Source organism: Sphingobacterium sp. UBA3549, assembly GCF_002376635.1.
Lineage (GTDB): Bacteria > Bacteroidota > Bacteroidia > Sphingobacteriales > Sphingobacteriaceae > Sphingobacterium.
Map to the genome: position 1 here is coordinate 56,950 of NZ_DFOE01000024.1, position 57,671 is coordinate 114,620.

Consider the following 57,671-nt stretch of genomic DNA (forward strand, 5'->3'; position numbering starts at 1 on the left):
TACACTAGCACTTAGAACGTTTAATTGTCCTAATATCGGAAATAAAGTATTTAGCCTTCATATTAAATGGAGCCATGGACGGGAATTTTTCCGGCTTTATTATTATCCAAATCAAAGTGACCACAAGGTTTATGTGGGTTACATTGGCCCAAAAGCCGATATTGGTTTTTAGATCTTTGAAAGATCGAAGATACGATAGAGTTCACGAATCAAGATTAATGGCATGAAAAGCTTTTAGAATTTTAAAATAAATGAGGTAAGAAATATCCATTATAAGTGACTGGATTACCGACGAGATATCGAAAGAGTCCGAAGAACAATACGGTTATTTTATCATTTTGTTTATCCTGGGTATTTTGGAATTCACCTGTTGTTGTTGGACTTATTTGGTGAAATTTGTCCACCATTTGCATATTCCGGTGATATTGACCCCTTTCGGCTATACAATTCATCAGGCAAAGCAAAAGCTGATGGAGACACCAAAAGAAGGTCAGCTTGTTACCTATCCGATAAAGGAGGATAAGCAACAAATTACATCTTTAGATTTTGAAGAAACATCACTATATTCGAATTGGCAATCTGACAATTTTTAAGAACATCCAACTGACAGATCAATTGGTGTCTATTACAGTTAAGCATTGATATACCAATAAATAAATATATTACTCTTTGTTTAACTGATTATAAATTTTTTTCATAATAAATTCTTTAACTAAACCTCCGAAAGCTTTATCTTCCAATATCTTTTCAAAAATCTCCTGGTTCTGATCCATTCGCCCAATAAGTTTTTCAATAAATTTATCATCAAAGGCATATTTAAAGGTATCCAGCTTGTTTGCCTTTGCTTGTAATTTCAAGGTTTCATCCTCCAAAAGTTCCGCTTCTATCTGGTCGAAAAATAACTTGTCAGCTTCTTCAAATTCGGTTCCGAAGCGGTCATTGAGTAGATAAACAATTTCCGACAATAAAGCTTCTTCTTCCTTTTGTCTTTTAAGACCGGCTTCAGTAATACCACTTAATTCGCCATTTCCATTTTTTATCAATTCAATAGCTCCTTCTTTGATTTTTTGAAGCCTATAATACTCCAAAGCAATTTCGTCATCAAGTTGAATAACTTCAGACAATTCTCTCTTTGGTAATCTGATCAGTAAAAGCTTAGTATACGCATAGAATTTTTCAGAATCAACATCTGTAAATGGCATTATCTGGGATAAAAAGGCATATAGATTCGTCCAAGTTCTTAATCCCTTTTTAAATTCATCTTGATTTGCTCCGTCCAAACCTTTAAATCTATCCACTGCGTCATCTGTAAAAGCATACAAATATTTTTGATCTTTTGTGCTGTTCATTTTCGTCGATGGATTGAAATATACCTGAGCAAAAGCATCTATTTCACTTTCCCAATGTACCTGAAACTGATCTAATCGCTGCTTTAAATCAAACAAGTGATTTATGTCTGGATCTTCTGTAGTGGAGGTGATTTCATAGTAAGGTTGGAAAGAATCCAAAATAGTTTGTCTATCATTGACAAAGTCCAATACAAAAGTATCATCCTTACCAGGACAGGTTCGGTTGAGGCGAGATAAGGTTTGAACCGCTTTTACACCAGACAACTTTTTATCCACATACATTGTATGTAGTAAAGGTTGGTCAAAACCAGTCTGGAATTTATCCGCTACAATTAGGATTTTATACTCATCGGTATCAAAAATTTCAGGCAATTCTCTTTCTCCATAACCTGTTAATTCGGGTTCTGAAACGCCATCTGGAAAGTTATTATCCTTCACTTTTCCGGAAAAAGCTACCAATACTTTGATTTCGTTTTGATAACCTTTTTCCTCTATGTATTTTTCAAATTCTTCAAAGTAACGTTTCGCGTGTAAGCGCGAACCACATACTAACATTGCTTTCGCTTTTCCCCCAATTTTTTTTGAAACAATTTCCCGAAAATGCTCAATAATTATCTCTGTCTTTTGAGCAAGGTTATGTGGATGTAAGAAAACATATCTACCGATCGCCTTACAGGCTTTACTTTTGTTAAATTTTGGATCATCCTCTATAGCCTTCGTTAACCTAAAATATAGTTCATAAGAGGTGTAATTCCGCAATACATCCAATATAAATCCCTCTTCAATCGCCTGTCTCATTGAATATAAATGGAAAGGCTTAGGTTTACCTTCCTCATCTTTGTCTCCAAATACCTGCAAGGTTTTATACTTTGGTGTCGCAGTAAAGGCGAAAAAAGAAATATTCGGTTGTTGCCCACGGATTTGAGCGGAAACTTCTACCTGTTCTCTAATAAAATCGTCACCGCTGTAATCATCGTCAATTTCTTCATTGGCAGCATCTTCCAACGATTTTACAGCTAATACTTCTTTAAGTTTTTTGCTGGCTTCACCTCCTTGTGAACTGTGAGCCTCATCTATAATAACTGCATATCTACGTTCAGGGAGTTCACCTATTTTATCCACTACATAAGGGAATTTTTGTAAAGTAGTAATAATAATATTTGTGCCATAACCCAATGCTGAAGCCAATTGATTACTGTCTTTATCTATTTTTTGTACCACACCAGTTTTATGTTCAAACTGATAAATCGTATTTTGTAACTGGTTGTCCAAGACACGGCGATCGGTTACAACAATAACCGAATCAAACATACGTTCATCATCTTGGTTGTGTAAACTGGATAAGCGATAAGCTAGCCAAGCGATAGAATTACTTTTTCCGGAACCGGCTGAATGTTGTATCAGATAATTTTTACCTACACCTACTTCCAAAACTTTATCGCGGATTTTCCGAACCGCATCCAACTGATGATAGCGAGGGAATATCAAGCGTTCTTTTCGGTAAATTCTTCCTTCTGATATGACTTCTTCAGTTTGCAAATGAACAAATCGCTGGATTATTTCGAGCCAACTGTCTTTTGCTAAAATATCTTCCCAGAAATAGGACGTTCTATAGCCATCTGAAGTTGGTGGATTACCTTTTCCTTTGTTAAATCCTTTATTGAATGGTAGCCAATAGGTTCTACTGCCGTCCAAACGAGTGGTCATAAAAACTTCATCTTGATCTACTGCAAAATGTACTAATGCTCGCTTCTTGAATGCGAACAATATTTCCCGGTTATCTCTTGTTGAGCTGTATTGTTTTAAAGCATTATTGACGTTTTGACCTGTAAATTGATTTTTGAGTTCTAATGTAGCTACAGGAATACCATTCAGCGATAGTAAAACATCTGTTGAATTTTTATTGTCTTTGCTGTAGTAAATCTGGCGGTAAACTTTTAGGCTATTTTGATTATATAAATGTTCTGCATCAGGATTTAGACCTGAGGCAGGTTGGAAGTAAGCCATCTGGAAACGAACACCATAATCTGTAAAGCCATTACGCAATACATCCAAACTGCCGCGTAAATCCATCTCTTTATACAAGCGTTGTAATACCCGGTTTTCTACATCAGCACCGTGTACGCTTTCTATTTTAGCCCAACGGCTGGGTTGTGAGGCTTTGAGGAAGTGGATAATTTCGTTACGAAAGAACCCAAGTTCTTTACTATAGTTAGATGCATCTCCTAAGGTATAACCGCCGTATTCTACAAGCGATTGTACTAGTGCAGATTCAAATGTATGTTCTGTAGTTATACTCATTATCCCTTCGTTAATAGTTTTCTTCTTCCTGTTTTTGCTGTGTAATAAACAATCTATAAGCGAGATCTTTAAATATCAGTTTTAGGGTGTGTTTAGATTTTTCTGTTAGTCCGGTTTTCAAATGCCCTGATTCTTCGTAGCAGTCCCTTATAAATTCAAAATCATTTCCATAGATTTCTTCTGTAATTTCAGCAAGCTTATCTGGTAAATCAGATTCTAATATTTCAAAACTATCAGGATTGAAATAACGCAGTATAGGCTTGTTAAGCTCATTATATTCTCGTCCCTGAAAACAAGGCTTTCCTTTACTAGATGGCCAGTATATCCCGAAAAATTCTGACTTATTGGATTTGTATACTTTTCCAATCTGGAGACTGCCATCAATAGCTCTATGTTCTTCCTCTAAAGAAATGTCCCGCAATATCATCAATGGCTCCATATCAATAGGATCATCTTGAATATCATTATCAAAGAGCATCTTTTTATACATTTCTTTTGCAATACCTTCTATTTCTTCAGGATCACCTAGAAAAGTATAAAATCGTTTTTTACCGTTATTAGTAAGCTCGTCAAAAATAAATCCTTCTAAATCTTGAGAATAATACAGTTTCCACACTCTAAATGCTCCCGTTGCGCCAGCACTCCAGTCCCAACCACCAAATAAAAATTGTACACCGCTTCTTAACTCGTGGATGTCTTCTCCCGGAATCTCGGAAATAATTTTTGTAATCAGGTCTGTAAATAGCCCTGAAAGATACTCTAAGACATCCTGTAGACTAGCTTCAGGTGATTGCAGATATTTATCCAGATGAATGGAAGAAACGAGATTCAGCACTAAAGGATATGCCCTCGCCGTACTACCAGCAAAGCATAACAGACAATCTCTTTTAGGTATTCTGAACAGTTTAATGCCGTGTTTCCACTTTTCACCGCCGGTAAGGCAGCTATCTGTAGCAAACACGAGTTCTTCAGTTTCGTTAACTTGACGTATATAGGCTACACAGAGTGTCATTTTTTATGTATTAAAGATATATTTTTCCGATTTTTTTAATTCTTTCTCAAAGGTTTTCATCTCCTTTTCATCTAAAAACGAAATGGTCCTATAAAGCATATTTTCTATGTTGTTTAGAATGTATTCTCTTTTGTTATTATTCTTTCTGGTTCCTTGTCCGTAAGGCTTAGGAAGTAATGAGCTCATGCGATATGCCAAATTATTTCCTGAACCGAATAGAATAAATTCCTTTCTTTTATCATTAAAAAGTTGATAACATCCTTTACCAAATGGGGCGAATAAATACTCTCCTCTAAGAGGATTTGGAAAATTTTCCCAGTTAGTCCAATTAAAACTAATCATATCAGTTAATTACTTTTATTTTACCCGTTACCACTTCGCTGATCAAAGCAGTACGGTATTCAGTTAATAATTCCATCAATTTTTGCGTTTTAACTATCTTAGCATCGATAAGTGCGTATTCGCTTTCGATATGACGAACAATGGCTTGTTGTTCTTTTATTGGCAACAACGGTATGGAGATTCCTCCCACCATTTCTAAATTGATTCCATCTCTTTTATCACCGCCTCCAAGATTCCTTATATTTTGATAGTTTCTAACTAAATAATAAAGAAGAAATCTATTTTCAATTAAGTCATTTGGAACAATTACTCCCATAGACTGATTACAAGTAGCTTTAAACATTACCTGAGCAGCCATTCCTTTTGTCTTTCCTTGTCCGGCTAACGCAATAACAAGAGAATCTTCAGGAATCCATTTAGCACTAGAATTTTTTAAAGCCTCTTCAGTAATAAATTCTGATGGTTCAGAAATATAAAATTGATTTACTGTTCCTGAATTTAACCAAGGAATTGTACCATTTTGCCAATAATCTTCATTGTTTTTTGAAGGTGTTCCTCCAGAATAAATTTTTGAAACCCACTTGAGATTAACAGCTTCCCAATGCTCTGGAATTTCGCCTAACCATTCAATACCGCTATCTTTCATTTTTACTTTGGGGCTGATACCTTTGGTAACCGCCTGATTGATCACAGCTGCTTTTTCTTCTTCGTAGAGTTGCAGTAAATGATTTTTATCAGTAATAAGGGCATCAATTTCGGCTGTTTTACTGTCGAGGTATGATGCAATGGCGGTTTGTTCTTCTTTGGATGGAAATGTATAACCAAACTCAACAAAAACATTTTGATAAAGATGTTGAATCGTTGAACCATATGAAGTATATTCATTAAACTGAGTAAACATCTTAGATTTTAATACCCAAAAAAGAAATTCTGTTGAAAAGTCATCTTTTGTAGAACGTACAACAAAAATCCCACTATTTAAACAGGCTGGCTTATCCAAATTATTTACAATAGCTAACTTACCTATTGTACCGTCTTTAGTAATCAATAAATCTTCATCTTGTAACTGTATATACGGATCCTCGTCATATCTTTCTTTGTCAATATGATAACATTCCTTCCAGTTTACTTTATCGTTTTTAAAATCAGATCCTGTAACCAAATATGCGTATCCTTCTTGTAAAAACTCATCTGATTTTAAACCTTTCCATCCAACACGAGCCTTAACATAACATCTATGTTTTATTTTCTTTACTTCCCAATGACTTGGAATTGAGCCAATCCATTCAATACCTGAATCTTTATATGTTTTGTATAGCGTCATGAGTTAAGAATTGTTTTTTCACTTTCCAAAGTTTGTTCTTCCAAAGCTAAAATATCTGCTTTAATTTCTTCCAATGATCTTAAAGGTTTAAACTCATAAAAATACTTGGTAAAATTAATTTCATAACCAATTTTGGTCTTGCTTTCATCTATCCAAGCTTCTGGTAAGTGGGGTTCTACTTCCGCTTTGAAATACTCATCAATAGCTTGTGGAACCAACTTTCCGTCTTTTAATTTTTTAAGAAACGGAATGTTTTCATAATCACGCAAAGATGTGTCTGGTTTAGGATTTCCTTTTGTTTTAGCAACTTTACCATTTTCTTTTAATGGCTGCTCTACAGTAACTCTCCAAAAGCCAAAAAATTCATTCGGGTAAATTTTCACAAATTCATTTTCTTTGAAATCTCCATATAATTGGGTGATAAAACCTATGCCTTTTGTATTGCCTTTTTCCGCAATTTTTTTACGTTTATTACCCAAACTTCTGTCCATCTTCTGCCAGAATCGATTAAATTCTAGCTTGCCCTCTTTGAGCAATTCCTCATCCTTCACACCGGTAGCGTTTATAAGCTGTATTTTGCCTTGACGTTTTTTGCTTTTATGATTGGTAACGATCCACACATAAGTACTAATACCTGTATTGTAAAACAATTGATCTGGAAGAGCAATAACCGCTTCTAACCAGTCATTTTCTATGATCCATTTACGAATATTACTTTCTCCACTTTCTGCGGCACCGGTAAACAAAGGCGAACCATTGAATACAATGCCCACACGGCTTCCGGTAACTTTCATTTTCGAAACCATATGTTGAAGGAACAGTAGCGAACCATCATTTATACGTGGCAATCCTGCCCCGAAACGTCCACTCATTCCTTTTTTCTCTGCTTCTGTTTTAATCGTTTTTTCTGCTTTTTTCCAATCTACGCCAAACGGCGGGTTAGATAGCATATAATCAAATTTTTCGCTTTCTAATCCATCCACTGTAAAGGTATTTCCAAACTTTATGTTACTTGGATTCTGACCTTTGATCAGCATATCGGATTTGCAAATAGCATACGACTCCGGATTAATTTCTTGTCCAAATACTTTCAGCTCAGCCTTGGGATTTAATTCTTTTACATATTCTTCGCCAATAGAAAGCATACCACCGGTTCCGCAAGCAGGATCGTATAAAGTTTTTACAATTCCTTCTTTAGTAAGCATTTCTCGATCTTCATTAAACAATACATTTACCATCAAACGGATTACCTCTCTTGGTGTAAAGTGCTCTCCGGCAGTCTCATTTGATTGTTCAGCAAACTTTCGGATCAATTCTTCAAATACATATCCCATTTCCATAGAATCCATATCTGATAAATCAATTTTTTTAAACTCTGATACAACTCTAAACAATATATCAGCCTTATCCATACGATCAATCTGATCATCAAAATTGAAATATTCAATGATTTCCCGGGCTCCCGCCGAAAAACCATTGATGTAATTTCTTAAATTAAGAGCAATGCTATTCGGATCAGCAATTAATTTATCAAAATCGAACTGGCTTTTGTTATGAAAATTAAATCCTGCAATTTTATTTAAGGCTATATCTTTCGCATTCTCCTTCAGGGAAGCAATCTTGGGTAAATAGTCTAATACTTTTTGCTTGGTCGGAGCCAATACACAATCCAGCCGTCTTAAAACAGTAATCGGTAAAATTACTTTTCCATAATCTGATTGTTTATAATCTCCTCTTAACAAGTCTGCTACTTTCCAAATAAGATCTGCTTTTTCTCTAAAATTTTTCATTAACTATTTATTATTTAATAGTGTTTTTTGTTCTATACAATAACTCCTGGACATCAATTTTCAGTAATTGGGCAATCTTTGTCAATGTTTCTACTGATGGTTGGATGTTATTATTACAAAATCGAGATATGGTACTCTCACTTTTTCCCAATTCTTTTGCTAGCTATTTGCTGGTTTTTGATTGTTCAACCAATATTATTTTTAGTCGATTGATTTTCATACGATACTTTAATGCGTATTTAGTGCGAACTTACGACTATTATCGACGCAAACAAAGCTTTTAAAGCAGATTTCACCGCTATTGACTGCTGTCAATTGATATTAGAAGCGTAGGTCAAAATAAGAGGTAGTTTGTTTAGCAAACTCCCGAACTTCTAAATCATTAAATTCACTTTTGCTTAAGGAGGAGGAACCAGCTTACGTTCTGGGGAAACTTCCTCATCTAAACTCTTATAACTCTTTACGCCACTTATATAACTGGGCGGAAGAGATTCCTAACTCACCAGTTAGTTCAGAAAGATTTTCCTTGTTTTTTACTTAAATTAACTTTTCGCTCATTAAAAATGCATCATAATTTTTATGGACTTTAATCATTATTTCAATATTAAGATATTTTATTATTCTTAACCTGATATCTGCTGACTAAGCTAGCAACTCCAAAGAACATGTCAAAGCGACCATTACGAAAATTGACCAAAATTTAATATGCATAATATTTTTAAATGATTAAAATAACGATCGTTTTCAATTCGAATTCCTGAATGAAGGTTTGACAATATTTATTTTTCCTTTACTTCGCAAGTTCGAATTAATTCCAATATCTCATCCTTTTCCATTTTTTCATACTTCGCAGCGTAATCTTTATGTACAAAAATCTTTGGCGAACTATTTTTAAACAGTGAAATGATTATTTTATTGCGAGGAGATTTGCTAAGGAGATTGGTAATTTCGGCGGAACTTTTTTTTGAAAGGCTCTTGTCCATTTGCGAATGAAGATGCTTTGCTATAGTTGGGCTATTTAAATAGCCTTCAGCGATAAGACGATCTAATTCATTTGCCAATAGATTTTCGGTAGATCTTAACTTATTGCCAGTACTTTTATTTATAGCAGCTTGCGTGGGTAATGGTAAATTTTCTATATTAATTTCTACTTTAGAAAACTCGACAAATTTGTTATATGGTACTCCCCATACTCGTTTCGAGATATTATTTGCATCATTTAAATTCAACTCTCTTTTTAAACGCTCAAAGGCGCTGTAATCTGATTGAGTAATGCCAGCGATTTTTGCTACTGTTTCTTGGCTTAATTTATATTTTAGTCTCAAATATCTAAGTGCTTTTGAGAATTCTTCGTTTGCCATTTCAAAAATAGATTTAATTTTATTTGATTTACTCTATTTATATATGTATATTTGTCATGTAGTTATAGCGAAAAGTAGGGTAGTATTCCCAACTTCACGATGTCACTCTCGTTCCGAAATCGCCAAATTCCCACGAGATGACCGTAGGTTCGCCATATCTCTGTGTAATCTGTATATTTGTATAAATTACCAGAGGGTGGACCTTATGTCAGTCTTTTGGGGAACCCTAACTTAGGTTAGGAGGGCGTTTGGCGATGCCTGGTCAGAAGCATTAAGGTTCATTCTTTGGTTTTTGCTCTATTAGATCTAGAACATTCAAGAGTAACATCGTTCACATAAAACCAAAACAATTATGAGAACGAAACGAACACACGCCAACCATCACCTTCAATCGATCCAAAATGGATTGATGAGGTATTCCCGCAAATCACTTTTAAAGAACATCTTTAGCGCGCCCGAATAGGTTGCGCTCTATTAAAACAGGCTGTAAAGAGCAACAAAAAGGGGAGGTGTTGACTTTCCTGTGAACGAAAAGACAGCTGAACGGAGTTCAGACTAATTTCCCGCTATTTACGCCTGTCACCGACCTATTTATCAATATAATTGCATTAAAAGGTAATATTGGCCAATGATACAGCTTGATTTAAAATTCGCACGTTAAAATTAAGCAATTTTTCATTGAGTCCAAACTTTTTATCCGTAGTTTTTATTGCGATCCAATATTGTGTTAGGTTGGTACTTACTTCTTTCCGGCAGGGAGCGCCATAATGAACCCTATTTATGCCTTGAAATTGTATCTCGGCGCTTTCGGACTTTTAATATTATTTGTCCATTTCGCATAGGTCGCATTTGATCTGTGCAATGACAAGCCTTTTTAACGTGAAAAATCGCGAAGGGGAAAGCTATGCCTTTAGCTGAGCGAGCATCCAAAGGTTTGTCGTACTCTATGAAACTAAATTATGAACCAACAATCTAACAATCTGCTACCCTTTGAGCTAGCATGTTATGAAATATACGACAATGGATACGATCCATTACATACCATTCGGGAGTTCTGGTCCCAACATACCATCACCGACTGTCAGGAAACCCTGTGGACACTCTTTGAAAACTACAGAAAGGGCATCGCACAGCAAGATGCTGCCGACGTAAAGCAGATGCATACCGTTTTGATGAAACTGTGCCGTATGCTGATGGCTTATTTCCTGGTGCATTTCCGCAAGATCGGTATCGATGCGGTGCCATTCACATTTGCTGAACCTATCGATGCCATTACGGCCGATCTGGAAGCCAAGCAAAGGATCCACAGTTTTTTTAACCGAATTGCAGAATAATACCTAATCCATAAGCAGATGACAAAAAGAGCCAATCTTTACGCTGCCTTATTGGATAAGGTAGTCAATATTCCAGTTATACAGATTACATTTCTTGTAATCGTGTTCCTCTTAGTTTTTCAATCCTATTTATCTTTTTTTTTAAAGGCATTGAAGAACATAAGAGCTTTTATTGTATTAGCTCTTATGTTTCATATGTTTAGTTTATCGGCTCAGACGCCCCGCAAGGACAGTGGGGCCAATGGGCTCAATGGACTCACAGCGCTCAATCCCGGTGATCCTATTCCGGAAGCTGTATGGAAAATGCCATTAGAACTTAATTATTTTGATGGAAAGAAAAAGATTGTAAAGCTGGCCGATTTCAAAGGCAAAGTGATTGTCCTTGATTTCTGGTCTACGGGCTGTAAAGCCTGTATCGAGGGAATTCCTAAAATGGAATTGATACAGGATCGGTTCAAAAAGGATATGGTCATCCTGATGGTCAATAGCAAACGCAATAAGGATACCCCACAGCGGATCAAGTCTCGTTTCCAAAAATATAGTGAGGATTTTAATTACGTTCCTAAACTTGGCTCCATATTGGACGACAACGTGTTTACTGCACTTTTTGAACACAATACCTTACCAACAACTGCTGTGATCAACTCCAAAGGTGAGTTTGTAGCCACAACTAATGCAAACAATTTGACAGATGGCAATATTGAAGCCTGGATCATGGGGGTAAAGGGAAATATTAAAAACAAAGGAATCTATTATAACACAGGTGGAGAAGGAAGAGGTGGTGGTGGATCATTATTTGACACAACAAGCACCTATTATTATTCAGCATTTGCTAAACAAAGGGATAATTTTTTGGACGATTATCCAAATACAGTTTACAGGGACGGCACAACCTACTTGCGGATCGGAAACCATACCCTGAGTTTTATGCTGACGTATGCATTCCCATTGGAGATGAAAGACTATAGTGTTCGGAAGGCTTACTATGCGCCCGGATTGGGAATAGACTTTAAGCTCAAATTGATTAAAGAAAGGTTTTGGTACGAATATTTTAATCGGGATTCGGTAACCAAAAAAGAGGTACGTGATGTCTATAGAAAAGATTTTGTCCACTTTTTTAAAATTGCCGTAGAAAGGCGAAAAGATACAGTCGAATGTTACAAAGTATCTTATACGCCTGCATTCGAAAAGTTAAAGACAAAACACAATATGGTCATATCGAAAGCGAGCTCACCAGATGAAGAATCTTATGCGCAAAAGATACCAATTTATACTATTCTGTCAAATCTGTCTTATGCTTTCGAAGTACCTATTGAAATAGATCAGTTGGAGATGACCCGGGTCGATATTACAATTCCCGCTGGTTTTATCTACCGAACGGAAAAGGAAAAGCTCGACTTTTTTAAAGATAAAGGTATTGTACTGACGAGGACAAAGGTTTTTAAAGAATTTCCGTACATCTATCTTACCAAATAATCATGAGAGCATTTTGGTTGACACTGCTCTGCAGTTTGTGTTTCTTGTTGGGCAAGGCCCAGCAGGAGCAACGGATAGTGATACAGGGGGTCATTATAGATAAGGATGCACAGCATACCATCGCCGGTATTACTGTTCGTTCTAAATTAGGTAATAGTAAAACTAAAACCGACCGACAAGGCAGATTTAGCCTGACGGGAATGAATCGGAAAGACTCGGTGATCGTATCAGGTGTCGGTTACACAACCGTCACAGTTTCGGTAGATTATTTCTTTCAGAAGGAAACGCTATCGATAAAGCATTCTGACCAATATCTTGATGTCGTCGAAGTGAATACGGGCTATCAGACCCTCAAGCCCAATGAAGTAACTGGCGCAGTAGGTATTATTACCGAAAATATGTTGAAGCAACAGACCGGTACCAATATTATGCAGCGTCTGAACAATATGGTGCCAGCGGTAAGGTTTGACAATCAGCCCATTCAAAACCCAATTATTCAAAAGTTGAATGTATCCATCCGTGGTTTGAGTACCATAAATGGGCAAATGGACCCCTTAATCGTATTGGACGGTTTTATCTATGAGGGTAATATCGCCAATATTGACCCTAATTCCATTGAATCGGTATCTATATTGAAAGATGCAGCCGCCGCAGCCATATGGGGTGCCCGGGCTGGTAATGGTGTCATTGTACTTACGAGCAAAAAAGGCAAACTAGGGGCTAATGAACGTTCGAGAATATCTTTTAATAGCACTTTTTTGTTCAATCAAAAGTCTGACCTGAAACAGTTATACCGGCTTTCAAATCAGGATTTTATGGGTGTTGAAAAAATGCTCTTTGATAAGGGGTATTATAATGTTTTCCTTAACAGCGTAGGCTATGCTGCTATGACACCCGTAATCGATATCCTGGATAAAAGAAAAAAGGAGCTGATCAGTTCGCTTGATTCTGCCAAACTTATCAATAATCTATTGCTGCAGGATGGTTTAAAAAACTATGCTGATGCATTTTATGAACGCCCGTTTACACAGCAGTACAATCTGAATATTTCTGGCGGTGGTGCTAAACATGCTTATGGTTTTGCGACAGGCTATACAACGGACAAGTCACAGTTGAATGATAGAAATAGGAAGATCAATCTCTTGTTTTCGAATACTTTCAAACCGATCAGTAAACTACAGATTGACGTCGCTATGAATTATACCAATGCTATATCCAAGTCGGGAAGACCTGATCTTACCGGCTTGACCTACAATGGAAAATCGGTTCCATACCTCCAATTTGTGGATGATAAGGGACTTGAAGTTCCATTTGAGAGGGATTTCAGGCAACTCTATGTGGACCAGAAATACAGGACAGGATTTTTGGACTGGTCTTATTATCCGATGTCGGAATATAAATACAGTAATACGGCTTCAAAGCTTACGGAGCTATACGCTACCTTTGGTTTGGCTTATCAGGTAAGATCATTTTTAAAACTCAGCCTTTCGGGTCAATATCAATTGCAGTCTATAAAGGGAGAAACCAAGAGTACCTTGGAAAGCTATGATGCGAGATCGACCATAAATAAATATATTCAGATGGATGCCAACGGAAAGCTGACTTATCCTGTGCCTCAATCGGGTCTATTAAGAAACTCGGATACTGACGGACAGTCGTATACAATACGGGGACAGGGAAATGTTGATAAGCGTTTTGGGGCATACCACATCGTGGGAATCCTTGGTGCGGAAATCAGGGAAAATAGCCAGAAAGGCAATTCATTTACCGCCTATGGATACAATGATCTGCCTCTGGCTTATGCTCCAGTAGATTATGTGACCTTATTCAAGACGAATCCTGATGATTTGTATCAGAATATACTCGGGGCACCTGATTTCTCCAAGACGGTCAATAGATACATATCTACCTTTGCCAATTTTTCAACTATTTGGAAGGAAAAATATGCCATATCTGCTTCGCTCAGACAGGATGGAGCAAATATATTCGGTGCTTTGACCAACGATAAGTGGTCGCCCTTATGGTCGGTTGGTGGTTTCTGGGAAGTGGGTAAAGAGCAGTTTATGAAGAGCAGCTGGATAGATATGCTGAAGCTGAGAGCAACTTATGGTTACAGTGGAAATGTAGATGTTTCAAAAACACCACAGCCTGTTGCCAATGTGCAGACCGATTCGTACACCAAATATCGGATCCTCAATATTTCCAAACTCAATGACCCGTCATTACGCTGGGAAAAAGTAGGTACAATAAACTTTGGTTTGGATTATAGCTTTTTGAATGGTCGTATCAGTGGTGCTGTAGATTACTATGTAAAATCGGGTAATGATTTATATGGTTCTACAGAATATGATTACACGACTTGGGGAGCAAGTAATGTGATCACGAAGAATGTAGCGTCTATGAGAGGTAAGGGACTCGATATGAGTATCACTTCAAAGAATACATTGACAGGTGTAAAATGGGATACGCGGTTAAATCTCAGTACAAATTCCAATAAGACAACTGCTTATTATCAATCCTTGAATCAGGGCGTATTGAGTTTTCTAGGAAACGGCAACAAAATTACTCCGCTTGTAGGTATGCCGCTGAATGCGATCGCCGCCTACCGTTGGGCAGGACTGAACGAGCAGGGGATAGCTCAGGGCTATGTCAATGGAGAAAAGAGTACCGATTATTCCAAAATCCGTTCAGCTTCTGTGGAATCATCCACAAGCGATGGAAGTATCCGTTTCTTTGGCTCCGCCAAGCCACAGGTGTTTGGAAATTTGATCAACAATTTTTCATGGCATGAATTCTCCCTCGGCATCAATGTAAGTTTCAAGGCAGACTATTATTTCTTAAAACCTGCAACTTCTTATTTTAACCTGTTCCAAAGCGGAAATGCTTATCCGGATTTTGAAGATAGGTGGCAAAAAGAAGGGGATGAGTTGCGCACCAATACGCCAAAAATGTCGTACCCGCTCGTTTCGTCTGCAGATGCATTTTATACGCAATCGGAAATACATGTGTTGAAGGGGGATCATATACGGCTCGAATACGTTAATTTCTCCTGGCAGAAGGCATTTGATCAGAGGCGTAATAAAATGAATGTGAGACTGTATGGAAACTTTGCCAACCTAGGTATATTATGGCGAAGTAATAGTCATAAAATAGACCCTGAATACCCTTATCGACTATCCCCGCCTAAGGTGTTCTCGCTCGGAATCCAGATAAATTATTAATACATGTATTTAACAATTTTAATGTTTAAAAGATGAAAAAGGTAATTATAATCATATTGTTATGTCCATTATTCTTGTTGTCTTGCAACAAGTATCTGGATATACAGTCTAATAATAGATTGGTCGTACCCAATAGCCTTGAAGATCTACAGGGGCTGTTGGATAACTCCAAAAATATGAATCTAAACTATTGTGGGCTGGGCGAGCGCTCTTCTGACAATGTGTATATACCCCTTGAGAATTTGAACACCCTTGCGGTTGAATCAAAGGAACAATATCTATGGAAGGAAACAGTGTATAACTACGCCAACGACTGGTCTGCCATGTATACAACCGTTTATAATGCGAATTTGGTATTAGAGAAAATAGAGTCCATTCAAAGAGATAGCGGCAACGGGTTCGATTGGGACCGTATAAAGGGGGCTGCATTATTGTTTCGTTCGGCGGCATACCTTAGTCTTTTATGGACTCATTCAAAAGCCTTCGACACGAATACCGCGAAAACTGACTTAGGCATTGTTTTAAGAGAAACATCCGATTTTAACGTCAAGTCGGTGCGCTCCTCTGTTGAACAAGGGTATAACCAAGTGCTCGCCGATCTGCATGCTGCCGAACCATTACTGCCGACAGAAGCTACACATGTAATGAGGCCCAGTAAACTCGCCGTTTACGGCTTATTGGCGAGAACCTATCTTTCGATGCGCAATTATAAAGAGGCGCTTGTATATGCCAATATGTATCTCAACATAAAGCACGACCTAATGGACTACAATGACCAAGGGGATGTAAAAGCTACGGCAAATTATCCCTTCACGATTTTTAATAGGGAGACTGCCTTTTTTACCCAACTGCGATCTTCTACGGTGACAGCAGCTTATTCCAGTATCGATACGCTTTTATATCGTGCATATGATACTAATGATTTACGTAAGCAACTGTTTTTTAAAATTACTAAAGGTATTATAAATTTTAAAGGGCAGTATACTGGTGCGCTTGCACTATTTGGAGGGATCGCGACAGATGAGATCTACCTCACAAGGGCAGAGTGTTTAGCGAGAGAAGAGAAGTTGGATGCAGCACTGGCTGATCTTAATCTATTACTGAAAAAACGCTTTAAAACGGGAACATTTGTGCCGATCACTATGATGGATGCCACAGCTCTACTGGATATGATCTTATTGGAAAGACGGAAAGAGTTAGTCTATAGAGGACTGCGCTGGATGGACATCAAGAGACTCAATGTTGAAGGTCGAGAAATCCATCTGGTCCGGCAAGGAGAAGATGGCCAAGTAGAACTCAAACCAAATGACAACCGTTATGCCATTGCCTTGCCTGACGATATCATCAGGATCACAGGTATGCAACAGAACCCACGCTAAGAAGTAAAGGCGGCTTACTGGAGTAAGCCGCCTAAATTGCGATCAGTCTATCGATTTCACCAATTCTTGTCCTATAAAGTTCTATTTATAGGATCAAATTGTGTTGCATTAGAACTGGGCGCTTCGCTGGGGAGATAACCAGCTCCGGTTTCCGCTTGGATAGCCTCAATCTGAACTTTGGAACCATCCAAAGCACCACCGCTTACATCAGAAGCATCTACCTCTAGGGCACAAGCTGCTTCCGGTTCTGCATTACAGCTCTGACCATTTGGAGAAGTTGTCCAATTGGATTCATCTTCCACTTCCGATTTATTCGTCGGATCACCATGGAAGTAAAGCATCACGCTGGCAAAAGATTTGCCGGATAATTTTTCAACAGCTTTTGCACCATTGAAACATACTGCGAAGGCTATCGCTAACATCATGTAGCCTTTGCGATTGAAGATACTAGTCATATGACTATCCTCCTTTCTGTACAGCAGACCGCTTTTATTTTTCTTTTTTAAATACTTCTTGGTCTGCGACAATTTGTGTTTATAATTAACCATAGTTTTTTCCTGAAACTACGGTCTGGTTTTCCTATGCTGTAGCCGAATTACTGTAACCCCTCTACAAAGTCGTTCGGGAACGGGGCGCCCTGCATGGGGTAGTCGAATGCATTCTTCGACTTTCCTCTTAACAGCGCTTGAACATGACCTATGACTATAATAATAAAAAATAGGAGGAACAGATTTATTCTGCTTTTATGGCGTTTATTTATAATGTGTTGAGCTATCCTATTTGATGTTTTACTGCTGATGAAAAATCCTGCAAGGCATAGCATAAATAACAGCGCATTTATCCAGAGGTGGGTGATCCGATTGACGTTGGTCAAAAAGCTGCTGCACATGCAAGGCGCATCTTTTAGTACGCCGAATACACCCAATGCGATATAGATACTGAAAATAAGAATCAAAAGAAGGGATACTGACCAACCTAGATATTCCAGCTTCTTACTCGGCATAAAAAGTAAGACCGCCAAAGAGATTTCCAACAGTGGCATCAACCAGGAAAGGACAGGCGCAAAGGCGCCGATAATTGGTTGGTGAACCAGCGAAAGCTCAAATGCATCATGGATCCAAATCTTATCCATGCCAACATAGAGCCAGAATAGGATCATTCCGCATCGTATGATTTTATAGGTCCAATGGTATATTTTATCTCCTCTCATGTTACTGACGATTTATCTGCAGCGGTTAATGGTTCACCTTATCGGGCTTTTACTTTCTCAACTATCTTATACCAAAGTTCGCCAGTAAAAATTAAGTGGGATATACAGAATCTGGACTCTCGTATATACAGAATCTGGATAATGGATGCCAATAGCCATAAAATGTAGAAGAGGAGCGTGTCCAATCATTGGTTAATGCGCTTAAAATATGCCGTTGGCGTCATGCCCGTTTGATTTTTAAAAAAGCGGACAAAGCTGCTGGGCGATGTGTAGCCGAGCTCGTAGGCAATTTCGTCGGTGTGCATGCCATCCGCTATATACTTCTTGGCAAGGCGTAGCATAAACGCTATTTTCAGCTCCTGGGGACTCTGTCCGTAATAGCTATGTATAAGTTGATGCAGATAGTCCTTACTGATTCCAAACCGGTAGGCAATATCTTCCAGTTTAAAATCCTGGCCATGCACTGTTACAGCCTGTTTGATGGCTGAATAGGCTGCTTTGGACTGTGCTTGCGATTGCGATATCTTCTCGTATTCTTCAAAAATCTTTTCCTTCGATAGCTGGATCAGTTTTTTGATGGCCCAGAGGATATTGACCTCGCTATCCAGATCGCCTTTTTTGATTTTTGCCGCAATGGACTTCATCAATGAAATGGTTCGGGTCCCCACCCGAAAATCAATGCTGCAGCAGGATCGCTTGTCTCCATTTCGATAGGCATCGACCAGGTGATGCAAGAACTGGAAGGGGCGTTCGTTGCCAGCCCGGAAAATACTGCCGCGGAAATAAAAGTTGACAAGCGTATAGCTGCCCGCAGGGATGTATATTTCATAATCTCCTCTGGTTAAGTAGAAATAGCGTCCACGATTGGAAGCGATGCTGTAACTGGTCTGCTGCCTAATATCCTTGATGTGAATAGCGGAGTCATCATTTAAAATATAGATGATATGCATATCGGAGCGCTTTACCCTTACCGGAATGACGATATCGCTTGATAGCGCAACATCCAGCAGGTTGATGTAACCGAGCAGTCCATCAAACTCCTGCAGGCAAGCCTGGCCAGAGGGGTGCTGGTAGTGACTGATCTTTCCATTGGATAGTGTTATCTGCGGCAGAATAGTCAACTCCGCAGGCGCACAGCACGCGCCAAAGACAGATTCAAGATGGAGATGTAATGCTTTTTTCATTCGCTTTAGGTGTATAAGTTTCCCCCGGTCAGGATTTCGGGATGATCGGGAAGTTAATTTTTCGATAAGGTCCAATTGGCTTCCTACTGTTTTAAATTTTTCTTCATCTGATTACTATTTATGATAAATATGGCTTTTATTTGATCACGGATGCAAGTGTAGTGTCCTAACCTCCGCTATTTTGGAGGATAATTTTCCCTTTAAGTACCATAAATCACTTTTTAGTAGATTTTATTTAGTAAATTGGATGATTAAATAATAACAACCTAAACCAATTAAGGGAATTCGAATGAGCTTATGAAGGGATTAAAACTAATTGCGCTGAGCCTGCTTATTGCCGTGCTTTTTAATTTGATCGGGACGAACGAAATCGGGCTAAAGCCTTTTTGGCCGCTCATGTCTTGGACCTATGTATTCCAATTTACCCTATCCATCCTCTTGCCTGTGCTGTTTACACAGGCGCTCCTAAAAGTTTTTTGGACCCATTGGCAGAAGCAATATCCCGATCTGAACCTGCTCGATAACGGCAAGATCAAGACCGAGAGCTTACCCTACACTAAGCGCATCAGGGCGATCTTATATACCGCCGCGGGGACTATATCCATCCACCTGGGTTGCATGTATGTGTTGTTTGATCAAATCGACGGTCAGGATAAGCTGTTTAGCATGTATTGCTTGTATTATTTGCCGTGGGTGAGTACGGGGTTGGTCGCCAATGTAATCGTTGTTTTCCGTAAAGGCAGGCTGTGGTGGCTAACGTCAGAAAACGTAACGGTCTTATTTGAGAAGGAGATTATGGCAAAGCAACATACCGTTGAAAATAGACCAGAAAGCGCAGGACGCGCACAGCTGCCTACGGTATCGGATGCGTATATCGTACCCGGTTTTCTCTTTGACGTGCTCTATAATAGCAGCCCCTTCAATATCGAAAACTTGCAAAAAGATGCAGTACGGATGTTTGATGTACCCTTCTATTTTTCGCAGAAAAGAAAAAAAGAGATCATTCTGATCGACGGCAGCCGTGTGGACGGCAGTCATTTTGTGCAGGAGCTGGAACGGCTGGGGCTCGACAAATGGTATTTCCGTATCAGTAAAACGTGCCGGGTGAATATGATGCTCGTACGTTATCCTGTAGATCCTTATGCAACGCATCTGGAGTTTAGAAAAGAGGTGTTCGATTATCTGCATACAAAGATGTCGGAACTGGAAATCATGAGTCTACTGCTCGTCACGGAATGGATGCGTAAAGAAAAAAAACTAAAGGATTTTATCGATAACCTACATACACTGCGGCATGAGCACTGGGATCGCCTTATACCGCTAAACTGATGCATCCCGCAATTGTAAAACGCGATAGACCGGGCGCGGCAGCCAGCTAGCCTGTTCCCTATAGCACCCATTCTACAGGTGGACTTTGGCCTCTCCAAGTAGGATAAGATGACGTCCAACAATGTGGCACTGCAGCTGAATATTGCCCAGGCGGTAGTCGGTGCGTATCCAAACTTTAGCTCGTATTACAGCAAGATACGTATTACTTTTTTCGGGCGTCTCTCTGATAGATAGACGTTTTATTTAGCTGTTTTTTTGCATTACGTAATTTATCAGTTCCACGCCCTTTCGGCTGACTTGTTGCTCTTGGATAACCCGATATCCGCGGCGCTCAAAAAAGGGCTTTGCCGTAATCGAAGCATGGGTTGTAAATAGATCGCATCCGGCAGCATTTTCTAATTTATTGCACAGTGCAGTGGCAATACCCTGTCCCTGATAGTCTTTGTGCACGTAAAGTCGGTCGAGGTAGCCCGCTGTAGTAATATCACCAAATCCTACAAGCTGATTATTCACCACTGCAACGAAGGTATGGTGCGCCAAAAAGGATTCGTTCCAGGCCTCTAGGTCAAGCTGGCCCGTCGCCCACACATCCAATTGCTCCTGGCTGTAATCCGCTGCGTTGACCTTATGCACTGTATCATAAAATAACTGACTGATCTGTGCCAGATCGGAGGGCTGATAGTGTCGTATTTCCATTGTTTATTTTTAAGGGCTTCAAATTTAAGATTAATTGCTCCATTGCCCAACTTTCTTGGCACTTTCTCCCAACCAAATCCTGCCTTTACAATAATCTTGCTCGTATTGGGCTCAGCTTTTCCTCGTAATAAATTCGAGCAGCGCCCGATGCCGTCCCGATGAAATCCCGATGAAAGCTGGGAGTTGATAGGGAATTGATTGCGTGTTGGCTTTGCAATGCTATCAATTTTTTTGTGCTAGAAAACTCAACGTTGAGATAAATTCGGTCTGTAATCGGTTAGGTTTCTGATGCTTTTCGGTCAGCTGTAAGTCTTTAATTGATTTGCTTTTTGTTGTTGATTTAAAGTTTTTTATGTTTGTTATATTAATTAAATGTGCCGGTATAAAACGGGGTTGGTATAAACTAATGGGAACTATTGTGCATGGAGCAAATGGGGGCTTTAAGGGTAAATCTGGCTCGGTAATCGGAAGTACGTGTATCTCCAAACGATACGCTCGACTATGCCAAGATCAGCATTGCTGATCTTGGCATATATGGGGCCGGGAGCGTAACGGTTTCTTTGGGGGATTGGTCACTTTATTACTTGTTAGAGAAGATATGTAATTCCACAGAATACGATTACCATTCAACACGCTAACTAAAAACAAAATCTCCTGAATGATTAATTTAAAAACATAGCAGTATCAGACATAGAATATAAAAAAATTGTTATCATACTTTTTGGTTTCAATTTGGTAAATTTGGATATCTGCGTTTGCTTAGATGTAAGCTACACAAACATTTTATTGAAAAACAGATAGAACCTTATTGGTTCACCTTTTGTAAAATCTATTTGTATAATCATTAAAAAAATAATATTTACTTTGAATGCGAATAAAAAGAGACGCTCTGTCGCCTCCACTTATAATAAAGAGAGAACCAAATCTAAGCTTATAAAAGCGGTAGGTAAAATACTCATAAAGGAAGGACACCAAAACATCCGGATCAATAAAATCGAAGAAGTTTCAGGGGTAGCTAAAAAAAGTATATATGATTATTTTGGAGGACTTAATGGGTTAATAAAGGCTTATCTTGATCAAGTTGATTTCTGGAAAGTTGTAGAGCATAAATTAGGGACTAAAGAAAATACTGAACTTCCAGATATAAGTGTCGATTTTTTGTTCAATCTTCTAAAAAGCGATTTTCAGTATTTTTTTAAGTCAACAGAAATGCAGAAAATTGTCTTATGGGGAATAAGTGAAAAGAATAAGATCATTCGGATGATGAATGAAGATAGCGAGAAACTTGGCGAACTGATATTTGAGAAAGCTGATGATAAATTCAAGGGGACTGAAGTCGATTTTCGTGCGACTACAGCTATATTTGTTGCTTCAATTTATTATATGGTTTTACATTCTAAAAACAACGGCAGTACTATGTGTGGAATAGATATCTCTACCGAAGCTGGAAAAAACCGCATTTTCAATGCTTTGTACCGTCTGATAAATTTAACATATAAGGATGCTGACGAAAAGTTCTAAATTTCTATTCATTCATTTATTTAAAATATTTTATCTTTTAATCTAAACAACCGATTAGACTACCGCGATAAAGGTTAAGAATAACGTCCAAATTTTGCCCACCATTTAGTGGTAAAATTATATATTTAAGGAATATATTAATTTTCACGAAAATATAACCTTAAATTATGAACCATCAAAATCTTATGGACGCAATTGACCTGAGTATCTCAGAAGGCGTTAAGAGAGGAATACTCCATTTAAACCAAGAAGGCATTCTTACAACGGACAACCAAATCAGAATAAACGGTTCCAACTTAGTAAATTTCACTTCTTGTAGCTATTTAGGCCTTGAGCATGATGTCCGGTTAAAAAATGCGGCAATAGCTGCTGTAGAAAAATATGGAGTACAATTTTCTGAATCTAGGGCATATGTATCTATTGGCCTTTACAGTGAATTGGAAGAACTGATGAGCAAGATTTTTGGATCCCCGACCATTATTGCCCCAACCACGACATTGGCTCACCTATCGGCTATACCAGTGATCTTAGACTCCCGAGATGCAGTAATAGCTGACCAACAACTTCATAACTCCGTACTGAGTGGGATAAATGTTTTTCGTGCCAATTGGCCTATTCATTTCGAAGTTCTTCGGCACAATAGGATAGATTTGTTGTTCGAGAGGATTGAAGTCCTCCAGAAAACCCATGATCGAGTGTGGTATTTTGCGGACGGAGTATATTCCATGTTCGGCGATCGATGTCCTTCAGATGAAATCTTCAATCTATTGAATGCATACCCTTCGTTCCATACCTACATTGATGATGCACACAGTATGAGCATAATGGGTAAACATGGAAAAGGATTTATAATTGGTGAACGTGACATTCATGACAGAATGATTGTAGCATCATCTATGGCCAAAGCATTTGCCACCGGTGGGGGAATCCTGGTACTCCCGAATAAAGAAATCGCAAGGAAAATAAGGGCATGTGGAGCGCCCTTTAATTCTTCAGGACCATTGCAGCCAGCCACTCTTGGAGCCGCTGTAGCCTCAGCTAAAATTCATCTATCGGAGGAGATTTATGCGCTTCAAGCTGAATTAGTAAGTAGAATAAAATATGCTAATTCTCTTTTTAAGGAAACATCATTACCGGTGATTTCGAATTTTGATTCGGGAATATTTTTTATTGGTACATCGAGATCGGAACTCGCTTACATCATTATGGAAAAAATGATGAAGAGGGGATTTTTTTTGAACATCGGTGTATTTCCAGCTGTTTCTAAGAATCATTCCGGTATAAGATTTACAATAACTGTGTTACAGTCTTATGAGCAAATAGAGATGATGATTATGATCCTAAATGAAGTGTTTTTAGAAACATTAAAAGAGCATCAGTACACAATCAACCAGATCTATAGTGCATTTAAGGTCGTAGCCCGATTGGACGATCGGCCAAATGGTGAATTCCTGAGTTAACATTTACCACCATTTGGTGGTAAATTACACACTATTTAGTGATATTGATACATGAAAAAAAATAGATTTTTATGTTTTTTTATAATTTTAAAAATCTTTAAATCAAGTGTTTATGTGTGAATTTCAAAATAGAAAAAAATAAAAAAAATTTCTTTATTGACCATTTGGTAAAATATATGTATAATTGTTTATTATACTCCTAAATATATGGAAAGAACCAAATCCAAACCGACCAAAAGAGTTAGAATAGTCTATATGCAGTTTATTCTACTTCTGACAATTGCTGCGATCTCATGCTCAAGAGACCATGACGTCATTGACGAAACGGAATCACAAAACCAATTTGTTGGCGAAATATCTCTTTCAGACGACGAAATTACTGGTCTCAAATATGCGGAACCTAAAGAAATTTCTGAGGGACAGGCCATACAAATAGTTAACGATTTCCAATTGAAATTTCAAAAGGATCCGCTGACGAAATCATTTAACAATACCGCTTATTCAATAATAAAAAAGACCTTTATTGATAAGGAAGGTACACCTTTAAAGAATAAAACCTTGACGAAAGGTAATTTTGAGGATCAAATGCCCGTATATGAAATATTAATAAGCACGAATGGAACAAAGTCTATCGCCTACGTTGCCGCAGATGAGAGAATTTCAGATATCATCGCAATTGTACCTACAAAAAATGGTATTTCTCTTAATGATGTATCAATCGACCCAATGTTGCAACTTTCCCAACAGACTCATGCTAAAAATGTTTCAAAACTGAACAATACCGTTGATTCTATCAATGCTATAACCTTAAAAAAGTTAAAAGACAAGTTTGGTACATTGCCAAGGTCAAATGTTTATCAGTCTTTAAAAAGAAATATTAAAACTACATCGAATAAATCGGTGGAAACGAAGAGTATGGTGCAGGGTACTATAAATAATCTCCTTTCACAAGTAGGCCCTCTAATGTATACTTTTTGGCATCAAGATTATCCTTTTAACGACCAAATGGCACCAAGTACTGATTGCGGAAAATATTCCGCAGGATGTATGGTAGTTGCTATCAGTCAAGTTATGGCATATTATAGACCGAATTTTAGTATAAAAGTTAATAATGCAACAACGCCACTCAATTGGAGTTTAATAACCAACAATTATAATGGAACTGATGCGTATGGGGAAGACTACCAATTTTCTTTATCTGCCAAACCTCATGTAACAGGTTTAATTAAAGCGATTTATGATCAAACTGGAACATCACCTTCTTGTTCCGGATCTTCAACTAATGCTTCAACTGGCATAAACTTCATGAAACAGTATTTCACTTTCAATAACTCTTCGAATCATACTCCTGGAATAAATATGAGCGATATAAAAAGCTCTTTGGATATGAATAGGTTGGTCTTTGCGACAGGGAAAAGAATACCTACTGGTGAAAGCCAAAAAGTAGGTCACGCATGGGTTGTGGATGGATATGCGGTAACAGAGTTAAATCCAGGGGAGTCAATTGTGGGTAACAATGTTTGGCAGCGTTATAACATGTATTTGCATGCAAATTTAGGTTGGGGGAGACCAATTATTGGTTGGTTTACAAATTTACATGGCACAGGTTGGTATTTGGTCGGTAAAGACAACAATGGATCACTGAGCTTTCAAGCGAATCAGGAGCAAGACTATAATATTGATCTAACATTTTACTCAAATATTGTTAAAAAATAATTTATTAAACCAAATATAATATTATGAAAAAGCACATTAGAAAAATCTGTGTCGTCATTCTTGCAATTATGGTTGTTTTTGCGGCTTGTCAGAAATCGTCCGAGCCTAAGAATAACGAAACGATAGAACGCAAAGATCCCAAAAAAGAATTTGGAAATTTTACTCCTTATACAATAAAGTATTATGATGACAATAATAGGGTAGATATCCATTTTGTGGAGACTCCGATGGTCTTTACCCTCAATCTTAAGGAAAAAAATAGTCATTCTTATCTGGAAATAGTCAAGAGTTCCATTAAATCAGCAACTCCTGTCCTTGTAAGCACTTATGAGGGTGGTATGATCGGAAGTAAAATTGAGATTGCCACAGTTGAAAAATCAACAGATGCCGTAATTGAAAAATTTAAGAAAGAAACATATTCGCCCGATGCGACGCCTTTATCAAAGGAAAGTGACATTGTACCAATGCCGAGTGAAGCAGTTATGAATACCGTTTTTAATCAATGTAAAAATGACCCTGACCAATCTTTCGCCTTCAAACCTGACGGCTGTTATGCACGTGCACATAAGATGATGGCTGTAATCAGCCAGAATGGTTATATGAGTGGTAAACAATTTGTTTATGGAAATTTGGCCGTAAATATAGGCGGTGGTTGCTGCCAAACTTGGGGTTGGCATGTTGCTCCCCTAATAAGGTTCAGGAATGCTGCGAATCAAATTGAAGTTAGAATCTTCGACCCTTCGGTTTCAAGCACACCACTGACAAAAGCTCAATGGGAGACATTAATCACAAGTTCCTGTACATCTGGATCAGGTATCGCATTAAGATTTTTAGCTAGACCGGAGGTATATAACAGAAATCCGAATACTGGACAGACAACAACTGACAACAATCTTACAAAAACATTCTGCACATTGAATTTATATAAGCAATATTCAGGTGGATGTATGGGACTTCCTCCAGGGGCTTGTTCTTGGTAAGAAAATATGATCAAAATGTATATTAGCCTATAACAAGTTATGAAATTTATTTTAATATCCACCCTACTTTTAGCGCTATTCTTTTCAACAGGCTGCTCAAAGGACAATGATAACCATATTCCTGAAGAAGTTCTTGTTGAGAAAATTTCTGGAACCATTCCCAAGACGATTGATCTGAATGGAAGGAAGATTGAAGATTGGTTAATTTCATATGGTAATTATAACTACAATACCCAATTAATAGGTTCAGAAGTCATGGGAACAGCTATAGGAACAGGGTATAACAACCTTTATCGAGCCTCTATTTTATTCGCCCCAAAAGATTGGCGAAATGAATTGGGTGAAATTCCATTGGTCAAATCATTGCCGCCTAGCAAGCCAAACTTTAAAAATCAGAATACATTGGATTCAATTTTATGGGCGGATATTCTTTACGCAAATTATGATGGCGAAAAAGTTTCTGAAATCAATGGGCTTGAATTTTCGCATGCTAATGCCCTGTGGGATTTCCACTTGGATGGGTTCCCAGAAGGAACAACCATTAAATTAACTCAATTGGCAAAGGGTGAATTTCTACCCTATAAGAAAGGTGATGGAAAGTTTCAATATGTTATGATGGGAAACTGGTGGACACCCGACCATTCAAAACAGTATATTTTAGCATATGTAGAAAATGAAATATACAAAATTGAACTGGATATGAACAAAAAGAACACGATCTATCGATTTGAACTCCATTTCGATAAATTAACTAAAACTCTAGTCATCAAAGAATTGAAAGAAGCTGTATGGAGCGATGAGCCTTGGCCTGAAGATTCAGAAATTTCCAAAAACTTATGACACAACTCAAGACATATATTTTCATCGTTCTATCTTTTATTATCATAAATGGTTGTGAGAAGTCCAATGATAAACCGCAAGAAGAGTTTGAGCATGGGATCCTTATATATATTGGGGCCAACAACAATCTTCATTATGATGCCATTAATACAATTGAGAAGATAAGGGAAGGTGCAAAATCACTGAAGAAGGATCAGGCCATTGTTGTTTATGCTAAAACTCAATCAATCTCTACACTACTAAAAATAACTAGGTCTGATAACGGGGTGAAGATCGATACCCTTAAGAACTTCAGTTCAGAAAATTCATCGAATCCAAATTTTTTGAAAGGAGTGGTCGAAATTACAAGAAACTCCGTTAGGGCAAAAAAATATGGATTAGTGCTATGGTCACATGCAACTTCTTGGATCCCCCCCACAAATTCGAAAACCAAATCTTTTGGATCTGACGACTTTCAGGAAATGGATATTAAAGACCTCAAATCAGCTTTGCCGGGGAAATGGGAGTACATTATGTTTGACGCCTGTTCCATGGCAAGTATTGAAGTATGTTATGAATTGAAGGATATAGCAAAGTTTATCCTTGGCTCTCCTGCGGAGGTTCTGAGCACGAGCTTTCCTTATGATGTTATTCTGATGGATCTGTTCAAAGGTGAGGAAGGGCTTGTAAGGGTCTGTTCTAAGTTTATGGAATATTACCGGAAACAAACGGGCCTATATGCCTCTGCTACAGTATCTCTCATAGAAACATCGCAGCTATCAGATATAGCCTTACATACACAACGCCTATTGCAAATGAAAAAGCCAGTAGAAGACTTCAATAGAAGCAAAATTCAATCGCTGGATTTTGATAATATAGGCGATGTGCCGGCTTATGATTTTATAAGTTTTCTAAAACAAAACTTTGAAGAAAGTGAATATGGCGAGTTAGCGCATTCGATCGAAAAATCGATCCTTTTTAAAGACCATACATCTGAATTCTTTAACTTTCCGATTAAGGAATATTGCGGACTCAGTATTTACCTGCCTGAAAAAAATGATCCATATCTAAATTATTATAAAACCCTACTTTGGTCAGGGGACAGTAAATGGCACCAATTATTTTAAATTATAATTTATTTTATGAAAAGAACCCTATCAGTATTACTTCTTATTTCGTTAATGGGATGTAATAAGACAAAACAAGAAATTCAAATAGAAGCACAGGATAAAGTAAATCTTACGCCAGTTGAATACAAGAGCATATTCATAAATGAGGGTGATGTAATCAACAATGAAAATATTGGTAAGTTACTTCAAGATTTTTCGGAACAAACCATAGACCCAAATTTGAAGACTAAGACCTCCAAATCAGTAAAAATTGTAAAGATGGAACCATTTAATGTAGGTACCAAATCAAGCTCTTCAATTAATACAAAATCTTTATTGAATGTTCTTTCTGTTTCTGAAAATGGGGATTCGACGTCTTCTTTGATTTCGGTAGATGCGAGATTACCTGCTGTATTAGCTTATATCAAAGGTAGTAGAGCCATAACCGAGAATAAAGCCCCCGAAGCTGTCTCCTTAATGTTAAATGCAGCATTGAAATCTTACGAGGATAAATTAAATGTAGCAAATAATCAAAGGGATTCGATTAAACTAGCAACAATATCTAAAATTTCTCAGAAAACGTCAATACCTAAAGAAGATCTAAGCCCTGAAAAGATAAAGTCCCTCATTTCTGTCAAAACAGAGATTGGAACAAAGTCTCAAATGCTCAAAGACCCTAGAGATCTGTATACAAGTTGGGTTGTTATTAATAATTATATCCCATTTTTGAGAACCTCTTGGGGGCATGCTATGCCATATAATCGATTAATGCCACAGACCTGTACAAATAATTGGCTTTGGGATTATAGATTCCCAATACCTTCATCTGCTGTTGCAATTGCTCAGATTCTTGCATTTTATAAACCGGCTGTTACAATGAATGGTATGACAATGGACTGGACTTATTTGACTGTAAATAAAGAGATCCATGAGGAAACCGATTATTTTGGAACCTATGTTCAAGATCCATTGTTACGTAGAAATATGGTAGCCGAACTCATGAAAGGAGTTATCGCTAATTGTAATATAAGTTATACTTGTACTGGAAGCTCAATGACAATTACTCCAGTAAAGAATTATCTCGCTACTTTTCAGATCACAACAGGAGCAGAAACTGGACTCACATGGCCACCTATTAGAAATTCAATAGCTGATTTTAAACCAGGCCTGCTTTATGGTCAGACTGACGCAGGTCAAGGCCATTTTATGGTCGTTGATGGGGGTATGCTGATGAGAACAACTCCAACAGACTATATTGATTTTCATTTCGTACATGTTAATATGGGGATGGGGGAAGCATATAATGGTTATTATTTGCAAGGTGACCAAAAGTTAGAGCCAGGTTTTGCAACTTTTACCAAAAACTGGAAATTACTTCCTTCGATCACAAAGAATTATACAAATTAATCACCAACTTCTGAACACCTAATTGATACGCTATAATATTTCAATTCTGGTCTTAAGATGTTAAGTCAGAACTTCATAAAAAGACAAGAAAGGATCAAATTTACAATGAACTGCGGTACTTTCTTGTTTTTTATTTGTGTTTCTCTAGATAGCACCACTCCAAAATCTGATTAACTGCTTTGAATATCCTAGTTTTACCTTCTTCTGTTTTCAAATCGATCTCACACATTTTCACTCCCGAAGTTTTAGCATGTAGCACCATATAATATATGGCAGATACCAGAATGGTATTTATTGCCCTAAAATCTACATCGGTACCTTTAAAATCTTTATCTGTTAATTGAAAGATAACTTTTCCAAATTCTTCCCGCTCTTCGATCAACTTTTCCAATGATGTATTTTTTTCACTAATACCCCATAAAATTACCTTTTGCATCTCTACAGATTTTTCAAGATAGTGGAAATTGTCCTTTAGTAAGGAAAGCATACTTTCTTTTGATATTGAAGATGTTAAATTATATGCATTTTCATTAAAATCTCTTTTTCGTTGATTCCAAAAATCAACTTGATCTAAATATGCTTTGGTAAGCCCATCAAGTCCATTAAAATAATTATATATTAATTGTTTACCAACCCCTGCTGTTTCTGCAATCCTGTTAATTTTAATAGCATGAAATCCCTCTTTGCGTAATAATTTTCCAACTGCATTAATCAATTTTTGCTTTGTTTTTTCTTTGTTTCTGATGATAATACCTTTTGCCATTTAATACTCTATATTTAATGTAGCTCGAAGAGCTTGTTTAACAAAGATAAGCTTTAGAATCATCATTAAGACTCACACTAAAATTGTTTAATAAAAACTGAACATATTCGATTTTTTAACATTCCCGTTTATGTAAGCCGGATCTTCATCAAGACACCTTCATCATCCGTCAAAGGAACCTGGCAGGTCGTTTAAAGCACAAGAAAGTGCCAACTGCCATAAAAAAGCCATGCCTGGGCATGGCTCAATGCTATCAGTTGTAGTTAACTTAGGCAGTCGATGGGGAATTAAAATACTTCCTTCGGAACCAAAAAGCCAGATTGACCAATGCAATCAAGGCTGGAACTTCAACCAATGGGCCAATAACGCCGACAAAAGCCTGCCCGCTATTAATACCAAATACGCCGATGGCAACCGCTATAGCCAGTTCAAAGTTATTTCCTGCGGCAGTAAAAGCAATTGCCGTACTCTGTGCATAATCTGCGCCCACTTTCTTGCCAGCGATAAAGCTAACAACAAACATCAACGCAAAGTAAATCACCAGGGGAACAGCAATGCGCAGTACGTCGACAGGAAGCTGGAGGATCATTTCCCCTTTAAGGCTAAACATGACAACAATGGTGAACAGCAAAGCAATCAGTGTAACCGGAGAGATAAATGGAATAAAACGCTCCTGAAACCAGTTTTCACCTTTTAATGCTATTAGCCCATACCTACTGAAGATTCCGGCAAGGAAAGGAATACCCAGATAGATGCCAACGCTTTTTGCAATCTCCATAATTGATATATCAACGGAGAGCCCAGACACGCCAAACAGCGGAGGCAATACAGTAATGAACAGGTAAGCGTAAAGACTGTACAGCAATACTTGAAAAATACTGTTGAGCGCAATCAGACCAGCAGCATATTCTCTGTTTCCAGCAGCAAGTTCGTTCCAGACCACCACCATTGCGATACAGCGGGCCAGCCCGATCAGTATCAATCCTGTCATATATTCCGGATAACCATTCAGGAAGAGGAGGGCCAAGGCAAACATCAATACCGGACCGATAATCCAGTTCAGCAACAGCGAGGTTCCCAGCACCTTAATATTCCGGAAAACCTTTCCAATATGTTCATAGCGTACTTTGGCCAACGGCGGATACATCATCAGGATCAGACCGACTGCCAGCGGAATATTTGTTGTTCCGCTGCTGTAACTGTTCACCCAGGTCGAGAACGATGGAAAGAATTTCCCGAACATGATTCCAACGGCCATTGCCAAAAAAATCCATAATGTAAGGTAGCGGTCAAGAAATTTAAGTTTCGATTGCATAGGCTAGCATTTAATAGTATAGAATACATAAAACATCGCTGTTGCGATCTGAAGACTCCGCTGTTCGTAAACCTGTGTCTGCTGCGGCGTTCCGTCTGATACCTTGGGATCTTCAAAAGTAAGGGGTATGCGCTTTTCTGCACCGGCAATGTAAGGACAACCACTGTCCGCCTGGGAGCAGGTCATAATTGCCGCAAATTCAGTTGATGGGTTGAACGGACTGTCATACTTTTTTGAAAATCCGATCATGGGCACAGCATTGTCGCTGTTCTTTATAGCATATACCGGATTATCGCCGTCAGCAATAGTTAAGATCTGAAAGCCCTGGGCTGTCAATGTTTCTGCAACCTGTGGGAAAAGCGCCGTTTCTTCTGTACCACCGGAGTAGCAGCAGACATTCGGTATCTTGAAATAAGTGGCGGCAGTTTGCGCCCAAATCTGGGCCAAATGGCTCCGGCGTGAGTTGTGGGTACAGATAAAGTTCAGGTTTATGGGTTGCTTAGTTGTTACCTTCTGCTGGATATAATCTATCAGAAGCTGTAACGACGCTTCGCGCTTTTCACTGCGCTCTTCACCAGCGAACTGGTCCCATCCCAACTGTGCGATCGTATTGGATAATCTAGGGTACATCACGATAGTTTATGGTTTAACAGCATCCCGAACCCGGAGTGCAGCAGGATGATTGATTGACCGATAGCTCAATAAGCTTCTTTTTTTGTTTTTCAACGGGAATACCACAGGCATCCTCAGCAAGGCAGGCAGTTGTGCGGCTTTTTAAAACAAAAGTCTTCCCATTGAAATCAAGTCCATATTTACCGATGGTATCAAGCTGATATTCTACTTCGATCTCCGCATCTTCCATTCCCAACTTTTCTTCCGAAAGGTTAATAATGTGGAGCAGCTTGGCGGGTTTCAGGCGGTGATCATAATCATCGGCATTCCAAAGCTGAAAGTTTACCGTTTTCTCCTGACGGACAACACCGCCACAGTCAATAAAATTTTTTGTGATCTGGCCCACTTCGGTTACGTGGAAGTGCTCGGGAACCAATGTTCCGTTATCCAATTGGAATTCAATAGTTTCCAGTGTTGGTAGGATTTCTTTAATTTCGGATAGTCTCATGGTATTCAATTTAAATTAGTGTAATTATATATTGCAATATTACGATATTGATAATTAAAAAAAAGTGCTACAGACAGCAGCTATTTACTTTTACTTCCTGGTTGAAAAACGTATTGAAATTGCGCTGCACCGACTTCCATACCGCTTCGTCAATACAATAGCAAACAGACTTTCCTTCAATAGTGCCCTGAATAATACCTGTAGCTTTGAGTTCCTTTAGATGCTGCGAAATGGTTGCCTGGGCAAGTCCCAGTTCATCCACAAGATCATTGCAGATACAAGCTTTCTTATCTATAATGTACTGAAGTATGGCAATCCTAGCAGGATGGCCCAATACTTTGAACGCTGAAGCCACTTTATTCTGCTCGTCCGTAAAAATCTCTGTCTTGGTAAGTCCCATAGTGAAGCTTATTTAATATTGCAATATTACGATATTAATAGGTGAAATACAAACTGATATAAAAAATGTCACTTAATTCGGTTCGCTCGGTTTTGCCATTATTTCGCCAAAATATTCAAAAAAAGAGGTCCGCAAGGTATTTCAACCCAAAAGTACTGGCTCATTTTTTTTCTTGTGGTATCTCTTCTACCAGAATTTCATTTCCGGCCGCATCGTAATACGCGCAGGTCATTTTGTCGAGAAAGACCGTCCATTTTTCGATACCGCATGTCGCACACATCGCTATAAAAGTGGCGTAATCTGTTTTGCCCTGTTGATGTTCTTTTAGCGCTTTCTTAAAATGTTCCGCATCGACAGTAAGACCAAGGGTTAATGGCTCATGGCTAGCTGCTGAGCTGGTTTTGAAATGATTATCCCCATAATAATCGGAATGGCCATCCGCAACAAAAACGTCGTAAGCGGTAACACCCAATTTTTTGATGTCCCGGATATAGGCCGGGAAGTCCGCGCCTGATTTTACCCTGCTATGAGCAGCCTTTAGTTGTGCTATTGTAAACATGTTTTCTTAATTGTGTGCGTTAAAGACCTGTGAAATATACTCCCATTCAGTTGTGAAGTAATGAAACAAAAGCATCAAATCGCCAAAACGGTGTTGTTGAGGTTATGTTATTTTTTAGTAACTTGATCGAACTAAAGATAAGGAAAACAGACTTAAAATAATGCTTGAACAGTTTAAAAAACACCTGGATAAATTTATAAAAATTTCCGATGATGAATTTGTCGATATCACCCAATATGTTGAGCTGCAACGCTTAAAGAAGAAAGAAAACATACTGACCGAAGGACAGATCTGCAAAGCCAATTATTTTGTGCTGGACGGAATTCTGCGAAAATTTTTCATTAACGAAAAGGGGGTGCAGCAGACCACTGAATTTGCGATCGAGAACTGGTGGATGACAGAGACCTTCTCTTATATCAATCAGACAGCCACAGAGTTTTACATCCAGGCCGTACATCCAACGCAGCTTCTGGTCATTCGCCAGCAAGCCTATGATGAACTGCTCGAGAAGCATCCGGCCCTGGAAAAGTATTTTCGCATGGTGTACCAAAAAGCGTATGCCGCAGCGCAGATGCGTATCAAGTTCCTTTATGAATACTCTAGGGAAGAGCTATACCTTCATTTTCTCAAAGACCAGCCGGCCTTTCTCCAGCGCGTACCGCAATATCTTGTGGCGTCCTATCTGGGCTTTACTCCCGAATATCTCAGCGAAATACGCAAAAAAAATCTTTCTTAAACCCGTTTAAGTTTTTCCGGCTTTTCATTTCCCAATTTTGTAGAAGCAAAACAAAAAATAAGAAACATGGAAAAACGAATCAACATCAGTACGTCAGAACCACAGGGCTATAAAGCCATGTTGGGATTGGAAGGTTATCTTTCCAAAATTGACATTTCAAAAACGCTTAAAGAGCTCGTCAAAATTCGTGCATCACAGATCAACAACTGTGCATACTGTATCAACATGCACACCAAGGATGCCATTAAAAACGGTGAAAGACCAGAGCGTATCTTTATATTGAGTGCCTGGCGGGAGGCGACCAAATTTTTTACCGAAGAGGAGCAGGCCATACTGGCAATGACAGAGGAAATAACCCTTATACACCAGCAGGGATTAACTGAAGAAACCTACAGCAAGGCGGTTCAGTTTTTTACTGAGAACCAGATCGCTCAAATCATTATGCTCATCGTAACCATCAATGCCTGGAACCGTATTGCCGTAAGTACGCATCTGCAAATAGAAGATTAATGATCAGAAAAACAGGGAGCTGTCGCAATAAAAGAGAAGTATTGCTTTAGCTCCCTTTATTTAAATCACAGCGGTATTCAGTTCCCAGTCCTCAAAATGAATCTTGCCGGCATGGTATGCTCCGGCAGGTACAAGCAATGATTTAGGAACAACAAGATGCATATATTTGCTGTCCTCGTCGGAAACTACCCTTATGTGCTTCCCGGTGATCGCGATATATTTCGCGACAAAATCGTCCATATTGGCCTTTATGGGCCCCGCAATCTCGACCGTACCATTTTTAGGCTCCTCGAGTGCAAACTGCACAATGTAGTCTGTGACATCTTCTACGGCAATGGGCTGGTAGTCGATCTTGGAAACAAATACCTCGTCTCCCTGGCCCTGCACGGCAATGATGGCATCGGTATGCTCATAAAATTGTGTCGAACGAATGATGGTATAAGGTATTCCGGACTGCTTGATATTGTCTTCCTGATATTTCTTGGCGCGAAGATAGCCGATCTCTGGCGCGTCGTCCGTTCCGACAATGGAAAGTACGAGGTGATGCCTGATGTTTGCAGCCAGCTCTGCTGTTACCAGATGCTTTCCTGCGGTCTTAAAAAAGTGGATGGCATTTTCTTCTTCCGGAGAGGAGGAATTGGAGAGATCGATCACGATCGCTGTATTTTCCAGCGCCTGGGAGAGACCTTCTCCCGTCATGAGATCCACGCCATGTGATGGCGAACCAATGACCACCTGATGACCAAGGTTGGCCAGTTTTTTTGTGACCAGCCTTCCAGTAAGACCCGTACCACCGATTACTAAGATTTTCATAGCTGAGCGATTTAAATTTACAACTTATTTATACTGCAAAATTGATCAAAAAATGAACGCCGGTAAACTGACAAACAAAGGTAAAAGGTGGACAAAAAAAGAAGCCGTGTTTGAGTTGAATAGTATAAGGTTGTCTAATCCAGTTCCGCATTGGAACGTAGTGTCTTTCTGTAATCGCCCGGGGATAGCCCAGTTTTTTTTGTGAAAAGCCGGATAAAGTACTTGGTGTCTTTATAGCCTAGCTGCACCGCAATTTCTTTAATACTTAATCGCGAATAATAGAGGAGGCGCTGTGCTTCGCTCAATATTTCCTTCTGGATCAATGCGGATGCGGATAAGCCCGTAACCATTTTAACAACATCGTTTAGGTGGGCCACGGAGATGTTTAACTGCTGGGCATAGTCCGATGGACGTTTAAGGTTGCGGTAATTGCCCCTGACAAGATTTCTGAATGCGTTGGCTATACTCATAACCCGTGGGCTATGACTGATGGAGCCGGTGGCCAATTTGCGATCGTGACAAATTACCGCCTGGGCTATAAAAGCTGAAAGCAAGGGTTGCTGCACTTCCTGATAGGAAGTATTGTTTATGCTGTGCAAATTTATTAGCGAATCGAGCACGGACGTAAACCATTGTTGCTCGGGCGCTGAGAGGGTCAATATAATGGTTTCATGTAAAGCTGCATCAAGAATGTCCTTGGCTGAGCGGGTTGTATGACGGCCTTCGAACGACATGTAATAACCCGATGCCTCTAATGTGCTGGTGATCTGATGAACCTGATGCGGCGGGCAGATAAAAAGTGTTCCCGCAGGCATGGTGAGCGGTTCAAAATCAAATAGGACTTCCAGCTGACCAGCCTCCACAAACATGCAGGTATAGTGGTCGTGCCGATGCGGATCTAGCGCTTCTAAGATGCCCGGAGTGGTACCATCCCATAGCCCAACAGCCATACTGCTGCTGGAATCCATGCTGTTCACTAAAATAGGATCTCTTTTTGGCATGCGTCGCAATTTTAAATTCAAATGTAGTTCATATCCTTTAATAATTACGAGCGATGGGATTTTATGTGATGTAATCTCGTATAAACTTATGCGTTTAATTTTGAGTAGACCACGGTATCGAGAAATTTGCCGTTATAATATTCATTTTCTTTGAAATAAGCTTCTCTTACAAAACCGCATTTTTCGAGTACTGCGCAGGAAGCTATATTCTCCGGATCGACTAACGCTTCGATGGAATGAAGTCCCATCGCTTCAAAGCCGTAGTTAACTACCGCCGCAATTGCTTCAGTGACATAGCCCTTCCCCTGAAACTCCGGAAGCAGCATATAGCCAATCTCTGCGCGATAATGCTCAGGTTTAAGGTAGTAAAAGCCTATTGTGCCAATCAGGGTAGGGTCACCCTTGATGCTGATCTTCCAATTGATCATTTCATTGCTGGCTATTTTCTCATCCGTCAGGCGAAGGAACTCGGCGATCTCGTCTGGCGAAGTTGCCACAGGGCGCGGAATGTACTTCATGATCTGTTCGTCAGAACGCAAGCGGTAGAGCTGCGGTATATCCGTTGCATCTGCCCGCCTGAGGGTTAGCCTTTCGGTGTGTAGCGCAGGAAATGAGGAGAAATTCAGTGTTAACATGGCTAGTTTATTATAATGTTGTGCTATGCTCTAATACTTTAGACGATAGCTGATTCAACTGCAATGATAATAAAAACAGTATTAAATCCAGCTGTTAATTTAAATTTTAAAATAACTAAGCGGCCTTCTGGGCTTCTTTTTTTGAAGGCAAGCCCCTTAAATTGCTGCCGTCACTCGAACTGATTTTGAAATACTCAATTAACGATAGCATCGATAAAACGGCTATTAACTGCAGCGCCAAACTAAAATCGCGCATCTGATAAACCGTATCCTGGTAGTAACTGCTTGCCAGGTGCAGCGTTACTGCGCCTAGCGCGATACCCATACCGAGCGCCATTTGCTGCGCCGTATTGTACAGGGTATTGGCATTGCTCATCTTTTCATTCGGTACGTCAGCGTAAGCCAACGTGTTGAGACTCGTAAATTGAAGCGAGCGTGTCAGTCCGGAAAAAAAGAATACGATGGCCACCAGCCAAATCGGTGTCTGTATGGATAGCAGCGAGAGCCCGGCAGTGACGAGCGTCAGGATAATACCATTGCCGATTAAGACTTTTCGGAAATCATATTTCCGTGTGATCCACATGGCTACAGGCTTCATGCTCATACTGCCCAGCATGTTGGCCATGTAGAGCAGACCGGCATGGAATGGGCTCAGTCCAAAACCGAGCTGCAACATCAGGGGCAATATAAAGGGCGCCACATTGATCACCATCCGCGTGATCGAACCCGAATACACCGTAATCCGGAAGGTCTTTACTTTAAGGATACTGTAATCGATCAGCGGATATTTGATGCGTCTGGAGTGCCATACGGCGACGGCCATAAGCGCAAAACTTGCAACAATGGTCACAAGCGGTTTTGTATAATTGCCGTTGGCAGCACCGATCATTTCGGTCCCCAGCATAATGCCGGCAAGACCGATACCGCTGATAAAAAAGCCGACGATATCAAGCGGACGGCTACTTTCTGAATCCATCGCCGGGATAAATTGATGCACTGCCCACAGCGCAAATACGCCGACGGGTACATTGATAAAGAAAATCCAATGCCAGGTAAAATAGGTAGTGAAAAATCCGCCCAGTACAGGACCAATAATAGGGCCTAATAGTCCGGCCCAGGCAATATAACCGATCGCTTCAACCAGATCTTTCTTTTGGGTGTGCTTTAGTACGATGAGACGTCCCACAGGCACCATCAGTGCGCCGGCAGTACCTTGGCAGATGCGTGCCAGGACAAAGGCTGTTAAGCTGGTACTGAGCCCACAGGCGATCGACGACAGGATAAACCCTATAATCGCCATATTGAACACTTTTTTTGCGCCATAGCGGTCCGCAATCCAGCCACTGATCGGAATAAATACAGCCAACATAACGGTATAAGACGTAATACCAGCGCTGAGGTGCACTACATTTGTCTCAAAATCATGAGCCATTTTGGGTAAGGCCGTGGATATCGCTGTGGTGTCGAGCATCTCCATAAGCAGCGTTCCCCCGACAATGAGCGATATGATGCGTGATTCTTTCTTCATTTTGCTCTTCTTCAATCCCGAACGGGAAATATTTGCCACAAAAGTAAGCGTATCGCATCAAAGAAAAGTCATGTAAAGGCTATTTTTACCCGATAGTAATGGGGTTGCTTTCTCGCAGCAATCGGTTGGAAGGAATTTGGATTTTAGATTTTTTCAATGATTTTTGATATTTATTAAAAAAAGTTTAAATTTATGTCACTTTACTATTACTAATCTATCTGTAGACTTGAAAACAATATCGATCACTAGTGAAGAGGATCTGTTACAGAAATTACGGCGTGGCGATAGGGAAGCATTTAAAGAACTTTACGATTTATACCACCGCCGTTTAACCTTAAAGCTTGTTTACCTGCTCAAATCCGAGGAGTTAGCACAGGATGTGCTTCAGGATATTTTTGTGAAAATATGGGAAATCCGTGAAACCATAGACCCCAGCGGTAACTTCGGAGGCCTATTGTATAAAATGGCTGCTAATTTGGCGAAAAATGTTTTTCGTAAAAGCATCTATGATCAGCTCATGCGCAGCGAGTTTGCCAAAAACGACAGCTATTCACCTTTTGAGGATCTGGACGATGCATCCAACGCAAAGACCATTTTAAATATCGCCCTCGACAGGTTAACGCCTAGGCAACGCGAGGTGTACTGCCTGCACAAGATTGAAGGGATGAGTTACCGCGAAATAAGCAAGCTGTTAAGCATCAGTGATTCGGCCATTAACCATCACATCCAGCAAGCCAATAAGCAGCTTAAAGAGCTGTTGAAAACAGATCGTTTATTAATCATGCTATTGATTTCCTTTTTTAATAGCTTTTAATGTTGTAAACCTAAGTTTTTGCGGATGATAACGTTATAATTATCTATAATGTGGAGCTCTGTTAATCTTTTATAGCGCTAAAAACCCTCAATTTTACGTTTTCTTTTAATTTTTTTAAAATATTTTCATTTCGGGGTGCTATTTTTCCTTTTTGGCGTGTATTCATTGTATAAAGGCCCTAGAATAGGGGGCTAAAAATAACAAGCACACCAAAAATGAGAAACCTATTTCTGAAATATCTTAACAATACAATCAGTGCAGACGAACTAAAGACCCTCTGCCACTATTGTCAGTTAGATGAAAATGATGCAGAAATTGATGTCCTTATCAAGGAATATTTCCAAACGGAATCTTCTGCGGATGATGCAGTAGTCTACCGCAATTTGGAAAAACAACGCGAGGACTCCTGGGAAAGCATAGAAAAACGGCTGAAAGTTGACCGGGCACCAAAGCGGCTGACGCGTTCCTTCACGTTTAAATTGAGTATTGCCGCCAGCGTATTGATTTTGGGTTCTTTTTCTTTTTACATGATGGGCCGGCTAAAACCGGACAAAACACAAGTAATCGAACTGCAGGACCTGCAGTCGAATCGGCAGCAGGCAAAACTTATTGTTTCGGATGGCACCGTTTACGATTTGAATGGAAAAAATCACGAGGTGATTTCCGATGAGAGCGGTATACGCTATAAAAATGGGGATACGCTTGCCAAGGTAACTTCAAGCAAATTGGTGACGTTATTGACGCCTAGAGGCGGGAACTATACGCTGACACTGGAAGATGGTACGCGTGTATGGTTAAACGCGCTGTCGTCCTTAAGATACCCTATATCCTTCAATGGTGTAAAGGAACGCGTCGTCGAACTGCAGGGTGAAGCTTATTTTGAAGTTGCCCACAATAGCAAACAGCCCTTTATCGTCAATACCGCCATACAGAAAGTGAAGGTGCTGGGCACATCATTTAACATCAATGCCTACGCAAATGAAAATAGGACCATTACGACCTTAGTAACTGGGCGTGTTCAAATCAACGATAAATCGGATCGTAAATTACAGGTGTTGGCCCCGCTGCAGCAAGCGAGCAACAACGGCACATCGGTAGCGGTGGAAGATGTGGATACTGATCTTTACACGGCATGGAAAGAAGGTACGTTCAGGTTCCGGTCAACCCCTTTGCCCGATGCACTGCGGCAGATTGAGCGTTGGTACGATCTGGAAATTGATTATAAAGATATCCCCGAAAATATTAAAATACATGCTTCGATTTCTCGGGATAGCAATCTCTCAACCGTATTACATGCATTGGAAAAGATTACAGGTTTAAAGTTTAATGTAAAGGGAAGGAGTGTGCATATGATGAAATAAAGGACTATACATTTTGAATCGGTTCTTGAAAAAATTGTTGATGGTGTGGGGACACCACCAACATATAGATCCGATATCTGACGACATTGAAACAACTATCAAAAATCTAATCATTACAAAATTATGAATTATTTCCTTTTCCACAAGGGTAAGGGGAGCTGTGTATTGCCTCGGAGGTATGATCAACTAGCCATTCCATATACATTTCCAAGATTTATCACGAAAACACTGTTTATATTCATCCTATTAATGAGCGGGCTATGCGCATCATATGCGCAGACGGTGTCGCTCAATTTAAAAAATGCCTCATTTGTAGTGGCTACAGAAACGATCAGTAAACAGACAAGATATGATTTCTCTTATAATGATCAGATCTTGAAAAAAGCAAAGCCGGTCACCTTAAAGGTCGTCAACGAACCTTTGCAGGATGTCTTAAAAAAACTATTCGCGCAGCAGCCCTTAAGTTATGAGATCAAAGACCGGATGATCATTATTTTTGACAAAATTCCAACTGTTCCAAAGCGCAGTGGGTCCGTCTTATCGGTCACGCCGATCAATGGTCGGGTAACCAATGAATCGGGCAATCCATTGATTGGAGCCACCATCAAAGTCAAGAATGAGGCGTTTTCTACACGAACGGATAAGTCTGGCAACTTTGTGATTCCGGCCGAATATGTAAACGCTATACTGGAAATACACCATTTGGGCTATGCCAAGCTGGAAGTGAATGCGCAGCGTGCCCGAACGGTGGCGTTGCAAATGACGGCCGCCAAGTTGGATGAAGTCAACGTTGTGGTCAATACGGGTTATCAAAAAATTGATAAACGGCACCTCACCAGTGCGGTGACAACGCTAAAAATGGATGATATCCTTACGCCGGGCGTCAATACCATTGACAAGCTGCTGGAAGGAAGGGTACCCGGTTTGGTCCTTATGCAAAACTCGGGTCAGGTGGGGGCCGCACCGAAATTGAGAATACGCGGAACATCAACAATCTTGGGCAATAGGGAGCCCTTGTGGGTGCTCGACGGTATAGTATTGACAGATCCCGTCAATGTGGACCCCCAGCAGATCAATGACCTCGATTTTGTTAACTTACTCGGAAATGCGATTGCAGGTTTGAATCCGGAGGATATCGAACAGATTGATGTCCTTAAAGATGCATCCGCTACAGCATTGTATGGCGCCAAGGCAGGTAATGGTGTTATTGTCATTACCACAAAGAAGGGAAAGCCCGGAAAACCGACCATTAGCTATTCAACTGCTGCAACCTATACCAGAAGACCGCGCTATTCGGACCGAAATATGTATATGATGAACTCGCAGGAGCGCATGGATGTGTCGCGAGAGATGATTGACCGTGGTATGCACTATAACAATGTAACCCAATGGGCAGGCTATGAAAAAGCGCTTCAGGATTATTATCAAGGATATATTGATTATACGGAGTTTAAACAGCAGAGTGATTATTATGCCAATATCAATACAGATTGGCTTGGTCTGCTGACCAATGATGCTTATTCACACAATCATACGCTAAGTCTCTCCGGGGGGGCGCAGGATGTGAGATATTATTCATCCATCGGCTATCTGGACGAACGCGGCGTCATTAAAGGCGAGGGAGCAAAACGTTACTCGGCGATGATGAACCTCACGGCGGATTATAAAAAGTTCATGGCGCAGATTTCTTTTAATGGAAATTATTCAAAAAGGAACTATTCACCCACGGACTTAGGGGTAATGAACTATGCGTATAATACAAGCCGAACGGTGCCAGCCTATAATCCGGACGGAAGCCTGTTCTTTTATCCACGGACCGATGGTTCTTTGATCTATAACTACAATATACTGAAAGAACAGGAAAATAGCGGCGATGCGACCGACCTCATGGCAGCCAACATCAAGGCTTTCCTAAAGTATAAGATGTTACGTGGGCTGGATGTAGAAGGAACATTTGCCTATGGTATCAGCAGCAATAACAGGGAGCTATATTATACCAAAGACACGTACTATATCCATAAACTGCGCGCTGATCGATCTTTTCGTAATGACCTGAGCCCTGTTGGTGGCGAGCTGCAGCGCAGCGAGTCGCGCAACCATAACTATACGGCACGCCTGCAGGCCAATTATGTCACATCGTTGGGAGCGGAAAAAAAACATCTCTTATCCGCGACGTCTGGTATAGAGATAAAGTCCAATGAATACAATGAATTTGATATCACCCGGAGAGGATATTTTAGGGAAATGGGCGGATATTTTGATATTGTACCTACAGAGTATACCGCCTATTATCAGCGCTGGATGACCACAAAACCAGCATTGGGCTACTACGGTAGGCAGTTGACCAATGAGTTAGCTTGGTATGGCACTGCAGGATACTCCTGGAACGACCGCTATATCTTCAATGTGCATGTCCGCGGTGAACAGTCGAACCTATTCGGAAGACGGTCTAACAACAAATTTATGCCCATATGGGCGCTTTCCGGAAGGTGGAACATGAAACAAGATCTGCTCAGTAAGGTCGAGTGGGTCAATGATCTTGCCATGAAGGCCTCCTGGGGATGGCAGGGCAATATGCTTCCGGGGCAGTCTGCTTACATGATCATCCGGCAGTCTTTAAATACCGATCCCTATTACAATTCGACATTTTCCAATATTGTAAATTATCCAAATCCTGATTTGAAATGGGAGCGTACCTCGTCGTCCAATGTCGGTGTGGATTTCGCCCTTTTTGGGAATAAAGTAAAGGGAACGTTATCCTACTTTTACAAGAAAACGAAAGATGCATTCTTGAATAAAACAGTATCGGAGATCAACGGATTACAGTCTTATGTCATCAATAGTGGTACCCTCGAAAATAAAGGGGTCGAGGTGGCATTGAGCATAACGGCTATCGACAATGCTGGCCTCGACAAGTCGCGCCGCGGTTTTGTATGGCGGTTTGACCCACAGTTGGGGCAGGTGCTCAACAAGGTACTAAACCGGGCCATAAACAACCGGAATAATGTGCTCATCGACAATCTGACTTATAATAATTTTCTGAATGGAAGTGTGCAACTGGCGGGTAAGCCCATCAATACATTTTACTCCTATAAGTTTAAAGGGCTGAGTGCTGTGGATGGATCCCCAATTTTCTATGGAACGGAAGCTGAACAGGCCGCTGCGTACCAGGAGAAATACTCCCAAATGGAAAAAGAAGATGTATACCTCGAAGTATTGGATGAGTCGGGGCGTCGTGAACCGTTTATACAGGGAGGACTATCGAATTACTTTGGCTGGCGCAACTTTGGATTCTCGTTCAATCTGAGCTATTCCTTAGGAAACAAAATCCGTTTAATGAAAATTGCTTCGGGTTATGCATCCACCAATGTCTATCCGCAACAGAACATGCGTAAAGAGTTTGTCAGAAGGTGGCGCCAACCGGGTGACGAAGCCTATACCGATATCCCTGGCCTGCAGGCTTCCAACAACATCAACATGTCTTGGTGGCAAATGTATCCAGCAACTGAATATAATCTAGGCGGCAGTGCTTATGAGATGTATGATAACTCGGATGTACGCCTGGTAAGCGCAGATCATCTAAAGTTGCAGTCGGCCTCGTTGCGATACAATTTTGCGGAGAAACTGACCAAAAAACTCGGTCTGAGCGCTGCTTATGTCAGTATTACCGGCACCAATCTGTTTATGCTCAGCAGTAAAAAACTCAAAGGCCAAGATCCGACACAGTCTGGTTCTACACCTAATATTAATCTTTCAGTAAGGCCTACCTTTTCGGGAAGCCTTAATGTATCCTTTTAAATGGAGTCTATTATGAAATTTATGTATTTGATTTTACCATTGGTTTGCCTCACAGCTTCATGTGGCAAATTCTTGGAAGAGTACTCAACAGATCAGAAATATGTCGAAACCACAGCAGATCTTAAGAGTCTGATGATCGGCGAGGCCTATATCAATAACCTGACATTTTCGATCTATGATCAGGCAACCATGGGAACATTAACCGCAGAGACGGGCATTACGGCGCCGTGGTTACACGTAATGGATGATGACAGTGAACCTTTTTTAGTCGATTATGTGGCGACCGATCAATTGACGCCATTTTATATGTTATCGGGTTTTCACAATTGGAGTCAGGAACCTGCACGCAGTATCCTTAACATGGAATGGACAGACGTGTTTTGGCGAAAGATCTACAAACGCATCGGTGCGCTGAATGCCATTCTCTTTCAGGCGGCAAGCCTAGCGGAAAAGACGCCCGGTGATGATGAACTGAAGCACCTGCGCGGTGAAGCTTATTTTCTGCGGGCTTATTATTACTTCCTGTTGCAAAATACGTATGGTTCACCGTATCGCAAGTCCACCGCTGCTGCAGACGAAGGGGTGCCCCTAAAGGTCAGTGAAAAGGTAGAAGACCATTATTTTAAACGCGATAAGAATGAAGCGATTTATAAACAGATGGTAGCAGATCTCGAACAAGCTGCAAACTACCTCAGCAATTATAATCCTGTTTCCAAATTACAGGTGGGCATTGCGGCTGTTAAAATCTTACAGAGCAGGGTGTATCTTTATATGGAAGAGTACGATAAGGTAGTCGCTTCGCTGGATGGCTTCGAATCGTTGGGATATGCGGTGTCTGACCTGAATCAATATGTGCAAAATTCCAGTTTTAGCGCCCGCAGTTCCAGTGAGACGGTGTTTACCATGGGTACAAATATGATTCCTACGGTTTTTTTAAACGATTCGATGGGTGCGTATGGCGGCAATGACCGCCGTGCATCGGCCTTCAAAAGTTCAGATAACCTGATGGAAACCTATGCGCAGGAGGATTTAAGACCAGCAGCTTTCTTTATGCGTTCCACAAAGAACAAAGCCTGGTTACCGGCCAAATACCGTACATGGAAAACCTATAATGATCCTGAACAGGTGTCTTGTCTTTTTTCTTTCCGTGCAGCTGAAGTTCTATTGAACCGGGCCGAGGCGATGGCGATGCTAGGCTCAGATGCGCAGGCACGAAATGAGCTCCAAAGCCTCCGTCAAAAGCGCTTAAAAAACGCAACCGCAGCAGTGATACCGCAGTCTAACGCCGCGCTGGTCGATTTTATTAGGCAGGAACGCCGCCGTGAGCTGTGCTTTGAAGGCCACCGTTGGTTCGACCTGAGACGATATGCAGTCAACTCCAGGTATCCGCTGCCAGCTTCATTTACCATTAAACACCCGGCATACAATTACGATGCGCAATCCAATGCGTATACACGCGCAGGGTATTATGTGCTCCAAGGTGTTCAGCAGGATGCTCCTTGTTGGCAGGTGCCTATACCGAAGTATGCTATAGAGTTTAACCGGGGTGAGCTAACCAATCCTGTGCGCCCGGTACGTGCTGTTCAACCCTTGTAATTCCGTCTTTATGAAAAATATACTTTATATGATTTCGCTCATCGTTCTTGCGCTGACAGGGGGATGCAGCAAAGAGGAGACCACCGCTTTTAACGACTATGACAAAAATTGGTTGGTGGTAGAAGATGATGCCAATGATGCTTCGACCCATGCAAGATACCTTTTCTTTAAAGAAACGGGAATACCGGTATTTGCAAATGACACGATTGGCACACAGCAGCGCATCGATGTTTTCGGAAAGGAGTATACCCATTATGAAAAGCTATCCATGAGTTATTCGCTGGGTGGGGTGCAGACTGGGGCTCCGCCGCTGGTACAGTCATTTACCTATTGTAATAAAGCCGATGTGGCCACTGCGCTTACCTTTCTCAGGGATGAAATTATTCCTGTGTTACCCGAAGGAGTGCATGTTCCCAGTATTCTCTTGGTGGATAATATGACCAGCAATGCTTTTGGATCCTATGCTTTTAAGGGGTTCAATACCGTAGTGATCGCGCAGGTATCTAAAATTACGGGTATGGATGCGGCGACAAGGGCCAATTACAAAGCGGCAATTTTAAGGGCCTTACTGACCAATACCATTCTGGATAGCAGATTCAACAGCTTGCTGGACAAATTTTATGCCGTATCCAGAAAATATGTGCCCAACATGGATGCCTATGGCCTCTATATCTATTCATTAAACGCCACCAACGTGAAAGGACTTCCTGATGGCGTGCCCATCACTACACAAGCAATAGGCTTTTTGAATACTGATCCCCGAAATCCCTATTATACACCCATATCGACATGGATGGATGTGTGTATGTACCTCGAGGCGGCTGTGGCAAATACACAAGCACAGTTTAAACAGAAATATGGCGACAATCAGCGCATTATGGATAAGTATGCCATCATACGCCAGATATTCGAACAGATAAATTTTAAAATACAATAAGCCAATACGTAGTAAATAAAACAATTGTTTAGCAATTTTTAAAAATGAACAAAAAAACAAATAAAATGAGAAACATCGTAATGTTAATGTTGGGTGTTACACTTTCGACATCGCTTGCTGCGCAGACGACAATAGGGGGAAAGTTTAGTAAAATATTGCCGAATGGTGTAGATGTCGATCGGGTATTTTTCTCCAAACCGGACGATGGGGGGCTAATGACGGTGGAAGAAATGCTAAAATCAAAGACTGATCAGACCTTTCAGGCAGCGCTTAAACCGGCAGACCTGAATGTGATCCGGTATGTTGGCGTGTTCGAGGAGCAATATCCCGTTTACCTAAAGCCCGGTGAAAAGTTAACGATAGAAGCCGGTGATGGTAAAATAAATTATTCGGGCAACTTGAGCAAAGAAAATCAGGTTTTTGCAGCTTGGTATAAGCTTATTGCACCGTTAAGAAATTACGGCTATACAAAAAAAGGGTATACGCTACCTCCTGATGGCTATGTTTCTCTGCTTGATTCATTGGAGAAACCGGTACAGGATTTTGTGAAAAATATTCGTACAGGCAACGATAGCTTCGATAAGCAAGTCAAATATTTACTTCCCTACAGTTACAAGTTTGACGTATTGATGCCCTTGGCTACAGGTCTTTCCTTTAGATCCAAAAACGAATATCCTGCCCAGGTAGCTCAATTGGTCCAAGAAGAAAAATATGCCGATGCAAATCTATGGTCGCTGCCCATGGCATATCATTATATGATCAATTTAAGTTTTGTAAAATACATTCTTTATGATAATAAGCAAGGAATTGCAGCTGAGATGCTCGTTCCGGAAATTACAGATAACCCACTTCGGGCCAACTTTGTGTTGGCACATGCGCAACGCGGGACGACTCAAAGTCTCGTCAAGTTTTTGGAGGGGAATAGTAAATATATGATGAATGATAAGCAGAAAAAGGAATTGGCGCTGTTGCTTCGTCGTGCCAACTTGCAGGTTGCCGGCGGATCGTGGATTGATTTTTCTTACCCTGATGTCAATGGGAAGATGCACAGTCTTTCCGAAAACCTTGGAAAGGTCGTGTTGCTGGATCTATGGGCAACCTGGTGCGCCCCTTGTCTGGCGGAGGTGCCGGCACTTGAAAAATTAGAGAAAGAATTTCAGGGAAAAGATGTTGTTTTTATTAGTTTATCGTTGGATACGGACAAGGCTAAATGGCAGAATATGGTCAAACAAAAGCAACTGTCTGGTGTTCAGCTTTTTTCAAACAGTGAGCCGCGCTTTATGCAGGATTATGAAGTTACTGAAATTCCGCGTTACATTGTGTTTGACAAGAACGGTAAAACGGTCAATTTCAATGCGCCGAGGCCTTCTGATCCAAAATTGAAAACACTAATCGAGTCAAATCTTTAAAATTATCTTTACCGAAATAAAATGACTAAAATGTATACAGCGTTTCTATTCACGTGCTGCTTGTTGTGGCAGGTGACAGTATCCGCACAGGGAATTAATTTTGAGCACCTCACCTTAAATGAGGCCATTTCCAAAGCGTCTAATCCTGCAGATCCAAAACTGATTTTGGTCGATTGTTATACGTCCTGGTGCATTCCGTGCATCGAAATGGCTTCAACCGAATTTCCCAAAAAAGTGGCCGGTGATTATTTCAATCCCAAATTTGTATCCGTAAAATTTGATATGGAGAAGGGGGAAGGAAAAGAGATCGCACAAAAGTATAATGTTAAAGCGTACCCGACTTTTCTGCTGCTCAATGCCAAAGGGCAAGAATTGAATAGGGTAGTGGGTAAATCGACAGCGGAGGAGTTTATAGAAAAAGTGACTGTGGCGCTTGATCCTAAAAATTCGCTTCCGGGTATAAAAGCTGCTTATGAGGGAAAAAAGAGCATGGAGACCGGGATGCCTTATGCTTTGGCGTTATACCAAAATTCACAGGATCCGGGTCCGGTGCTGGACGAATTATTTGAAAACTCACAGGATTTTGAGCGCTTTAGCAAAAACTACCTCGAACTGGCCTTGGGCACCACCAAATTTGGCAGTCCGTTTTTTAAGAAATTGATGCTGGAAAAAGTACGGATAGACCAGGCAATAGGTTCGGAAGTGGCCAATAGAATCATCTTTGATAAAGTCAGAAAGGACATGTATTTTATTGCCAATGAAAACGGCGCGCGCTTCAATATAGCTTATACCCCAAAAGAAGTGGAGGAGGTTGCCTATACCCTCGCTCTGTTAAAGTTGGATCCAAGTGTGCCCGAACACCATATGCCCAAGGTGGCACTGTATGTTGCAAATAATGACCTGGATGGCCTGATCCGCTACTACAACCGATACATCGGTCGATTGCGCTCTGATGATGTTTTTAAAGGTATTTTTGATGGTATTCTGTCGAGTAAGCTGAAAAAAGCTACTCCAGAGCAACATGCCGCTATCAAAGCGTATTTTCAGAACCAGGCTAACCGACTCAAAAAGGAATCGATGCAGTATCAAGAATATACTGATAATATTAAATAAACCAGCTCCGCGCAGTTGCTGCGCGGAGAATGTATAGCATATATAGGATATGGGTAACAAAAATATTGGAAAATATCTGGTTGCGGTTATTGTGGCTGCTGGATTGACCGTTGGAAAAGGGAAAGCGCAAGTTTTTACAAATGATGCAAAAATACTAGCCGGGTACGAACATGCTGTCGATTCGTTGCTTGCATTGGGTGGCTCGTTGTCCAGCGAGCTGGCACAACAACAGCTGAAGGAAGGAGGAGGTAGCGTTAAAATTAATGCTGTAAAACCTTTAAAGCGAATACTAAAGAGTAATGAACTCTACAAATTGGCTAAGCAGGCAACTGTCATAACGGGCTGCGCTTATCTTTGTCCTAAGTGCGATAAGGTGCACCTTAGCGAATCTTCGGGGTATATCATTGATCCTAAAGGCATCGTTGTCACAAATTATCACGTGATGGCGACCTATGCTTTCATGGAAGATGGCAACAAGCCCAAAGGATTCTATGTGCGTCTTTCTGACGGAAAAACGTATAATGTAAAATCTATACTAGGTTCTTCAAAAATAGACGATCTTGCGATTTTGCAATTGGATACTCAAGGTGAAGCGTTGCCGGCCCTGCCGTTGGCAGCACGTGCAGAAGTAGGGGATAAGGTCTATGTGCTCGGGCATCCGAAGGGTATGCACTATTATTTTTCACAGGGCTATGTCAATAACAAATATCTAGAACAGACCGGCGAACCGAACAATAGGGTGTACCGCGAAATGATGGCCATTTCGGCCGACTATGCAACGGGCTCCAGTGGCGGCCCGGTGTTGGATATCTGCGGCAATGTCGTCGGAACGGTTTCCAATACAAACATGCTGTTGCACAGCGATATGAATCCGAGTGTACAGATGGTCGTCAAAAACACGGTCCCCGTAGAGTCGCTGCGGAAAATAGTGTCACCGTTATAATTATTGAGGGGCCAGGTAGAAATACGTTGGCCCCTTTTTAACCATGCCTGCGTTGTATCACATCAATATACCGCTAAATCAGGGCTTTGCATAAGGCAGCCGTTCAATCCGGTTGGTGGTATGATAGCTGTCGAGCCCGCTGCTGGTGACTGTGCCTGCTTCTTCGATATCAATATAGCCATCTTCCTTGACATAAGTATCCGGCACCAGCACGGTTGTGATCTGCCCAATGACCAAGGTCGTACCGTTGAGTTCAATGGCTGTTTGCTGCACAAATTTGCAGGCAAATTTTAGGGTACTTTCGCGCACAAAAGGAGCCGGAATGTTTTCCAGGTATTCGGGGTTGAGTCCGACCTGTTCAAATTCGCTCACCCCTTTTGGATATTTGGCGCTGCACTGATGCGCCTGTTTTACAAAAGCTGGTGAAACATGATTGATGGTATAATACTGCTGTTCAACAATATTATCCAATGTACTGCTAAAGGGAGTGGCCGGCCGAACGATAATACCACAAAGTGCAGGATCTGCGCCCAGGTGGAATAAGCTACTGAACGTAGCTAAATTTTCACTTCCGTCGCTGTTCTTGGTACCTATGAGAACCAGGCTTTTAAACCCGCCCAGTGAATTGATAAAATTGGCCCTGTATCTTCGCTCAAATGCGTCGATTGCGTTTTTAGTATAAATCATCGTGTATAAATGCTTTGTGTTCGATTGTTAGCGATCCTGTCTAGCAGCCCCTGAATAGGAAGCTACAGAAAGCTGGTATGGCATAAGATTGCTATCTTTTAGCTGCAGCAGGTCATCACCTTTAAACTGATGCATAAATATACTAAAACATCGATTGCAACATCATGTTTACAAAAACTTTTGCTATGGCAATGTTACACGCGCGTAATGCTCCATTTTTTATATTTGTGGCAGATGCAGATCAAATTGCATGCGATAGTAATAATAAAGCCTATGTTAAGACGAGTCATCGTTCAATTTCTCTTACTTGTGAGTGCCATGATGCTTGGTGTGAAGCCTTTGATCGGCTTTTCACTCTACCATCAGGCAAAAACGCAGGGCGAGAATGAGTTTATCACCGTTATCAAAGCCTTTAGTAAACGCAAACAGGAATATTTGGACTGGGTGGATGCAAAGGATGGTGTGTGCCTGACGCTATCGCCCGTCCGCCACTTTGTGGCCAAAGTGAAGGAGTTTTTCATCACTCATTTTTTTAACACTTTTGTTCCAAATTTCGACGCGTTTTCTACCGGGCACTTCCTGTCTAACATATTGCCGCTAGAACGGCTTTACCTGCGTAATCTCCAGCTCACCTTATGATAAAAAAGCCATTTTAATCGTATGCAATGGTTCCCCGTGGGACTACAGACATTCATTTATTTAAAATAAGCTTTTTATATGTTTCAGAAACTTGTCCTTATGGGGCATGTGCTGCTCTGCTGTAGCCTATTGGGCTACGGTCAGGAGCGTCATGTGCCTATCAAACTCAACGAACTGCTCGCTTCGGTAACGCAGCATGCGCCCTCTTTGCGGACCGACTACGTGCGTACACAGGTACAGCAGGCCCGTGCCGCCGAAGTGAAAAATAACCGTCTGCCAAGCCTACAGCTGTCGTATCAGGCAGATGTCGGATCCAATAATAATGTACCGGGGCCTTACTTCGGATTTGGCCTCGTGCCGACCAACAATGGCGGTATCCGCGCCGATAATAAGTATCAGGCGGTGAGCAGCAATCTTGGCATCGCAGCCTTCCAGTGGGAACTGTATAACTTTGGTCAATTCAACGCCCAGGACGCACTCGCCCAGTCGGAGGTAAACGTCGAAAACCGCCGTTTTGATCAGTCTAAATACGACTTACAGTCTTTTACCATCTATAGTTACCTGCAATTATTAAAGCTGCACGACCTGATCGGTATTCAGTCGCGCAGCATCGCCCGTAACCAGGAAATCCGCCAATCGATATTTGCACTCGTCAAAAGTGGTATCCGGGCGGGGGTAGATACCAGTATGGCCGATGCCGAAATATCGCGGAGCCAGCTTAGCCTCATTGAGCTGGACAATCAGCAGCAGCAGTTGCAGATCCAGCTGGCCACGCTGGCGGGAATATCGCCAACTCAGATTGTAGCCGATACCACGGCCGAAAAGATTCTTTTCGAGCAGGTAAAGAATGCACCCATTGAACTCGACGGTGGCCGCCAGCATCCGATGGTCGCCTATTATAATGCGTTGTTCGATAAGACCAAGATGGAAGAAAAGCTGGTTGCCAGCAGCTACCGCCCCAAGCTGTTCCTCTCCGGCGCAGTCTGGGGAAGGGCTTCCAGTGTCAATAGCGACAATAGCTATGGATCGCTCACCGATGGCTTTGGCTTGCAGCGTGGCAATTACCTCGTTGGCCTGGGCATCAACTACAACCTATTCGACCTGCGCCGCAAAAAGGTAAAACTCAATACGCAGCGCCTTATGGTGGATGAGGCGGGCCAGAAACTACAGGAACAACAGGCCAACATTGCCATGAATATCGCACAGTCGGCCGCCGAAGTGGAAACTGCCGGAAGACGGCTCAAGGAAATACCGCGTCAGACCAAGGCTGCAAATGCCGCCTACCGTCAGAAGTTTTCCCTCTACAAAAACGGTCTCATCGATATCGTGGAGGTTAACGTAGCCCAGAACATGCTCTATCAGGCAGAGCGCGATTACATCACGGCCAAGTACAATTATTACCTGGCATTGTTTCACCAGGTGGTGGCACAGAACAATGTCGATGGCTTTCTTCAACTTTTTAACTAATCACTTATGTCACTAGTCACAGCTGCTTTACGAAGGCCCATTACCACGGTGATCATCACGTTGAGCCTGTTGCTCTTTTCGGTGCTCGCTGTACTGAAAATACCGATAGATATCTTTCCGCAGCTCAATTCGCCAACAATTTACGTCATCGAATCATACGGCGGAATGTCCCCGCAGCAAATGGAAGGTTTCTTCTCCTCGCGGATGCAGGATCAGTTTCTGTATGTAAATGGAATCAAGAATATATCCGCCAAAAATATTCAGGGCCTCACCCTCCTGAAACTTAGTTTTTACGAAAACACCGATATGGCCGAGGCCTCGGCGCAGGTGGCGCTGCAGGTAAACCGGGCCATGAAGTTTTTCCCGCCTGGAGCCTTGCCACCACAGGTGGTCCGTTTTGATGCCTCTTCACTACCGGTGGGGCAGCTGGTTCTTTCGTCGAAAACCAGAAGCCTCAAAGAGATCTACGATATGGCGAGCACGCTGGTACGGCCCACGTTTTCGTCGGTACCGGGACTCTCGGCACCGCCGCCCTTCGGCGCCAACTCCAGAACGATCACGGTGAATGTAGACCCCAATAAACTGCGGAGCTACAACCTCACCGCAGATGAGGTGGTGATGGCCTTGTCCAAATTCAACGTGATGTCGCCATCGGGTAACCTGCACCTCAATAATACGATGTACGTAACCACCATCAATTCATTGATCAAGAATGTGGCCGACTTCGCCGATATCCCTATTCTCACAAAAAATGGGATTCCGATTTACATCAAAGATGTGGCACGGGTATCGGATGCTTCGGACGTGACCGTAAGTTACGCCCTGATCAACGGGCGGCGCTCGGTTTATATTCCTGCCGTCAAGACCTCGGATGCATCTACCTGGGCCGTGGTGAGCAACCTCAAAGCCAAATTGCCCGAAATCCAGAATCTGCTGCCGGAGGATGTCAAGGTGTCTTATGAGTTTGACCAGTCCGTGGCCGTAATGAATTCGGTGCAGAGTCTTTTGCACGAAGGTGGGCTCGGTGCTTTGCTTACCGGCCTGATGGTACTCTTGTTTCTGCGCGACTGGCGAAGCAGCCTCATCGTCATTGTAACCATACCGGTGTCCATTCTGATCGGCGTACTGCTGCTCACCTTGTTTGGCCAGACCATTAATATTATGACCTTGAGCGGATTGGCACTGGCCATCGGTATTCTGGTCGATCAGGCCACGGTGACCATCGAAAGCATTCATCAGCATCAGGAACAAGGGGCACACAAGCGTAAGGCCATCTATCAGGCCTGTCAGGAAATTGCGGTACCATTGCTTTTAATCCTGTTTTGTATTTTGGCCGTATTTGCACCTTCCTTTATGATGACGGGCATACCGCGGGCGATGTTTCTGCCGCTCTCTTTGTCCATCGGATTGACCATGATCGCTTCTTATTTCATGGCGCAGACGCTGGTACCCATTCTATCCAACTGGCTGCTCAAAGAGCATCACATTGGTCATTTCCAGTCGGATTCGCCTGGATTTTTCGATAAGATCAAAAAGCGGTATCGCTTTGGCCTGTATCGGTCCATGCGGCATAAGGGCAAAGTGATTGTCGGTTATCTGCTGCTCACGGTCGCTCTTGCAGCGGCAGCATTTATGTATATCGGCAAGGATATGATGCCCAAGGTCAACAATGGGCAGTTTCAGTTGCGCATCAAGGAACCGGATGGCACTAGGCTCGAACGTACCGAAGAGTCCGTCAAGCAGGTGCTCCAAGTAATCGATAGCACGGTAAACCACCAGGTTGCCATCAGTTCGGCCTACGTCGGTCTGGTACCCAGCAGTTATGGGGTCAGTAACCTGTATGTATTTAATACCGGGACGCATGAGGCGGTGATCCAGGTGAACCTCAATGCGGATTATCATGTCAATATGGATGAGCTTAAAGATGCCTTACGGCGTAACATCCACTTTAAACTGCCCAAATTGCGACTCAATTTTGAGCCTATTGATATGACCGAAAAGATTATGAGCCAGGGGGCGGCAACACCGATCGAAGTGCGCGTTGCCGGAAAGAAAATGGACGAACTAAAGGTCTATGCCGATAAAGTGGTCAGCTCACTGCGGCATATCGACTATCTGCGCGATGTGCAGATTGCGCAGCCACTACGCTTGCCGACGATTGCCATTGCCATCGACCGGCTCAAAGCCTCACAGCTTGGTCTGCAGATGGATGATATTGCGCGATCGGTAACTGCGAGTACCTCGTCCAGCCGATTTACGCAAAAGATCCAATGGCTCGACGAAAACAATACCTATACGTATCAGGTACAGGTGCAGGTACCGGAATATGTGATGAATACCATGGACGAACTGCGGGAGATTCCGCTGGTAAAAGGGCAGCTCACGCCCACCTTGGGAGATATTGCCACGTTCAATACCCAATATGTACCGGGAGAGTATGACCGGCAGGGGCCAAGGCGGTATTTGACAGTGATGGCCAATATTCATCAAAAGGACCTGGGTACAGCAACGGCCGATGTGCAGCAGGCGATTCGCGAGCTTCCGGCGCCGCCGCGCGGTGTTATGGTGGAAATGAAGGGGATGTCGACACTGTTGCTCGAGACCATGGGCAGTCTGCAGCTCGGTCTGGCCTGTGCTGTTGTTGTGATCTTTCTGCTGCTGGCCGCCAATTACCAAAGTGTCAAGCTTTCGCTGACGGCCTTGGTGACTATTCCAGCCGTAATATTGGGCTCGCTGGCCATGCTTTTGCTCACAGGGTCTACACTCAACCTGCAGTCTTACATGGGCATGATTATGTCTACGGGGGTGTCGGTCGCCAATGCGATCCTGATCGTGTCCAATGCTGAAACGCTGCGGCTCGACTTTCGCAATGCCCGTACAGCGGCTTTGGCCAGTGCAACCACACGGCTGCGTCCCATCCTGATGACCAGTATGGCCATGATTGCCGGCATGATTCCCATGGCCATGGGCATGGGTGAAACAGGCGAACAGGCTGCCCCGCTGGGCAGAGCCGTTATCGGCGGGCTGTTTGCATCGACCTTTGCCGCCCTTTTTGTATTGCCGCTGCTGTTTGTGTGGATGAAGGAAAAATCATCGTTTGATTCCGAATCCCTGTTGCCGCAGGACGAGCCCGATCATGGGTCTTTATCCATCGAAACCCATCCGCAGGAACTGCGATGATAAAGGCCGCAAGGGGATTGCAAAGGA

The 57,671-nt window shown here is 41.2% G+C and carries 50 protein-coding genes (1 of these 50 running past the window's edge); 28 read left to right on the forward strand and 22 right to left on the reverse strand.

All coding sequences use genetic code 11. From position 1 onward, the window contains the following. A protein-coding gene (locus B2W36_RS12220; protein ID WP_293887919.1) for a hypothetical protein crosses the window boundary here: on the forward strand, positions 1–172 show its final stretch. The gene continues 644 nt to the left of window position 1, outside the view; the window shows 172 of its 816 coding nt (coding positions 645–816); the start codon falls outside the window, past its left edge; it ends in the stop codon at positions 170–172. Between the two features lie 217 nt (positions 173–389). Continuing rightward, positions 390–593 (forward strand): hypothetical protein, encoded by a 204-nt coding sequence (locus B2W36_RS12225; RefSeq protein ID WP_293887920.1) that lies wholly within the window; start codon positions 390–392, stop codon positions 591–593. A gap of 69 nt (positions 594–662) precedes the next feature. On the opposite strand, the gene B2W36_RS12230 is transcribed toward B2W36_RS12225, so the two are convergent. From B2W36_RS12230 to B2W36_RS12260, 7 genes are all read right to left on the reverse strand, one after another. Further along, on the reverse strand, positions 663–3,650 hold the full coding sequence (locus B2W36_RS12230; protein WP_293887921.1) for a type I restriction endonuclease subunit R: 2,988 nt from the start codon (positions 3,648–3,650) through the stop codon (positions 663–665). 10 nt (positions 3,651–3,660) lie between these two features. Then, complete coding sequence (locus B2W36_RS12235) at positions 3,661–4,662, reverse strand: hypothetical protein (RefSeq protein ID WP_293887922.1); 1,002 nt, start codon at positions 4,660–4,662, stop codon at positions 3,661–3,663. Between the two features lie 3 nt (positions 4,663–4,665). Continuing rightward, positions 4,666–5,004 (reverse strand): hypothetical protein, encoded by a 339-nt coding sequence (locus B2W36_RS12240; RefSeq protein WP_293887923.1) that lies wholly within the window; start codon positions 5,002–5,004, stop codon positions 4,666–4,668. Position 5,005: 1 nt separating this feature from the next. Then, positions 5,006–6,328 carry a restriction endonuclease subunit S gene (locus B2W36_RS12245; protein ID WP_293887924.1) on the reverse strand — a complete coding sequence of 441 codons (1,323 nt, stop codon included), beginning with the start codon at positions 6,326–6,328 and terminating at the stop codon, positions 5,006–5,008. Beyond that, positions 6,325–8,118: a type I restriction-modification system subunit M gene (locus B2W36_RS12250; protein WP_293887925.1), complete on the reverse strand. Its 1,794-nt coding sequence runs from the start codon at positions 8,116–8,118 to the stop codon at positions 6,325–6,327. Before B2W36_RS12250 ends, B2W36_RS12245 begins: the two co-directional genes overlap by 4 nt. A 10-nt stretch (positions 8,119–8,128) precedes the next feature. Then, a complete protein-coding gene (locus B2W36_RS12255) occupies positions 8,129–8,269 on the reverse strand; it encodes a helix-turn-helix transcriptional regulator (RefSeq protein ID WP_293887926.1) in 141 nt (46 codons plus the stop codon). 628 nt (positions 8,270–8,897) lie between these two features. After that, the gene (locus B2W36_RS12260; protein ID WP_293887927.1) at positions 8,898–9,479 is read right to left on the reverse strand and encodes a helix-turn-helix domain-containing protein; all 582 of its coding nucleotides are present in this window, start codon (positions 9,477–9,479) and stop codon (positions 8,898–8,900) included. 959 nt (positions 9,480–10,438) lie between these two features. On the opposite strand from B2W36_RS12260, the gene B2W36_RS12265 reads away from it, so the two are divergent. From B2W36_RS12265 to B2W36_RS12280, 4 genes are read left to right on the forward strand one after another with little or no spacing between them, the layout of a single operon-like run. Beyond that, complete coding sequence (locus B2W36_RS12265; protein ID WP_293887928.1) at positions 10,439–10,813, forward strand: hypothetical protein; 375 nt, start codon at positions 10,439–10,441, stop codon at positions 10,811–10,813. A gap of 18 nt (positions 10,814–10,831) precedes the next feature. After that, on the forward strand, positions 10,832–12,289 hold the full coding sequence (locus B2W36_RS12270) for a TlpA family protein disulfide reductase (protein WP_293887929.1): 1,458 nt from the start codon (positions 10,832–10,834) through the stop codon (positions 12,287–12,289). 2 nt (positions 12,290–12,291) lie between these two features. Continuing rightward, positions 12,292–15,510 carry a SusC/RagA family TonB-linked outer membrane protein gene (locus B2W36_RS12275; RefSeq protein ID WP_293887930.1) on the forward strand — a complete coding sequence of 1,073 codons (3,219 nt, stop codon included), beginning with the start codon at positions 12,292–12,294 and terminating at the stop codon, positions 15,508–15,510. Positions 15,511–15,542: 32 nt separating this feature from the next. Continuing rightward, positions 15,543–16,889 carry a RagB/SusD family nutrient uptake outer membrane protein gene (locus tag B2W36_RS12280; protein WP_293887931.1) on the forward strand — a complete coding sequence of 449 codons (1,347 nt, stop codon included), beginning with the start codon at positions 15,543–15,545 and terminating at the stop codon, positions 16,887–16,889. A gap of 71 nt (positions 16,890–16,960) precedes the next feature. Here B2W36_RS12280 and B2W36_RS12285 read toward each other — a convergent pair whose 3' ends face one another. The 3 genes from B2W36_RS12285 to B2W36_RS12295 form a co-directional block, all read right to left on the reverse strand. Further along, the gene (locus B2W36_RS12285) at positions 16,961–17,344 is read right to left on the reverse strand and encodes a hypothetical protein (protein ID WP_293887932.1); all 384 of its coding nucleotides are present in this window, start codon (positions 17,342–17,344) and stop codon (positions 16,961–16,963) included. A gap of 140 nt (positions 17,345–17,484) precedes the next feature. After that, a complete protein-coding gene (locus tag B2W36_RS12290) occupies positions 17,485–18,099 on the reverse strand; it encodes a MauE/DoxX family redox-associated membrane protein (RefSeq protein ID WP_293887933.1) in 615 nt (204 codons plus the stop codon). Between the two features lie 185 nt (positions 18,100–18,284). Continuing rightward, positions 18,285–19,283 carry a helix-turn-helix domain-containing protein gene (locus B2W36_RS12295; RefSeq protein ID WP_293887934.1) on the reverse strand — a complete coding sequence of 333 codons (999 nt, stop codon included), beginning with the start codon at positions 19,281–19,283 and terminating at the stop codon, positions 18,285–18,287. 297 nt (positions 19,284–19,580) lie between these two features. Between B2W36_RS12295 and B2W36_RS12300 the strand changes: the two genes are divergently transcribed. Both B2W36_RS12300 and B2W36_RS12305 read left to right on the forward strand, forming a co-directional pair. Next, entirely contained in the window at positions 19,581–20,612 is a 1,032-nt protein-coding gene (locus B2W36_RS12300; RefSeq protein ID WP_293887935.1) for a hypothetical protein, read from the forward strand. 108 nt (positions 20,613–20,720) lie between these two features. Further along, positions 20,721–20,846, forward strand: a complete 126-nt coding sequence (locus B2W36_RS12305; RefSeq protein WP_293887936.1) for a hypothetical protein — start codon at positions 20,721–20,723, stop codon at positions 20,844–20,846. Between the two features lie 9 nt (positions 20,847–20,855). On the opposite strand, the gene B2W36_RS12310 is transcribed toward B2W36_RS12305, so the two are convergent. Continuing rightward, positions 20,856–21,308 (reverse strand): GNAT family N-acetyltransferase, encoded by a 453-nt coding sequence (locus B2W36_RS12310; protein ID WP_293887937.1) that lies wholly within the window; start codon positions 21,306–21,308, stop codon positions 20,856–20,858. 864 nt (positions 21,309–22,172) lie between these two features. Between B2W36_RS12310 and B2W36_RS12315 the strand changes: the two genes are divergently transcribed. The 7 genes from B2W36_RS12315 to B2W36_RS12345 all read left to right on the forward strand — a co-directional run bounded on the left by B2W36_RS12315 (position 22,173) and on the right by B2W36_RS12345 (position 30,320). Continuing rightward, positions 22,173–22,829, forward strand: a complete 657-nt coding sequence (locus tag B2W36_RS12315; protein ID WP_293887938.1) for a TetR/AcrR family transcriptional regulator — start codon at positions 22,173–22,175, stop codon at positions 22,827–22,829. A 167-nt stretch (positions 22,830–22,996) separates the two neighbouring features. Continuing rightward, complete coding sequence (locus B2W36_RS12320; RefSeq protein ID WP_293887939.1) at positions 22,997–24,289, forward strand: aminotransferase class I/II-fold pyridoxal phosphate-dependent enzyme; 1,293 nt, start codon at positions 22,997–22,999, stop codon at positions 24,287–24,289. 207 nt (positions 24,290–24,496) lie between these two features. Beyond that, complete coding sequence (locus tag B2W36_RS12325; RefSeq protein ID WP_293887940.1) at positions 24,497–26,005, forward strand: C10 family peptidase; 1,509 nt, start codon at positions 24,497–24,499, stop codon at positions 26,003–26,005. Positions 26,006–26,028: 23 nt separating this feature from the next. Then, positions 26,029–26,985 (forward strand): protein-glutamine glutaminase family protein, encoded by a 957-nt coding sequence (locus B2W36_RS12330; protein ID WP_293887941.1) that lies wholly within the window; start codon positions 26,029–26,031, stop codon positions 26,983–26,985. 39 nt (positions 26,986–27,024) lie between these two features. After that, positions 27,025–27,825, forward strand: a complete 801-nt coding sequence (locus tag B2W36_RS12335) for a hypothetical protein (protein WP_293887942.1) — start codon at positions 27,025–27,027, stop codon at positions 27,823–27,825. Beyond that, a complete protein-coding gene (locus tag B2W36_RS12340) occupies positions 27,822–28,931 on the forward strand; it encodes a clostripain-related cysteine peptidase (RefSeq protein ID WP_293887943.1) in 1,110 nt (369 codons plus the stop codon). Before B2W36_RS12335 ends, B2W36_RS12340 begins: the two co-directional genes overlap by 4 nt. 15 nt (positions 28,932–28,946) lie before the next feature. Next, positions 28,947–30,320 (forward strand): C10 family peptidase, encoded by a 1,374-nt coding sequence (locus tag B2W36_RS12345; RefSeq protein ID WP_293887944.1) that lies wholly within the window; start codon positions 28,947–28,949, stop codon positions 30,318–30,320. Between the two features lie 130 nt (positions 30,321–30,450). Here the strand turns inward: B2W36_RS12345 and B2W36_RS12350 are convergent, their stop codons facing one another. The 6 genes from B2W36_RS12350 to B2W36_RS12375 all read right to left on the reverse strand — a co-directional run bounded on the left by B2W36_RS12350 (position 30,451) and on the right by B2W36_RS12375 (position 34,477). Further along, a complete protein-coding gene (locus B2W36_RS12350; protein ID WP_293887945.1) occupies positions 30,451–31,083 on the reverse strand; it encodes a TetR/AcrR family transcriptional regulator in 633 nt (210 codons plus the stop codon). 268 nt (positions 31,084–31,351) lie between these two features. Then, positions 31,352–32,398: an ACR3 family arsenite efflux transporter gene (gene arsB, locus B2W36_RS12355; RefSeq protein ID WP_293887946.1), complete on the reverse strand. Its 1,047-nt coding sequence runs from the start codon at positions 32,396–32,398 to the stop codon at positions 31,352–31,354. A gap of 3 nt (positions 32,399–32,401) precedes the next feature. After that, positions 32,402–33,028, reverse strand: coding sequence for a low molecular weight phosphatase family protein (locus B2W36_RS12360; RefSeq protein WP_293888055.1), 627 nt, complete (start codon positions 33,026–33,028; stop codon positions 32,402–32,404). 16 nt (positions 33,029–33,044) lie between these two features. Then, positions 33,045–33,518 (reverse strand): DUF6428 family protein, encoded by a 474-nt coding sequence (locus B2W36_RS12365; protein WP_293887947.1) that lies wholly within the window; start codon positions 33,516–33,518, stop codon positions 33,045–33,047. Between the two features lie 67 nt (positions 33,519–33,585). Next, a complete protein-coding gene (locus B2W36_RS12370) occupies positions 33,586–33,918 on the reverse strand; it encodes an ArsR/SmtB family transcription factor (protein ID WP_293887948.1) in 333 nt (110 codons plus the stop codon). A gap of 160 nt (positions 33,919–34,078) precedes the next feature. Next, positions 34,079–34,477, reverse strand: a complete 399-nt coding sequence (locus B2W36_RS12375; protein ID WP_293887949.1) for a DUF1398 domain-containing protein — start codon at positions 34,475–34,477, stop codon at positions 34,079–34,081. Between the two features lie 160 nt (positions 34,478–34,637). Between B2W36_RS12375 and B2W36_RS12380 the strand changes: the two genes are divergently transcribed. Further along, positions 34,638–35,213: a Crp/Fnr family transcriptional regulator gene (locus tag B2W36_RS12380; RefSeq protein WP_293887950.1), complete on the forward strand. Its 576-nt coding sequence runs from the start codon at positions 34,638–34,640 to the stop codon at positions 35,211–35,213. 66 nt (positions 35,214–35,279) lie between these two features. Beyond that, the gene (locus B2W36_RS12385) at positions 35,280–35,723 is read left to right on the forward strand and encodes a carboxymuconolactone decarboxylase family protein (protein WP_293887951.1); all 444 of its coding nucleotides are present in this window, start codon (positions 35,280–35,282) and stop codon (positions 35,721–35,723) included. Positions 35,724–35,783: 60 nt separating this feature from the next. On the opposite strand, the gene B2W36_RS12390 is transcribed toward B2W36_RS12385, so the two are convergent. From B2W36_RS12390 to B2W36_RS12405, 4 genes are all read right to left on the reverse strand, one after another. Further along, the gene (locus B2W36_RS12390; RefSeq protein WP_293887952.1) at positions 35,784–36,536 is read right to left on the reverse strand and encodes an SDR family oxidoreductase; all 753 of its coding nucleotides are present in this window, start codon (positions 36,534–36,536) and stop codon (positions 35,784–35,786) included. A gap of 134 nt (positions 36,537–36,670) precedes the next feature. Further along, complete coding sequence (locus B2W36_RS12395; RefSeq protein ID WP_293887953.1) at positions 36,671–37,537, reverse strand: AraC family transcriptional regulator; 867 nt, start codon at positions 37,535–37,537, stop codon at positions 36,671–36,673. Between the two features lie 86 nt (positions 37,538–37,623). Further along, on the reverse strand, positions 37,624–38,172 hold the full coding sequence (locus tag B2W36_RS12400) for a GNAT family N-acetyltransferase (protein ID WP_293887954.1): 549 nt from the start codon (positions 38,170–38,172) through the stop codon (positions 37,624–37,626). A gap of 115 nt (positions 38,173–38,287) precedes the next feature. Next, positions 38,288–39,700 carry a DHA2 family efflux MFS transporter permease subunit gene (locus tag B2W36_RS12405; protein ID WP_293887955.1) on the reverse strand — a complete coding sequence of 471 codons (1,413 nt, stop codon included), beginning with the start codon at positions 39,698–39,700 and terminating at the stop codon, positions 38,288–38,290. A 226-nt stretch (positions 39,701–39,926) separates the two neighbouring features. Here B2W36_RS12405 and B2W36_RS12410 point away from each other — a divergent pair, with 226 nt between their 5' ends. The 8 genes from B2W36_RS12410 (at position 39,927) to B2W36_RS12445 (ending at position 51,671) form a co-directional block, all read left to right on the forward strand. After that, entirely contained in the window at positions 39,927–40,514 is a 588-nt protein-coding gene (locus tag B2W36_RS12410; RefSeq protein WP_293887956.1) for an RNA polymerase sigma factor, read from the forward strand. A 215-nt stretch (positions 40,515–40,729) separates the two neighbouring features. Continuing rightward, complete coding sequence (locus B2W36_RS12415; protein WP_293887957.1) at positions 40,730–41,875, forward strand: FecR family protein; 1,146 nt, start codon at positions 40,730–40,732, stop codon at positions 41,873–41,875. 123 nt (positions 41,876–41,998) lie between these two features. Then, entirely contained in the window at positions 41,999–45,673 is a 3,675-nt protein-coding gene (locus B2W36_RS12420; RefSeq protein WP_293887958.1) for a SusC/RagA family TonB-linked outer membrane protein, read from the forward strand. A gap of 12 nt (positions 45,674–45,685) precedes the next feature. After that, the gene (locus tag B2W36_RS12425) at positions 45,686–47,269 is read left to right on the forward strand and encodes a RagB/SusD family nutrient uptake outer membrane protein (protein ID WP_293887959.1); all 1,584 of its coding nucleotides are present in this window, start codon (positions 45,686–45,688) and stop codon (positions 47,267–47,269) included. A gap of 10 nt (positions 47,270–47,279) precedes the next feature. Continuing rightward, entirely contained in the window at positions 47,280–48,206 is a 927-nt protein-coding gene (locus tag B2W36_RS12430) for a hypothetical protein (protein ID WP_293887960.1), read from the forward strand. Positions 48,207–48,271: 65 nt separating this feature from the next. Next, a complete protein-coding gene (locus tag B2W36_RS12435) occupies positions 48,272–49,615 on the forward strand; it encodes a TlpA family protein disulfide reductase (RefSeq protein ID WP_293887961.1) in 1,344 nt (447 codons plus the stop codon). A 30-nt stretch (positions 49,616–49,645) separates the two neighbouring features. Further along, positions 49,646–50,728, forward strand: a complete 1,083-nt coding sequence (locus tag B2W36_RS12440; RefSeq protein WP_293887962.1) for a thioredoxin family protein — start codon at positions 49,646–49,648, stop codon at positions 50,726–50,728. Positions 50,729–50,777: 49 nt separating this feature from the next. After that, the gene (locus tag B2W36_RS12445; protein WP_293887964.1) at positions 50,778–51,671 is read left to right on the forward strand and encodes a S1 family peptidase; all 894 of its coding nucleotides are present in this window, start codon (positions 50,778–50,780) and stop codon (positions 51,669–51,671) included. Between the two features lie 78 nt (positions 51,672–51,749). Here B2W36_RS12445 and B2W36_RS12450 read toward each other — a convergent pair whose 3' ends face one another. Beyond that, entirely contained in the window at positions 51,750–52,358 is a 609-nt protein-coding gene (locus B2W36_RS12450) for a flavin reductase family protein (RefSeq protein ID WP_293887966.1), read from the reverse strand. 273 nt (positions 52,359–52,631) lie between these two features. Between B2W36_RS12450 and B2W36_RS12455 the strand changes: the two genes are divergently transcribed. From B2W36_RS12455 to B2W36_RS12465, 3 genes are all read left to right on the forward strand, one after another. After that, entirely contained in the window at positions 52,632–52,997 is a 366-nt protein-coding gene (locus B2W36_RS12455; RefSeq protein ID WP_293887968.1) for a hypothetical protein, read from the forward strand. A 78-nt stretch (positions 52,998–53,075) separates the two neighbouring features. Continuing rightward, complete coding sequence (locus B2W36_RS12460) at positions 53,076–54,464, forward strand: TolC family protein (RefSeq protein WP_293887970.1); 1,389 nt, start codon at positions 53,076–53,078, stop codon at positions 54,462–54,464. Positions 54,465–54,470: 6 nt separating this feature from the next. Continuing rightward, the gene (locus tag B2W36_RS12465) at positions 54,471–57,644 is read left to right on the forward strand and encodes an efflux RND transporter permease subunit (protein ID WP_293887972.1); all 3,174 of its coding nucleotides are present in this window, start codon (positions 54,471–54,473) and stop codon (positions 57,642–57,644) included. Positions 57,645–57,671 lie beyond the last annotated feature (27 nt).

What these genes read in the sequence shown, in the direction of transcription:
- B2W36_RS12230 (WP_293887921.1), bottom strand. Translation starts at nt 3,650, where the DNA reads ATGAGTATAACTACAGAACATACATTTGAATCTGCACTAGTACAATCG.
- B2W36_RS12235 (WP_293887922.1), bottom strand. Translation starts at nt 4,662, where the DNA reads ATGACACTCTGTGTAGCCTATATACGTCAAGTTAACGAAACTGAAGAA.
- B2W36_RS12240 (WP_293887923.1), bottom strand. Translation starts at nt 5,004, where the DNA reads ATGATTAGTTTTAATTGGACTAACTGGGAAAATTTTCCAAATCCTCTT.
- B2W36_RS12245 (WP_293887924.1), bottom strand. Translation starts at nt 6,328, where the DNA reads ATGACGCTATACAAAACATATAAAGATTCAGGTATTGAATGGATTGGC.
- B2W36_RS12250 (WP_293887925.1), bottom strand. Translation starts at nt 8,118, where the DNA reads ATGAAAAATTTTAGAGAAAAAGCAGATCTTATTTGGAAAGTAGCAGAC.
- B2W36_RS12260 (WP_293887927.1), bottom strand. Translation starts at nt 9,479, where the DNA reads ATGGCAAACGAAGAATTCTCAAAAGCACTTAGATATTTGAGACTAAAA.
- B2W36_RS12265 (WP_293887928.1), top strand. Translation starts at nt 10,439, where the DNA reads ATGAACCAACAATCTAACAATCTGCTACCCTTTGAGCTAGCATGTTAT.
- B2W36_RS12270 (WP_293887929.1), top strand. Translation starts at nt 10,832, where the DNA reads ATGACAAAAAGAGCCAATCTTTACGCTGCCTTATTGGATAAGGTAGTC.
- B2W36_RS12275 (WP_293887930.1), top strand. Translation starts at nt 12,292, where the DNA reads ATGAGAGCATTTTGGTTGACACTGCTCTGCAGTTTGTGTTTCTTGTTG.
- B2W36_RS12280 (WP_293887931.1), top strand. Translation starts at nt 15,543, where the DNA reads ATGAAAAAGGTAATTATAATCATATTGTTATGTCCATTATTCTTGTTG.
- B2W36_RS12285 (WP_293887932.1), bottom strand. Translation starts at nt 17,344, where the DNA reads ATGACTAGTATCTTCAATCGCAAAGGCTACATGATGTTAGCGATAGCC.
- B2W36_RS12290 (WP_293887933.1), bottom strand. Translation starts at nt 18,099, where the DNA reads ATGAGAGGAGATAAAATATACCATTGGACCTATAAAATCATACGATGC.
- B2W36_RS12295 (WP_293887934.1), bottom strand. Translation starts at nt 19,283, where the DNA reads ATGAAAAAAGCATTACATCTCCATCTTGAATCTGTCTTTGGCGCGTGC.
- B2W36_RS12300 (WP_293887935.1), top strand. Translation starts at nt 19,581, where the DNA reads ATGAAGGGATTAAAACTAATTGCGCTGAGCCTGCTTATTGCCGTGCTT.
- B2W36_RS12305 (WP_293887936.1), top strand. Translation starts at nt 20,721, where the DNA reads ATGACGTCCAACAATGTGGCACTGCAGCTGAATATTGCCCAGGCGGTA.
- B2W36_RS12310 (WP_293887937.1), bottom strand. Translation starts at nt 21,308, where the DNA reads ATGGAAATACGACACTATCAGCCCTCCGATCTGGCACAGATCAGTCAG.
- B2W36_RS12320 (WP_293887939.1), top strand. Translation starts at nt 22,997, where the DNA reads ATGAACCATCAAAATCTTATGGACGCAATTGACCTGAGTATCTCAGAA.
- B2W36_RS12325 (WP_293887940.1), top strand. Translation starts at nt 24,497, where the DNA reads ATGGAAAGAACCAAATCCAAACCGACCAAAAGAGTTAGAATAGTCTAT.
- B2W36_RS12330 (WP_293887941.1), top strand. Translation starts at nt 26,029, where the DNA reads ATGAAAAAGCACATTAGAAAAATCTGTGTCGTCATTCTTGCAATTATG.
- B2W36_RS12335 (WP_293887942.1), top strand. Translation starts at nt 27,025, where the DNA reads ATGAAATTTATTTTAATATCCACCCTACTTTTAGCGCTATTCTTTTCA.
- B2W36_RS12340 (WP_293887943.1), top strand. Translation starts at nt 27,822, where the DNA reads ATGACACAACTCAAGACATATATTTTCATCGTTCTATCTTTTATTATC.
- B2W36_RS12345 (WP_293887944.1), top strand. Translation starts at nt 28,947, where the DNA reads ATGAAAAGAACCCTATCAGTATTACTTCTTATTTCGTTAATGGGATGT.
- B2W36_RS12350 (WP_293887945.1), bottom strand. Translation starts at nt 31,083, where the DNA reads ATGGCAAAAGGTATTATCATCAGAAACAAAGAAAAAACAAAGCAAAAA.
- arsB (WP_293887946.1), bottom strand. Translation starts at nt 32,398, where the DNA reads ATGCAATCGAAACTTAAATTTCTTGACCGCTACCTTACATTATGGATT.
- B2W36_RS12360 (WP_293888055.1), bottom strand. Translation starts at nt 33,028, where the DNA reads ATGTACCCTAGATTATCCAATACGATCGCACAGTTGGGATGGGACCAG.
- B2W36_RS12365 (WP_293887947.1), bottom strand. Translation starts at nt 33,518, where the DNA reads ATGAGACTATCCGAAATTAAAGAAATCCTACCAACACTGGAAACTATT.
- B2W36_RS12370 (WP_293887948.1), bottom strand. Translation starts at nt 33,918, where the DNA reads ATGGGACTTACCAAGACAGAGATTTTTACGGACGAGCAGAATAAAGTG.
- B2W36_RS12375 (WP_293887949.1), bottom strand. Translation starts at nt 34,477, where the DNA reads ATGTTTACAATAGCACAACTAAAGGCTGCTCATAGCAGGGTAAAATCA.
- B2W36_RS12380 (WP_293887950.1), top strand. Translation starts at nt 34,638, where the DNA reads ATGCTTGAACAGTTTAAAAAACACCTGGATAAATTTATAAAAATTTCC.
- B2W36_RS12385 (WP_293887951.1), top strand. Translation starts at nt 35,280, where the DNA reads ATGGAAAAACGAATCAACATCAGTACGTCAGAACCACAGGGCTATAAA.
- B2W36_RS12390 (WP_293887952.1), bottom strand. Translation starts at nt 36,536, where the DNA reads ATGAAAATCTTAGTAATCGGTGGTACGGGTCTTACTGGAAGGCTGGTC.
- B2W36_RS12395 (WP_293887953.1), bottom strand. Translation starts at nt 37,537, where the DNA reads ATGCCAAAAAGAGATCCTATTTTAGTGAACAGCATGGATTCCAGCAGC.
- B2W36_RS12400 (WP_293887954.1), bottom strand. Translation starts at nt 38,172, where the DNA reads ATGTTAACACTGAATTTCTCCTCATTTCCTGCGCTACACACCGAAAGG.
- B2W36_RS12405 (WP_293887955.1), bottom strand. Translation starts at nt 39,700, where the DNA reads ATGAAGAAAGAATCACGCATCATATCGCTCATTGTCGGGGGAACGCTG.
- B2W36_RS12415 (WP_293887957.1), top strand. Translation starts at nt 40,730, where the DNA reads ATGAGAAACCTATTTCTGAAATATCTTAACAATACAATCAGTGCAGAC.
- B2W36_RS12420 (WP_293887958.1), top strand. Translation starts at nt 41,999, where the DNA reads ATGAATTATTTCCTTTTCCACAAGGGTAAGGGGAGCTGTGTATTGCCT.
- B2W36_RS12425 (WP_293887959.1), top strand. Translation starts at nt 45,686, where the DNA reads ATGAAATTTATGTATTTGATTTTACCATTGGTTTGCCTCACAGCTTCA.
- B2W36_RS12430 (WP_293887960.1), top strand. Translation starts at nt 47,280, where the DNA reads ATGAAAAATATACTTTATATGATTTCGCTCATCGTTCTTGCGCTGACA.
- B2W36_RS12435 (WP_293887961.1), top strand. Translation starts at nt 48,272, where the DNA reads ATGAGAAACATCGTAATGTTAATGTTGGGTGTTACACTTTCGACATCG.
- B2W36_RS12440 (WP_293887962.1), top strand. Translation starts at nt 49,646, where the DNA reads ATGTATACAGCGTTTCTATTCACGTGCTGCTTGTTGTGGCAGGTGACA.
- B2W36_RS12445 (WP_293887964.1), top strand. Translation starts at nt 50,778, where the DNA reads ATGGGTAACAAAAATATTGGAAAATATCTGGTTGCGGTTATTGTGGCT.
- B2W36_RS12450 (WP_293887966.1), bottom strand. Translation starts at nt 52,358, where the DNA reads ATGATTTATACTAAAAACGCAATCGACGCATTTGAGCGAAGATACAGG.
- B2W36_RS12455 (WP_293887968.1), top strand. Translation starts at nt 52,632, where the DNA reads ATGTTAAGACGAGTCATCGTTCAATTTCTCTTACTTGTGAGTGCCATG.
- B2W36_RS12460 (WP_293887970.1), top strand. Translation starts at nt 53,076, where the DNA reads ATGTTTCAGAAACTTGTCCTTATGGGGCATGTGCTGCTCTGCTGTAGC.
- B2W36_RS12465 (WP_293887972.1), top strand. Translation starts at nt 54,471, where the DNA reads ATGTCACTAGTCACAGCTGCTTTACGAAGGCCCATTACCACGGTGATC.